The organism is Neobacillus sp. K501 (assembly GCF_053749995.1).
In genome coordinates this window covers 1-57,671 of sequence record NZ_JBSLYA010000015.1, presented here as the reverse complement: position 1 = coordinate 57,671, position 57,671 = coordinate 1, and the positions used below count along the sequence as shown (strand labels likewise).

Here is a 57,671-nt window from a genome sequence, read left to right as displayed (position 1 = left end):
TTAACCCGGTTCACTACGGAATGGTAAATGGGGCAGAGGTTTTAAAAGCAGCCATTCAATTAGCAAATAAATAAGAAAATAAGGAGGAAATGCGGATGAATAAATTAACTGCTTTTTTAGAAGAAAAAGTTATGCCGACTGCTGGCCGGATCGCTGGTCAAAGACACCTTCAAGCGTTAAGGGACGGACTTATTGCCACGATGCCATTGATGATTATTGGGTCGATCTTCTTAATCTTAGGTTTTATTCCAATTGATGGTTACTCTGATTTTATGGCTGGTATCTTTGGAGATGAATGGTTAACGAAATTGTTATACCCAGTGGGAGCTACATTTGATATTATGGCTCTAGTGGCAGCATTTGCCATTGCCTATCGCTTAGCTGAAAAGTATAACGTTGATGCCTTGTCAGCAGGGGTTATCTCGGTTGTGGCATTCTTGCTCGCCACTCCTTATCAAGTTTCTTTTACACCAGAGGGTGCGACGGAAGCGATTATGGTAGGCGGAGGGATTCCGACTGCATTAACGGGAAGTAAGGGTCTTTTCATTGCGATGATTTTAGCCATTGTTTCAACTGAAATTTATCGATTTATTATTCAAAAGAAAATTGTGATTAGAATGCCTGACGGAGTTCCGCCGGCAGTAAGTAAATCATTTGTTGCACTTATTCCAGGTTTTATTGTTGTCATTATTGTTTGGTTATTGCGTTTACTTATCGAACAAACAAGCTTTGAAAGTCTTCACAATGTCGTCACTCAATTATTACAAGAGCCGCTTAGTGCTTTAGGTGGTACATTATGGGGAACGATTTTAGCCTTGATTCTTGTTCAAATGCTTTGGTCCACAGGTTTACACGGTCAAACTATCGTTGGTGGGGTAATGGGGCCAATTTGGCTGGCTGCCATGGACGCCAACCGTATTGCCTTCCAAGCAGGTGATGAAGTACCAAATATTGTTACCCAACAGTTTATTGATATCTTCGTTTTAATCGGTGGTTCAGGAACAACACTAGCACTTGTGTTAGCGATGGTATTTACAGCAAAAAGTAATCAAATGAAGTCATTAGGTAGATTGGGTGTTGCACCAGGTTTATTCAATATTAATGAACCAATTATCTTTGGGATGCCGATTGTCATGAATCCCATCATGATCATCCCATTTATCCTAGTTCCAATTGTGGTCACTACGATTAGTTTCCTTTCGATGCAAATGGGTCTTGTTGCTAAGCCTGTGGGAATTTCTCTTCCGTGGACAACTCCTCCTATTTTCGGTGGATTCTTAGCAACAGGCGGTAAATTCTCTGGAGCCGTTTTACAAATCGTCAACATGGCAGTTGCCTTTGCCATCTACTTGCCATTCTTTAAACTATGGGATAAGCAAAAACTTGCAGAAGAAACTCAATTTAATACGAAAAAAGCATCATAACATAACGGTCATCATTCTAACATCTACTTGGAGGGAAACATGATGGAAAACTTAGAAACGGTTATTTTTCAAATTATTCTTCACGGCGGAAATGGAAAGAGTGCCGCGATGGAAGCAATCGCTGCGGCTAAAACTGGAGATTTCGAAGGAGCAAGACAGAAGTTAAAGGAATCAAGTGATGCGGTGAATGAAGCTCATAAAATTCAAACAGCTCTTGTTCAGGGTGAAGTACGCGGAGAAAAAACAGAAGTTTCCTTGTTAATGGTTCACGCCCAAGATCATCTGATGAATGCCATAACGATAAAAGATTTAGCAACAGAATTTGTGGATATGTATGAAGCCATGAAATTGCAGAACGTAAAATAATCAATAGAATAGCTGCATAAGCATAGTTTGGAAGAATAGATTCTGTTTCTTTTTCGAGGAAGCAGAATCTCTTTTCATTATATTAATGTGAAGGAGTGACAATGATGATACATAAAGAATTAAAACCATTTCCTAGTGATTTTCTGTGGGGTGCTGCTTCGGCTGCCTATCAAGTGGAGGGGGCATGGGATGAAGATGGAAAAGGAGTATCCAACTGGGATAGGTTTGTCCGAATTCCTGGCAAAACGTTTAAAGGTACAACAGGGGATGTGGCAGTAGACCATTACCACCGTTACAAGGAGGATGTCCAGTTGATGGCGGAGATGGGAATGAAGGCTTACCGTTTTTCTGTTGCCTGGACACGAATTTTTCCAAACGGCAAAGGTCAATTAAATGAAAAAGGCTTGGAATTTTATGATCGGTTAATCAATGAACTTAAGGCTAATAATATTGAGCCTGTTTTAACGTTATATCACTGGGATTTACCCCAGGCACTTCAGGATGAGTATGGCGGCTGGGAGTCGCGGCAGATCGTCGAGGATTTCACGAACTATAGTGTAGAGCTTTTTAAACGGTTTGGTGACAGGGTGAAATACTGGGTCAGCTTGAACGAGCAAAATATTTTTACCATGTTTGGCTACCGAATGGCGGCCCATCCTCCCGGTGTAAAGGATGATAAGTTATTCTATCAAGTCAATCACCATGCGAATCTTGCGAATGCCAGTGTGATTAAGGAATTCCGCAAATATGTTCCAGATGGGAAAATTGGTCCTAGCTTTGCCTATTCCCCTGCGTATGCGTTAACTTCTAAACCAAAAGACATCCTTGCTGCTGAAAATGCGGAGGAGTTAAACAGCCATTGGTGGATGGATGTTTATGCATGGGGGAAATATCCACAAGCTGCTTGGAACTTTTTAGAAAAGAACGGTTTGGCACCTGCAATTGAAGAGGGCGACTTTGAATTATTAACTGCCGGAAAGCCTGATTTTATGGGATTGAATTACTATCAAACTACCACTTTTGAAGAAAATCCATTAGAAGGCGGCGTCGGTGCAGGCGAGATGAATACTTCGGGGAAAAAGGGTACTTCCAAGGATACGGGAATTCCTGGAGTGTTTAAAACCGTTGAGAATCCAAATCTAGAAAGAACAGATTGGGATTGGAATATTGATCCCCACGGACTAAGGATTGCCCTTCGCAGAATCACAAATCGTTATCAATTGCCGATTTTAATCAGTGAAAATGGTTTGGGAGCCTTTGACAAAGTCGAGGAAGGCGATCTCATCAATGATGATTACCGGATTGATTTTATCCGTGCTCATGTTAAGGCCATTCAAGAAGCGATTTCAGACGGAGTCGAGATGTTAGGCTATTGTGTGTGGTCGTTTACGGATTTATTGAGCTGGTTAAATGGTTTCCAAAAACGGTATGGCTTTGTATATGTGAACCAGCATGAAGAAGGTGACCATGACCTGCGACGGATTAAAAAGAAAAGCTTTTATTGGTATAAAGAAGTCATTGAATCGAATGGTGAGACATTGTAACTGACAAAAGGAATCGTAACTCAGAAGAGGAAGGGGTCTCGGTTTGAAACCAAAAATTTATATTACAAGAAGAATTCCAGAAGAAATTGTTTTGAAGCTAGAAAAACATTGTCATGTCCGGATGTGGGAACAAGCCGAGATTCCTGTGCCGCGTGATGTATTAGAAAAGGAAATCGTTGATGTCGAGGGACTATATTGCCTTTTAACAGAATCTATCGATCAGGAATTAATCGAGAAGGCAAAATGTCTAAAAGTGATCAGTAATATGGCGGTCGGTTATAACAATATTGATATCGAAGCGGCAAAAGCCAAGGGGATTACGGTTACCAATACACCTGGTGTCCTGACTGAAACGACGGCAGATTTGACGTTCGCGCTAATGATGGCGACAGCACGCAGGTTGGTCGAGTCATCCGAATACTTACGGAATGGGAATTGGCAGACATGGTCTCCGATGCAATTGACGGGACAGGATGTATACGGTGCCACCCTGGGGATTATCGGCATGGGAAGAATTGGTGCTTCCTTGGCGAAAAGAGCAAGTGGCTTTGATATGGATATCCTTTACTATAATCGCAGCCGAAAGCATGAATTAGAACTTGAGTGGAACATGACATACACGGAACTAGATGATTTATTGAAGGAGTCAGATTTTATCTGCATTTTGACACCTTTTACTCCTGAAACAAAGAATCTGATTGGTGCGCGAGAACTTTCATTAATGAAGAAAACGGCGATTCTAATCAATACGGCTCGCGGTGGAATTGTTAATGAGGATGACCTCTATCATGCCTTAGAAGAAGGGGAAATCTGGGCAGCGGGACTGGATGTTTTTGAACAGGAGCCGATTTCTCCTGAGCATCCATTATTGTCACTGCCTAATGTTGTAACACTTCCTCATATCGGAAGTGCAAGTGTGAAAACAAGAATGAAAATGGCGGATTTAGCAGCAGACAACTTATTGTTGGTTCTTCAAAATCAAAGGCCGAAGCATGTTGTCGTATAAAGTGAAACTTCAATCAGTGGGGGTTTTCTTCATCCCCCACTGATTGTTAGTTGAACCTATCGGGCTTTTACGGGCAGTTATCCCCCAACTAAACTTCTTCGCTTTTACTATAGTTTTCAGGTGGGGGACTTACTGCCCGTTAATGCGGGATAAAAGTAGAGCTAGATTAAGCTCTATTTTTATTGGACAGTTATTTTTAAAAGTATAGACATTTAAATATGGAGAGGGGCAGATACGTATGGAGAGAAAGACCGGGAATGTCATACCTGATGGGTTTTTATGGGGAGGTGCGGTAACCTCGTTCCAGACAGAAGGGGCTTGGAATGAGGATGGGAAAGGACCGTCCATCGTAGATGACCGACCAATTAAAGAAGGGCAATCGGATTGGAAGGTGGCCGTGGATTTCTATCATCGTTACAAGGAAGATATTGCGCTTTTCAAGGAAATGGGATTTAATGCGTATCGTACGAGTATTTCTTGGTCAAGGATTTTTCCTGATGGTGAAGGCGAAGTGAATGAGCAGGGACTGCAGTTTTATGATGATTTATTTGATGAAATGCTGGCGAACGGAATCCAGCCGGTTATCACTCTCTACCATTTTGATTTGCCGCTTGCTTTAGTTGAAAAATATAACGGCTTTGCATCACGAAAAGTGATAGATTTATTCGATCGTTATGCAAGAACGGTTTTTAAACGGTATGGGCATAAGGTAAAGTACTGGCTAACCTTTAACGAACAAAACCTTGTGTTAACGAATCCTGAGTTGTGGGGAGCAAAGTTAGAGGACGCTGAAAATGAAGAAGCCCTTCGCTATCAAGTTACCCATAATGCCTTCATTGCCCACGCGAAAGCAGTCAAGTCCCTTCATGAACTTGTTCCGGGCGGTCAAATGGCTGGGATGGTTACGTATATGACAACCTATCCGTATACATGTAAACCCGAGGATACCATTGCCAATATGAAAACGAAAGAGCTGTTAGTCGATTTTTATTTTGATGTTTTTGCACATGGGGAATATCCGAGTTATGTGACGAGCGATCTTGCAAGAAAAGGGATCATGCCTGTTTTTGAAGATGGCGATGCTGAGCTATTAAAAACAAATACGGTTGATTATTTAAGCATCAGCTACTATCAAAGCCAAACCGTTAGTGCGGAGCTGGTGAGTGGAAATAACTTGGTCGAAGGAATCACTCCTAATCCCAACCTAACAGCAAATGAATGGGGCTGGGCGATCGATCCGATTGGTTTACGAGTCTGTTTAAAGGATATGTATGCCCGCTATCGCCTGCCAATTTTTATTACGGAAAATGGAATTGGTGTCCGCGAAGAATTAAATGAAAAAAACACCGTCGAAGATGATTACCGAATTGACTATTTACGGGAGCATATTAAGCAAATGAAGCTGGCAATGGAAGAAGGAGTCGACGTTTTTGGCTACCTTACATGGGGCTCTACGGATCTGATTAGCTCTGGAGGTCAATTCGAAAAACGCTATGGTTTCATTTATGTGAATCGTGGGGAAGCTGATTTAAGAGATTTGAAACGCTATAAGAAAAAGAGCTTTGATTGGTACAAGCGTGTGATTGCTTCTAATGGTGATGTTTTAGAATAGAGAAGGGGAGTGTTCAATAGGGACACTCCTTTTTTGCTTATTATTGATTTATAAGTTCTGCTAGATTTCACAATAAATATGAACAGATTATTAACTAATTTGGAAGTTTTTTAGACTGACTTATTCCTTCAACATTTTTAAGGAAATTTTAAGGTACACAAACGAAAATGACTTTAGCAACTTAAACAAAGGAGGAATTAATAATGGAAAATCAAAAACAAAATCTAATCAAAATTTTACTCATTATAAATTTGGTCGTAAGTGGGTGCACAGCTATTGGAGTAGGCTATGTTGCCTATAAACAAAGTACAAGCCCTAATTTTTCAGAAATGGGACCAAGAGGGAATAATCAAGGGTTCGGGGGGAATGGGCAAATCCAACCAAGTCAAGATCAATCGGGTCAAAATCAATCAGCCCAATAATCATGGAATCAATCTTAATACTGGAGAGGAGAATGGGAAATTGAAAAAGTGGCTTATTATTTCATTGATTATTGTCGTAATAGGAGGAGGGAGCGCCTGGTTCTTCTTAGGTAAAACTGATCAAACCCAAAGTGTCGAAGCAGCAGCACAAACAGTAACTGTGCAAAAAGGGAATTTAGAGGTAGCGGTCAGTGGATCAGGTTCGGTTACAGCCAGTACGGACCAAGATGTAACGGCGGCAAATACGATTCTAGTTGTAGATAGCGTAAGTGTTGCAACTGGAGACACGGTAGATAAGGGTGACACACTTGTCACGTTTACGAATGGTGATGTTGTTACGTCTCCATATGATGGAGAAATCACATCCGTTAGTGTGCAAAGCGGCAGCGGTGCTTCTCAAGGAACCATTCTTCTTCGTATGGAGGATGAAGATGAAGTCGTATCACCGATAACACGAGGAAACAGTAGTGTAAGTTCAGATACCTCAAGCGGCGGAAGTACGGGTGGAAGCAGCTTAACAGTGGATACTGTCAGTGTGAAAGCAGGAGATGTCGTAGAAGCTGGTGCAACACTTGTAATATTTACAGATGGAAGTCTCTTACAGACTCCAGTTGCAGGGACAATCACAAGTCTTTCTGTTGCAAGTGGCGATTCTGTGCAGAGTTCCGCAACCATTGCGCACATAACAAATTACAGCGCATTGCAAACAACCATTAGTGTTGATGAATTAGATGTTACAAAAGTAGCAGCTGGACAGGCGGTAAAAATAACAGCAAGTGCCTTTGAAGATGAAACATTCGAAGGGGTCGTAACGAATGTAGCAACGGCGGGAACATCAACAAATGGCGTTTCTACATTTGACGTAATCGTCCAAATCACGGATCCAAAAAGCTTGAAAATTGGGATGTCAACTGAAGCAAGTATTTCGATTGAGAGCAAACAAGACGCTCTTTACGTCCCAGTAGAAGCAGTTTATACAAGTGGAGAGGAAAAATATGTACTAGTTCCTACATCTTCAGATGATTCGACACAATCATCAAAAAAAGTAACAGTAGAAACAGGTATTTCTAATGATACGTCTGTCGAAATTACAAGTGGCTTACAAGAAGGCGAGTCTGTTCAAATCCCAAGAATCCAATCTGGTGGTAATTCTTCTCAAGGAGGAATGATGATGCAAGGTGGCGGCTTCCCTGGCGGCATGCCGAGTGGCGATTTCGGAGGAAGAACTGGCGGCGGATCTTCATCAGGCAACAAAGCACCATCAGGTGGAGGACAAGGAGGGAACTAATGACTATATTAGAGCCGATTATTCATATTGAAAGCATGAAGAAAATGTATGAACTTGGTGGCGAAACGGTATTGGCTCTGCAAAGTGTATCCCTTGTCATTCATAAGGGTGATTTTATTTCGATCATTGGTCCATCGGGTTCTGGAAAGTCAACATTTATGAATATGATTGGCTGCCTAGATCGACCAGATTCTGGTGAATACTTGATAGATGGTGAAGATGTCGGGAAAATGAAAAGTTCGCAGCTTGCAACCATTCGAAATGAAAAAATAGGATTTATTTTTCAAAACTTCAATCTTATCCCAAAGCTAACAGCGATTGAAAATGTAGAACTTCCTCTTATTTATCGCGGGGTGAAAACCGCTGAACGTAGGGAAATGGCTTTAGGGGCGTTAAAAAAAGTCGGATTGGCTGATAGAGCGAATCACTTACCTACTCAATTATCAGGGGGTCAGCAGCAACGTGTCGCCATAGCAAGGGCTCTAGTTGGAAATCCTCCTATTTTACTTGCAGATGAACCAACTGGTGCCCTAGATAGCAAAACAAGTAAAGATATTCTAGAGATTATGAATTCGTTAAATGAGCAGGGGCATACCATCATTCTCATTACGCATGATTTAGAAGTAGCAAAGCAAGCAAATCGTGTTGTTCGTATACATGATGGACAATTGTATGAGAATGGAGGTGAATGGTTTGCAGACAATGAAAATGGCTCTAAAGAGCATTAAAGGCAATAGAGTTAGGGCATTCTTAACGATGCTCGGAATTATTATCGGTGTATCCTCTGTGATTGTCATGGTTGCGATTGGACAAGGGTCAACGAAAGAAGTACAAGATCAAATTGGCAGCTTGGGTACCAATGTATTAACGGTAAGTGTTACAGGTTCAGATGTTAGTTTTAAAGAGGAGGATGCCAATCAAATTCAGGAGGTTAATGGGGTAGAATCGATTGCACCGACTATTTCTGGTAGAGTAACCGTGAAAAATGGACAAACTAACGCCCAAGTCTCAATGACTGGAACCACTTCTTCTTATTTAGATGTTCGTGACTTGCAACTGCAATCAGGGCGTTTCATTGCAGACTTGGATAATGAGAATCATTCAAAAATTGCGGTACTTGGTTCAGACACTGCTCAAACATTATTTGGGTTAGGTGACCCGGTAGGAGAATCGGTTAAGGTGAACGGAACGTCTTATAAAGTTGTTGGGGTTCTTGAATCGGTTGGAAGTTCATTAGGAACAAGCGGTGACAGTACCATTATTGTACCCCTCAGCACAGGACAACGCTTAGCCTCTACTACTGAAATTGGGTCAGTATATGTAAAGGTAGAAAATGAAGATATGATTAATTTCACGTCAAGTCGTATAGAAAGAACAATGTATACAATTATTGGTGATGCAGATAGTTATAGTGTATCCAGTCCAGAGGATTTAATGGAAACAGCCTCATCTGTCAATCAAACAATGACCATAATGCTAGGCGGAAGTGCTGCGATATCTCTTATTGTTGGCGGTATCGGTATTATGAATATTATGCTTGTCTCGGTTTCAGAACGTACGAAGGAAATCGGGATTAGAAAAGCAATTGGAGCAAAGCGTGGAAGCATTCTTCTTCAGTTCCTTATTGAATCAATGGTATTAAGTTCATTTGGAGGGATGATTGGAGTTGGAATTGGAGTCATAAGTGCCCAAATATTTACTTTATCGACTGGAACGACCATTGCCTATTCGATTCCTGTGATGCTGTTATCATTTGTATTCTCTTTATTAGTTGGAGTGGTTTTCGGTGTATTTCCAGCGAATAAAGCGTCTAAGCTTGATCCAATTCAAGCACTTCGATATGAATAGAAAGAAAAAGCGACCGTATAGGTCGCTTTGTTATTTATTGTTCTCCAAGTTGTTGGATTTGATCGATAATGTTGGTGATATCTTGCACGGACTGGAATAGCTCCGAGTTTTCAAGTACGGTAGGATCAAGCAGTCCGTCTTTAATATTGGTTAAATATGTTTCAATTCCCTCTGCAATAATCGCATTTTGCTCGACGATTTGCTGGTGTAAATCAGCGGCCATTTGTGGGGCCTGCAGCTCGTTAAAGCTTTCAATTTGCTGCTGCATATCTTCAAGCATCACTTTTAGGTCCTCAGCAGCCTGTATATCCTCTATCGCTTGCTGGGCGAGAGCAGGTGCCTCATTGGCAAAATTAGTTGCAACCTCCAAATATTCAGTTGCTTCATTTATATAGGTCAAGCTATCCTGTGCATCATTTAAGAACGAACAGCCGCTGAGCAAAAACAACATGCTGGCAGAAAGAGCGATAAACCATCTTTTCATCATAAAACCTCCTCGAATTTGCGATTTCCATACCATTACTTCCCCAAAAAGTGACATGAGATACCGGAAAATCCAAACTCACTATAATCATACTATAAAATTAATATACTTAATATTCCATTTTGGGGTGACACCTCTATTGTGACACCTCTACGTTGCCTCCTTTACGGTGACACTCTACGGTGACACTCTACGGTGACTGGCACCGCTCGTGGACACTGTCCACCTCGGGCGGACAGTGGGAGCTAAAAAGTCACAGCCAGTTGAACTAGCTGTGACTTTTTTTGGTTTATTTGTTGATGATTAAGTTTTCGCGTTGTTCATAGGATACGATTCTGTGTAAAAGATTGGTCATTTTTACTAGGTCTGCTGGATCGTAGTCGTCGATGCAGGCGATTTGGATCCAGTTTCGGCGCTGAAGGTATTCACTTTCATAGTGTAGCTGATAGCCGTGAAAGTAAAGGATTTCCCCAATTACAGCAGAAGAGACGGCAGACGGCATCTCGACGGTGAGAATAATCGGTGAGCTATTTTCTTCACTAATGATAGTAAAATCATATTCTTTGAGCTGATTTTTTATGATTTGGTGCGTCCTTGCTACTTTTTCATAGGTTTCACTCGATATTTCCTCCACTGCTGCAACTAGAGCCTCAAGGAGGTTCGATGATTGGGAAAAGGGAATGCTATCCTTTGCCACATACGTTCCAAGATCGAGATACTTCGGCAGGTTGGGCGCCGGTTGGACCATATGGTTGTGAAAAACGAATGATAGACCAGTAAAAGCTCGTACCGCTTTCCCACTAACCCCAGTCGCTAAAAACACACCCTCTAAATCTATCTCAACGGCGCCTATCGAGCTAATACAATCAAGACAAAGCTTCAGCTGATGCTCTTTAGCTGTTTCCTTCAGCATGCCGAGATCATTGAGTATCCCAGAGGAAGTCTCACTGTGAACTGCCCATATCCATGAAGTCTCAGTGGTTAGGCAAGCATTTATTTCATCCGATGTAAAAGCTTGACCCCATTCTTTTTCGAGAACATCAAAGTGTAAACCAAATCTGTTTGCTTGGTCGACCAACCGGTGTCCAAATTCCCCGTTAACTAATATAAGTCCACGTCCAGATTCTAAGGAAAGCTGCCCAGCGACAACATCATTTGCGAGTGTGCCAGTCCCTAGAAAAATATGAACATATTGACTATTTACTAACTGGCAGAGCATCGCCTGTACCTTATTAAGTCTCTCCCGATATTCCTCTGATCGGTGAGAAATTGGTGTGCTGCTTAATGCGGCCATGACTTTTTCAGAAATTTGCACCGGACCTGGCAAAAACGGAATGGAAGGCGGGAGAATTCTGCCTGCAATGGATTCATCGAATGTTTTTTTTGTTAAATACATTGGTTGAAAAAGGGCATCACCCGTGCCGGTCAGTTGGGCAAATGGCTGAAATCCCATCTGACCATAGAGCTTTAATTGGCGGGTTGTTCCCGAGATAAAGGCAATATCGTAGCCTTTCTTCAAGCAATATTTTATTAAAAATTGCACCATTCCTAAAAAGACTCTGCCATTGCGAAATTCCTTTTTAACTGCCATGAGCCGAACTTCACAGGGCTTATTAACAGCAAATGAAAGGGATTGTTCAACTGGCCCGATTTTTCGATCAAGAGAAAATGGACGTTGATCACGAATGGCAATCATTCCGACAACTTCATTTTCTTTGATACAAATGATATATGTATTTTCGGCATGGAACTGGTCGATTAATGTTCCATGCTCGTTTTTTTGATGTTGAGGAATTTCCTCCGAAAAGGTTTGGTAATTTAAGCGATGAATTTGTTCAAATTCATCTTCTGAAGTTGCAATTTTAAAAAAGTATTCGTGCTTATCATGCATTGGGTTTCAGCCTTTCCTTGATATTTTCTGAATGTGCTATAAATAGTATGACGATGATGATGATTTCTAGGATGCAACTTAACCAATCATTATTTTTAATGAATAATACTAAAGGGATAAAAAGAAATGTCCCTAATCCTGCAATGGTAAAGCTTTTTAGAAAAGGATAGAGCACACCGAATGTTAGAATGATAACGGGAACTGTGACCGGGTCGAAGGCGATGATTCCGCCAATGAAGGTTGAAATCCCTTTTCCACCTTTAAATTTGAGAGTTATCGGCTTTAAATGCCCAAAAATGGCCAGCGTCAACCCTAGCAATTGAATGGGTTCATTGAAGTGCAGGTAGCGGGCAGCTAAAATGACGAGAGCTCCTTTCATAGCATCTCCGAGAAAAATTAGCACAAAAGCGGTCTTACCATGAAGCCTGCCGGCGTTTCTGGCACCCACATTTCCGGTCCCATTGTGTCGAAGATCGTTTTGATAAATGCCTTTTGAGACGATATAGCCAAACATAACACTGCCTATTAAATAGGAAATAATAAAATACAGCCAAACCATTTACAACACAACCTTTTAACGGTTCTGGATAACTCTACGAAAAAATCAATTTATTACCATTATAATATGATTCGCAGAATATTCACATATACTTTTATCGGTATCACTTGGTTTATAAAGCGAAAACATCCTCAGTAGTGAGGATGTTTGGTCATAGATTTATATTTTATTCTTGCTAGTCGCCTCCGCCACCTCCGGAGTCTCCACCCCCGGAGTCGTTTTCAAAACTATAGGAATGATCGCGATGCTCATGTTCAAAATGATGGTAACCGCTGCTACTTCCTTCTCTGTTCGGGAAAATCAACAAAGAAATAATAATAGCAATCACCCCTAAAAACACCTGCCCCGTAACAATACAATAAACACCAAGCAATAAAATGAGCAAACCCACCAGTCGTAAAATCGCCCTCAGAAGTCTCGCCCTCCTTGTGGTGCCTGTCACCATTTATTCATTTCTCTTCATTTATGCACTCATTTTTGCATAAACCTGTTATTGTTCTTCGTCTTTTTTCTGTTGTTTCTTTTGTTGCTCTTGTAGGGCTAGGAGGATGTCTTGGACGTCAATTTTTCCATCGTTGTTTAGGTCAGGGATTCCGCCGCTGGTGTCTGGTGTAGGTGGGGGTGGTGGATTTCCAGGAGTTCCTGCGACTGCAGCGGTCCGTTGTTTTGGTTTAAAGGCAAAGGTGAACACAAGCAACACAATAACTAGCAAGCCTGCTACCCCATCGGCGATATAGAAGATCGTTTTATATTCTGACCATAAGATTTTACTATCATCTACTTTTTGCTCAGAATTGGTAATGAATTTTTTGATTTCTGAGTGATTTGGATAAATTCTTTGGACTGCTTCGAATTTTTCTAAGGCATTTTTATAATAGCCGCCCCAATAAAGTTCAAGACCTTCTTTGAAAAGTGTATCTGTATTACTTGATTTATTTTCAGCCCCTGCTTGATTCACAAATTCTTTCACTGTATTAACAGGCACGGTAAAGTTAAAACCTTGCACCTCTTGGCCATTGACGGTATCACCTCTAAAGGTAAGTAATGCTATAATTTCCCCTTTTTCATTGATTACTGGTCCACCGCTATTTCCATGGGTGGCGGCAGCATTGATTTGCAGAACAGGACTACCTTGTTCTGTTTTCTTATCAGTAGCTGAGATTTGACCGGCGTTCATCGAGGAAACTAGGGAAGAATCAGGTGATAATAGGTCAGAGTCGGCCGCTGCAGGATAGCCACTTACCCAGATATTATCCTGATTTTGAACATTGTCTGAATTTCCTAATTTTAATGTAGGAAGGTTTTTCCCTTCAATTTTAAGTACGGCGACATCTTTCCCCTCATTGACGGGTGCTCCATAGCTTTTTACTTCCCCATCGAGAATGTCTCCACCTGGTAAGACAACTTTCAGTACTCTTTCTACCCCGACATATTCAGTGTATGTCCACATGTACTCATAGGCTGTTTCAAAATCTACTTGAAAGTAGTCTGCCATGACGCCAGCAAGCTGTTCAAGGGCAGCCGTGGCAATTTCCTCGTCTTCCAACTGGGTAGTCTCGACAACATGGGCATTGGTGACGATATAGCCATCTGAACTAATGACAGCCCCCGACCCAGAACCCCCGACTACAGTCTGGTAATTCATTTGTGCTAATAAAGCTTCTACCTCTGGATCATCTGGATTGTAGAACTGCCACCCGACAACGGCGTAATCAACAATCCGGACCACCGCTGGCTTGGTGTATTCAGCCAGTTTTTGAGCTTGAGAAATGCTAGAAGTTTTTGGCTTTATCCCCATTAAAAAGAAGGATGCAACAATCACCCCAATTAGCAGTACACTCAATGGTATAGTAAAAAAGGCCCTCTTCATTCAGACACCATTCTCCCCTCACGGAATTTGGACTTCTATGCAATATATTCAGCCTATATATAAATCTGAAATTGTCCTTATAAAAAAAGTGGAGGGGGACAGGCACCGTCTGTGGACATTTGTCCATACAGGGTGGACAGTTTGAGTGGAAAAAATAATAAAAAAGCCAGCAGGTGGATGCTGGCTTTGGTTTGGGATTGAATTCCTAATCTTATCTAAACTGCCTATATAAAAAGTAATAAGCTCAGTGCCATGACGGCCATGCCCGCGATTAATCCATAAATGGAAAGGTGGGTTTCATCATATTTTTTGGCAGCTGGGAGTAATTCATCAAGCGAGATGAACACCATGATACCGGCTACCGCAGCAAAGATGATTCCGAACATAATGTCATTTAAGAAAGGCATTAAGAAAAGATAGGCTACTAGTGCACCAACTGGTTCAGATAAACCGGATAAGAATGATAGTTTAAATGCCTTTTTCTTGTCACCCGTCGCAAAGTATACCGGAACAGAGACCGCAATTCCCTCCGGAATATTATGAATCGCGATGGCAACGGCAATGGCGATCCCAAGTGCTGGATCCTGCAAGGCTGATGTAAAAGTAGCGATCCCCTCCGGGAAGTTGTGAATCCCGATAGCAAGAGCAGTGAATGTTCCCATTTTTAAAAGACTAGCATCGCCTTTACTGCCGGGAAGCTTCATATCTTCAACCGTCTTGAGTTCATGTGGATTCGATTGCTTAGGAATAAATTTATCGATCATTGCAATTAAAAGCATGCCGCCAAAAAATCCGCCAACGGTTAACCAGTTTCCTCCAACGACACCTAAAGAATCCACTAATGCCACTTTTGCTTTTACAAAAATCTCAATCATCGAGACATAAATCATCACACCTGCAGAAAATCCAAGAGTAACGGATAGAAACTTCGTATTAGTGTGAGAGGTGAAAAATGCAAGTAGGCTACCGATACCAGTCGCCAGGCCGGCAAATAAAGTCAGCCCGAAAGCAAAAAGTAAATTTTCCGTCATAGTATCTTCTCCTTTTCTAATATATGCGTATTCGTTTTTTTTTAGAAAAATTTGAATAATATTATATATGCGTCCATACAGAAATGTTTCCTATGAGAAACATTTTACACCCAACGAAACAAAAAAACATCAAAAAAATCTTGCAAGTTAAAAAATAAAAGTTCTTGATTGAATCTCAAGAACTTTTACACATTAATTTTAGTAATAACCGTAACCGCCCGTTCCTAATCCTGGGCCGTACATTCCATAACCAGCACCGTATCCCGGACCATATCCTGGATAACCTCCTGGGTATCCATATCCTGGACCATATCCACCTTGATTGACTCCTCCTAAATAACCTAATCCGAGACCAAGAAGTCCGGCTCCTAGTGTTCCTATATTACCACCGTAAAACCCGCCATGATGCCCGCCGTGATGCGCGCCGTGATGTCCGCCATGGTGCCCGCCGTGATGTCCGCCATGGTGCCCGCCATGATGCCCACCGTGATGTCCGCCATGGTGCCCACCATGATGTCCTCCGTGATGCCCTCCATGCTGAAAATACATTCCATCCGCTCCTCTTTATCGAATTGAAAATCATACACTCCTATCCTATGTTCTCCTAGGTGATCCTCTTGGACTCAAGCCTAAATTACCTAAAACCACGCCAAAGGAAGTGTCCGCCTGAGGTGGACAGTGTCCACGAGCGGTGACAGGCACCGTAAAATGGCACCACAAAATACGTCTTAAGCCCTAGATTTCTTTACGTTTGTGGTCTATGGAAAGGAGGAGTTTTGTGGTGTATTGTTGAAGTAATGAGAGACGTCTGTCTTTCATAAGGTTATTTAAAATATGTGAAACATCTTTTTTGTTCGTTCGTATGAATAGAGAGGATTTTTTAGTCAGGAGTCGATGAGTATGAACCGGTTTTTGTCGTTTGTTGTTCAAACGTTAGTGACTGTTCCTTCCGCAGTGACGGTTTGGTTTGTCAGTTATTTCGCTTTTGATCAGACCTTTTTACTTGCTTCCGCTTTTTCATTGGCCGGAGGCGCTGTTGCTTCCATGATTACAACTGGTATAATGACAACCCGTTTTTTGAAAAAGCACCAACTATCTAGAAAAGAATATCGATATATTAAGAAGAATTTAGATGATGCCAAGCATAAAATCAATCGTCTGAATAAGGCGCTATTTTCGATACGCGATATCTCAACAATAAAACAACGACTGGATGTTCTTCGTATCACCAAAAAAATCCATAGCTTAACGAAAACAGAGCCCAAACGATTTTATAAGGCTGAGAAATTTTATTTCTCCCATTTGGATTCTGTTGTAGAACTAACGGAGAAATATCGATTTTTAGCATTACAGCCGAAGAAGAACCATGAAATTGATCTTTCTCTATACGATACAAAACAGACCCTTACCGACCTAACGAAGGTGCTGGAAGACGATTTGTACTATATTATTTCCGACGATATTGATGATTTGAATTTTGAAATTGATGTCGCTAAGCATACAATCAAAAAGCTCAATGACTCTAAAATCGAGGACGAAAGCAGGAGGCTAAAATGAACGAGAATCACTCACGGCAATTAAATAAAGCAGATAATTTACTAGACGATATTCTGGCCAACCCATTTGGCGACACAAATCTCGCCCCTCAAGGACAGGCAGCACCTCAGTTTCAGGAAGCGAAGCCGGTCAAACTGATTGATGTGATTCCAGAAGAAAATCGAGCGAAGGCTTTTCAACTTGCCGAACAGATTGATCCGAAGAATCATCAAGCGATGATCACCTATGGTACCCAAGCCCAAGGGAAGCTGTTAACTTTTTCACACACGATGCTTGAGCATGTGCAAAAAAAGGATATTGGCGAGGTCGGCGAAATCATTAGTGACTTAATGAAGCAGCTGGATGTGGTCAATCCAGATGAGTTGAAGGATGGTAAACCATCCTTTTTCGCGCGGATGTTTGGAAAAATCTCAGGTTCCCTGCAGGAGGTACTGTCAAAATATCAAAAAACTGGAGCACAGATTGACCGAATCAGTGTGAAACTTGACCGGAGCAAAAATGTTCTTTTATCAGATATTAAGCTCTTGGAACAGCTTTATGATACAAATAAAGAATATTTCCATGCATTAAATGTTTATATTGCAGCCGGTGAAATTAAACTCGAGGAATTGCATGATAAAGTCATTCCTGCGATGAAAAAAGAAGCGGAAGCGACGAATGACCAAATGAAGTTTCAAGAGGTCAATGATATGATTCAGTTTGCTGACCGTCTCGATAAGCGTTTGTATGATCTGAAACTCAGTCGGGAGATCACCATTCAAAGTGCACCACAAATCCGTCTTATTCAAAATACAAATCAAGCACTTGTTGAAAAAATTCAATCGTCGATCATGACAGCCATTCCTTTATGGAAAAACCAAGTGGCGATTGCGCTGACATTGATTCGCCAGCGCCACGCAGTGGAGGCTCAGAAAAAAGTTTCCCAGACAACGAATGAGCTGCTGTTAAAAAATGCCGAAATGCTAAAAACGAACACGATTGAAACAGCAAAAGAAAATGAACGAGGTCTTGTAGATATTGAAACACTGAAAAAGACCCAGGAAAACTTGATCACGACATTAGAAGAAACAATGCGGATTCAAGAGGAAGGCCGTCATAAACGCCGGATTGCTGAACAAGAACTGGCTGCGATGGAAAATGACCTGAAAATGAAGCTATTAGAAATAAAAGGGAAGTAGCACCTCTCATAATAAAAGCGTCAAGCTCCGATTCTTCGGAACTGACGCTTTTTTAATAGAGTTGGTTATTAACTAGACCAAATCCATCCCTACTTATTATTTCATTTTTAATAAAATAGTAAATAATTTGTAAATTAAAACATCAATGGGTCATTAGTCTCTTTTTTCTATTATTTAAATGGCATATATTTGAAATAGACACATAAATCGTACGAAACGGCAAAGCTATTGAAAAATGGTGACGCAAAACTAGAGGGGCTAATGTTCTTGAACGATGCCAGCCAGTTACCGAACACGACAACTCCGGCGATTTATGTATACCAGCTAAGGAGGGTTACATGTGTTTTTAAAAAGTATGATTTTAAGAGGGAAGTATTTTTATCATGTTTTTCAGCATCGTCATATTGAACTGATGCAGCAGGATTGTTTATGTGATGAATTGAAGGTAGAATTAAAGGTGAAATCGCTGTACCATAATAGTAAAGCGATTGAGCTAGGAGCAAAATTTTAAACAAAAGCCTAGGAGCAGACTCTCCTAGGCTTTACATATGGCTTAATGTTTAGTGGGACATGGTTTCGCTGCCGTCGTCGTGACCGTCATTGGTTACTTTCAAGACTGCTACGGCTCCTTTTGTTGCATGATTGAATTGATGAGTGACAATTGGGTAGCTTCCTTCTTTTGTTACGGTAAATTCCACGACCGCCCCTCCGCTTGCTGGCAGCATGACCGTTTGCATTCCTTTCATTAAATTGAACGGATTTCCATCGATATAGACGTTTTCAAAAACAGTCCCAACGACATGGAAGCTGCTGACTTCATTCGGTCCGACATTGTTGATATAGATTCTAACTCGGTCGCCGACTTTAGCGAGGAGTGGAGTATCAACGAGAGACCCAACGATACCGTTTGTATTCAAATCGCCTTCTTTTAATGCTTTTGCTGAAAAGACAACATTGGTAGGAACTCCATTGGTGAAATCCTCAAGGTCGTTGTATTTATACCATTCGTTTTGAACAAGAACAAATTCACGATCGATTTCAGCATCCGTTGGATATCCCTCTGTTGGTTTTACGATAATCGTTCCATGCATTCCGTTGGCAATATGAGATAAAACCGGTTTTGTGCCACAATGGTACATGAACACACCAGGGTTGTTAGCGGGATAAGAGAACGAACCAGTTTCGTTAGGCATAACATTCGCAAAATCATTGGATGGAGAGGCGTGAACGGCATGGAAGTCCATGCTATGTGGGACGGAAGGGTCCATGTTTTTTAAGGTAAAATTAATCATGTCCCCTTGATTTACGACAATCACTGGTCCCGGGGCTTCACCGTTAAATGTCCATGCTTTATAAACATTCCCTTTCGAGATTTCGATATCAGTAATTTGTGCCGTCATTTCGACATTGACTTCGTGCTCGCCGACACGATCTATTTTAATAGGAGTAGGCTCTTGATTTAGATGCTTATGGGGTTCGAATATTTGTGAAGTTTCCTTTGTGTTGGCTTTTGCCACCTGTTTTTCCTCGAGAGCATTACTTGAATTACATGCACTTAATACCATGATAGAACTAACCATTACTGCAGCCATTCTGATTAATTTTCCCACTATAATCTCCTCCATTTACCCCTTTGTAATTTATTGATTACACTTTCATTGTAAATTTTGTAAAAAATTCACTAGTGATTTGAATCACTTATTTTTCAAATTAAATGAACATTATGTGAATTGGTGAGCAAAGTTAGATAGATAAGTTATTTACGGTGTAAACGTAATGATAACAAGGCTTTTTGGTCCGATAGGAAAGTATAGCTTTCCTATCAGGCATAAGTGTACCAAGGAAACTTCGTGAGCATAATCACCGCAGTCGAAAGCTATGCTATCAACGAACTACACCTATGTCTTCGCCTAACGGCTTGCCAGTCGGCGAGTTTTCTTTATAAAATTAGGACGAGTAGAGGAGGAGTTAACATGTTAATTGAATATATCGCAATTACCGTTGAAGATGCACGTTTAATTGAAAAATCAGGGGCAGGCCGAATTGAACTTGTTTCAGGGTTAACAGAGGGCGGGGTCACACCGAGCTATGGATTGATCGAAAAGGTGGTTAACAGTGTTCGAATCCCTGTTAATGTGATGGTCCGGCCGCATAGCCAATCCTTTTGCTATTCTGCCGAAGACATTAGCATTATGAAAAAGGATATTGGTATTATTCGTTCCATAGGGGCAAATGGAGTTGTCTTAGGGATGCTGGATAAGGAAGGGAATATCGACTTTGGACAGCTAGAGGAGCTATTAACGGAAACAGGTGGACTGCAAGTAACTTTCCATCGTGCGATTGATAGCTCGAAAAACCTGATCGAAGCTGCTGAAAAATTAGATCAATATAAAGAAATCACCACGATATTAACAAGCGGCGGGCACGGAGACTGGTCAACGAGACTAGAGACACTGTTAAAGATGAAGGAGCGATGTAAGCATACAGATTTACTTATTGGCAGTGGGTTGACGAAAGAAAATATCCTTAAAGTCCATTCTCAAATTGGTTCGAATTGCTATCACTTCGGGACAGCGATTCGACAAAATCATAGTGCCCTCGGGAGTGTCTCGTTAGAAAAGGCGATAGAAATTGTTAATATTTTGAAATGATTGGATATACTAAAAAAACAATTTCAATATTGGAGGCAGCGATGAAAAACGAAAAGGATAAAACAAGTGAGGGACTAAATCAAATATTTGAGATTATTAATGCTAAGGGCGATGAAGGGGAGTTAAAGGAAATAGTTGAAAGAAACGAATCAACTGCCAATAAAGATTCGAAATGAGCCTGGTTAATCAGGCTCATTTATTTTGAATTTCCTAAAATCGACGGTAACCGATTGGGTTCGGTTTTTTTCGATTTCTCGGGAAATTTTTGTCGTTATTTCAGTGTTCTTGGGTTTTTGAAATAAAATTTCAATATTTCATCATTCATTTTAAAAAATAATTCAGATGTCATACATCTTTCTGCCTGTAGAAATGACCGTTATAGGACTTATGTGATATAGACGACCCCATGGAATTCCCGATATGCTTTTACTATAAAATGTAAGCGGTGCCAGTGTTTATTGAAGAAAGTCATGGTACGCATACAATTCCATATTATTAAAAAGGAGGAAGTATGAAAAGAAAAGCGTTTGTAATAACAGCCGTTTGTACGATGGTGCTTACAACAACGACGGCCTTTGCCAACAGTCAAGTACCGTTAAATCCGTCAATAGAAAAGAAAGAAAAGGCAGGTTTTCCATCGATGAAACCTCATCCGATCTTTACATGGAATTCTGATGTAATCCCTGTTTCAAGTGTGCTGCACCGAAGCTCACCAAGGGGAGCAGGTATGGCAGAAGCAGCACTTCTTCAAATTGATCCCATCATCAACCAAGCCATTTCAGATAAAGTTATGCCTGGAGCCGTTACCTTTGTGGCAAGAGGCGGAAAAATCGTGAAGCATGATGCTTATGGCTACGCCGCAAAATACATAGATTCTTCACTAACAGAAATGAAAAATCCCATTTCCATGCAGACTGACACGATTTTTGACTTAGCGTCGATCAGTAAAATTTTTACCTCAACAGCAGTGATGATTCTGTTTGAAAAAGGATTGTTTAAACTGGATGATCCGGTTGCGTCCTATATACCCGAATTTGCCGCCAACGGAAAGGAAAATGTAACGATTCGCCAGTTATTGACCCATACCTCAGGGTTTACCGCTTGGATTCCACTTTACGCACAAGGGAATTCAAGAGCGGAAAGACTGCAATTGGTTTTTAATCAGCCGCTAAAAAATACTCCAGGAAGCACGTACGAATACAGTGATTTAAACATGATTACCTTAGGGGTGTTAATCGAGCGTTTATCCAATCAGCGACAGGATGAGTTTGTTAAGAAACACATCACGGAACCATTAGGGATGAAGGATACGATGTATAATCCTCCAGCCGAGTTAAAAAACCGAATTGCCGCGACAGAGTATCAGTCAACGCCGAATCGAGGACTTGTCTGGGGCGAGGTTCATGATGAAAACGCTTGGTCCCTCGACGGTGTAGCCGGCCATGCGGGTGTTTTTTCAACAGCCGAAGACCTTGCAAAACTAGCTCATATTTTCATCAATGAAGGCAAATATGGCGGTAAAAAAATTCTCCAGCCTGAAACCGTTAGGCTTTTACTAGAAAATCAAAATGCGGAATTCACTGGGGATGATCATGGACTTGGCTGGGAGCTTGGGCAAGGGTGGTATATGGATGCCCTATCAGAAGGTACTTTCTCCTTCGGGCATACCGGTTATACGGGAACATCGATCGTTGTCAGCCCGAACAATAAGACCGTAGCGATTTTGTTAACCAATCGAGTGCACCCGAGCCGGGCAACAGTTTCGACGAATCAAACAAGACGTTTATTTGCAAGACAGGTTGCTGATGCCATTCCCGTTTCGATTCCTGGTAAAGGAGGAGCTTGGTTTGCAGGCTATGGTGACAACCTCAGCCGTGTGATGGAAACAGATCTTGAACTAACAAAAGACAGCAAATTAACTTTTGAAACATGGTACAGAATTGAAAATGGCTGGGATTTCGGTTACTTAGAAATTTTTAAAGACGGTGCCTGGCACCAAGTTGCTGATTTCACAGGAGTTAGCAACGGCTGGGAAAGTCATGAAGTGGTGATTCCAAAAGAGGCAGAGAAAGTAAGGTTTGTTTATCAAACGGATTCATCGACGAACTCGCGCGGCTGGTACGTGTTGAATCCAAAGTTAAATGCAGAGAATTTTTCTTTTTCAAAAAATGACTGGCTGTTAAGAAAAGATTAATAGGGAGGGATAAGCTTGATGAAGAAATTTATCATTTCAATGATTGTCTTGGTTTTTGTGATAACTGGCATTCCTCTAACTGGAGCAACTGCAGCTTCAGGCATTCAGGATCTCGTCATTGATCTGAATATTCCACAGGTAACAAGAGAAGTAAAGGAAAATAAGCTTGAATTAAATGCTTTGCATGTATATGAGGATGGTCATTTTATGCGTGCATCAGAAAATCTGACATGGAAATCCTCAAACAAAAACGTAGCAGCCGTTAATGACAGCGGTGAAGTAACCCTATTAGGCCATAATGGCAAAACCTTTATCACTGTTACGGATGGAGAGAACAGTGACCGAATTTCGATTCAGTTTAAAGGGAATCAGGGGGAAATCCTTGTGAATAAAGAAGAGGGTACTCGTTATGACCTTATTGGCAAGGCCATTAAGCAGATGACGATGGAAGAAAAAGTGGGTCAGATGCTGATGCCAGACTTCCGAACTTGGAAAGGGAAAAATGTTACAGAAATGAATGCAGAAATTGCCCAGCTTGTGAAGGACTATCATCTTGGAGGTGTTATTTTATTCCGTGAAAATACCGTGACAACGGAGCAAACAGCTAGACTTGTCGACGCGTACCAAGCGGCAGCAGAAAAATATGGTCTGCTGATCTCCATTGACCAAGAAGGGGGAATCGTTACCCGCTTGCAAATGGGGACTGATTTTCCAGGGAACATGGCACTTGGAGCAACTCGATCTGAGGAATTAACTGAAAAAGTAGGAAAAGCGATTGGTGAAGAACTAAATGCCCTTGGGATTAATATGAATTTTGGACCAGTGCTTGATGTAAATAACAATCCGAATAACCCTGTCATTGGTGTGCGCTCCTTTGGTGAAAATCCTGAATTGGTTGGGAATTTGGGTGAGGCCTATATTAAAGGACTTCAAGAATCAGGAACGGCTGCAACGGCCAAGCATTTTCCTGGACATGGTGATACAGCAGTAGACTCCCACTTGGGGATTGCTGAAGTTCCTCACGATATTGAACGATTGAAAAAAGTTGAATTAGTTCCATTCCAGCAGGCGATGGATGCGGGAATCGATGCGATTATGACCGCTCACGTGACCTTTCCGAAAATTGATAATACAAAAGCAATTTCTCAGCTGGATGGGACTGAAATCGCTGTTCCTGCCACGCTTTCCCAAAAGGTTTTAACGGGTTTGATGCGTGAGGATATGGGGTTCAAGGGAGTAATTGTTACAGATGCTATGAATATGAAGGCAGTGGCCGACCATTTTGGACCTGTAGATGCGGCAATTCGTGCCGTTAAAGCAGGAGCAGATATTGTGTTAATGCCTGTTGGTCTTGAACCAGTGGCAAATGGTCTTTACGATGCGATTAATTCGGGGGATATCCCGATTGAAAGAATTGAACAATCCGTAGAGCGAATTTTAACACTCAAATTAAATCGAGGTATCATGAAGGCAGAGGTCGAAACAAGCATCGATGAAAAGATTGCTAATGCCTCTCAAGTTGTAGGGTCAGAAGAGCATAAAGCTTTAGAAAAAGAAGCTGCGGCTAAATCAATCACGCTTGTAAAAAATGATAACGTACTTCCTCTTAAGACAGAAGCAACGGATAAGATTGTGGTTGTCGGTTCCAGTGCATCAACCCTTGGTGATGAAGTGAAAACGCATCACGGAAATGTAACTGTCATTTCTGCGACCGCACCACTTTCAGAGGCACAGTTAGCTTCAGTCAAAGATGCAAAATATATTATTCTCGGAAGCTCAACCTCGGGCGGCACACCTGCGACTGGTTTAGTCAATTTAGCAAATCAGCTTATCCAACAAACGGACGTCCCAGTTATTGCAGTGGGAATTCGCAATCCTTATGACATTAAGGCGTTTCCAGGTGTAGATGCTTATTTAAACCAGTATGGAACAAGGTTAGCCAGCTTTAAGGCGACGGTGAACACGATTTTTGGAGTGAATCAACCAACAGGAAAACTTCCTATGACGATTTACAATCAAGATGGCAGTGTCTTATATAACTTTGATCATGGTTTAGGGTATTAGACATAATGAGGGGAGGGGTTTTTTTGAAAAAATGGCTGATGGGGTTATTGGCCCTTGGACTTGTTTTTTCGACATTTTCAGTTGCTATTGCCAAAAATGATAAGGAAAAGAAATTTCGCTTAGGAATTGAAGTATTATTGCAGGATCAGCTTGAGTTGATAAAGGGGAAGCGTGTCGGTTTAATTACGAATCCGACTGGGGTCGATCAGAATCTTTCGAGTATTGTAGATCTACTTTATAACAATCCCGATGTTGAGCTCACCGCGTTATACGGACCGGAGCATGGAGTCCGCGGTGATGCACAGGCCGGAGCTTATGTGGAAAAATACATTGATGAAAAGACGGGACTTCCTGTTTATAGCTTGTATGGTCAAACAAAAAAGCCTACTCCTGAAATGCTAAGTAATGTAGATGTATTACTTTTTGATATTCAGGATGTTGGCGCCCGTTTTTACACATACATTTACACCATGGCGCTCGCGATGGAAGCAGCAAAAGAGAACAATATCCCAATCATCGTTCTTGATCGGCCGAATCCAGTCGGCGGGACAAAAGTCGAAGGTCCGGTACTAGAGGATAAGTACTCGTCCTTTATTGGCGAATATCCGATTCCTGTTCGCCACGGGATGACGGTAGGGGAACTAGCAAAGCTGTTTAATACGGAATTTAAGATTGGAGCAGACCTGACTGTTGTGGAAATGGAGGGCTGGAAGCGAAATATGTATTATGATGAAACACCATTACATTTCGTGCTTCCATCACCGAATATGCCGACTTTAGATACGACACTTGTCTATACGGGAGCGGCATTAATTGAGGGAACCAATGTTTCAGAGGGACGTGGAACAACAAAGCCATTTGAATTAATCGGTGCCCCGTTCATCAATAGCACCGATTTAGCAGCAAAACTAATTTCCTACAAACTTCCTGGTGTCACTTTTAGAGCGGCTTCCTTTACACCGACATTCTCGAAGCATGTTGGAGTGCTAAGCCACGGAATTCAAATACACGTAACCAATCGGAACGCCTTTAAACCATTCGAAACAGGACTACACATCGTCAAAACCATCCATGACATGTATCCAAACGATTTCCAATTCAGAACACCAAACTCTGCTGGCATCTCCTTCTTCGACAACCTCGTCGGAAACGGAACCATCCGTGCCGACATCGAAGCCGGCAAATCCGTCGAAGAAATCAAAGCTGGGTGGCAGGATGACCTAAACCAATTCAACAAAACACGTGAAAAGTATCTATTATACTAGACGGTGCTAACGGTGCCTGTCACCGCTCGTGGACACTGTCCACCTCAGGCGGACAGTTAAATGCGTAGAACAAAAAAGGTTTCAAACGAATTTACGTTTGAAACCTTTTTAATTCACTGTTTTATAAATTCTTGATTCTGGTATGTGTATGTTTCTGAGAGTCCTTTTGTACCGAGGAGGATAAGGTGATTTTCCTCCAGTTTGGCATTGGACATCCCGATAACCGCTAATTTAGCTGCGAGTTTTGCGGCACCTTCTTCAGGATTGGATTGATACTCGTACACCCAAACAAATGACTCGGATGCTTGATTGAGTGCCATGATGACCACTTCTGGAACACCATTTGTGTCAAAATCATACTCGGCATGGTAAAGTGAAAATCCCTCCCTTAATATGCCACTTTCATCAAACGGAGTGCTGCCTAAATCCGTCACTAAACCAAGGGGTGTTTCTACATTCCCAGCGTCAGTCAAAATCAAACTTTGACCGCCTATTGGATTCGTCGGCCCAAATGTCATTTTCAGTGGGTCGCCATTAATGTTTAATAAAAATGGTTCCTCTGCCGTCCATTTTTTAAATGGTTCCAAAGATATTTCCTTTTTCTTTGTTTCGGATGCCTTCGCAACTGCAGGTTTACTTGAACTTAAACTAGTATTTGAAACTGCTTCTGTTTGCTCCTTGTTAAAAACGATATCAAAGAGGAAAAATCCGCCGATTCCAATCGCTATCACTAGTAACAATATCGATAAACGTGCCCCATACCGTTTTAAAAACTTAGCTCCAAGACTTGAGGTTGCTTTTTCGACCTCAATGAACAATTTTTTAAAGCCAAAGGATTGAATATTTCTCAGTTCCTTGCGGGCTTTTTTGTCTTTCCAAATGGAATTTGGATTGGATTTTAAGTAATTCTTTAACGCTGTAGTATAGTTAGGGTCCGGTCGGTAGGTGGTCTTCACCATCCATTTAATAAAAGAAAGGATTACCTCTGTATCTCCATGTTTACTTAAATAGTCGAAAAGCTCCGGATATTCATCATCCCCAAAAACAGCCAAAAGCGGCGGAAAATAAGCGAGCGAAAGCTGATTTTGTAAAACCCGCTTAATCATTTTCTTTACCTCAGCACGGCTCGATTCGGATAATGGCTCCAAAATAAAGTTGATGTCGCTCGCTTGAGGGATGAATAATTCTGTAAGGACGGTCATCACTTTAAGCTTATGGATCATTCCCTCGTCATTTACTAGCTGTTCAGTTAGTTTCCCGGTGGTCAGTTGCCCATACGACAGAATCTCTTCGATTGAAATTTTATCTAAATCAATCGCATGAAGTAACGCCATTTCCGTCAGAATCATTAAGCGCTCTTTAAATTTTTCATTTTCAAAGTTAAAGTTTTTAACGACCTTTGCAGCAAAAAAAGGTTCGGTTGCATCACCAACGGCATTGGCCGCCTTTTCGATCATTCGTGATTGAAACCGGTCATAGTCCAGTAAGTAAGGGTCAGTCACAAGCCACTTTTTGAGCTCATACAAGATTTCCTCCACACGGTGGAGGTTGCTATACTTTTGAGCGAGATATATTTCAGCCAGATTCTCGTAATCAGGTTGTTTATTGATAAAATCGAACAGCGGGTAAAAGGTCCGTTGATCCATCTCGATGATTTTCCACAATTCATGAAAGAGTGGCTGATCCTTATGATGGACGAGTGTATTCAAAATAAAGGCGAGACCAGTATCATTTTCAGTGAACTGATTAAACTCAAGCACAACCCACAGATAATCCTTTGCGGTATCGGAATCGGCTGCCAGTACTTCTTTTTGTAAAAGCTGAATAAACAGGTGCTCTAAATCCGTTTTCTCTTGGTGATTTACTTTTAAAAATTTCAACAGGCTAAAAAGAAGTCCTAATTTATTTCCTTCATAATTGGTTCCAGAAAGATAGATGACCGTTAATTGATAATAACTGGACAATTCTACTTGTTGTTCTTCAGGTAATCCTGACAGGACTCGCTCTGCAAATTCAAAGAAAGTATTTAGATTTTCCCCTGCCACTAAGGAATCCCAAGCAAAATTCAGGTATTCATGCTGACCTTCCAGCTCTACGCCTGAAATCCATCCATTTGCTAAATCAAATATGTATTGCTTCTCAAGGGTATGGTCCCCGTAGTGCAAAGTTCCCGGTTTCGCAAACATCACATGGCCATATTTTATTCCCTCTGGTTCATTATATACCGGTAAGGCACCCAATTCTCGCCGGTAGGCGTATGGTATATAGGCATAGAACAATTCAAATAGCTTCTGAACCGTTATTGGATAGTCATTCCATTCAACCGGAAGAGCGATGTAGAGCTTTTTCTTTAAGGTGATGGATGACATAAAGGAGAAAAGGATGTGCTTGAATAACTTTTCTGTTATCCCTAACTCCATAAGGAGCCTATGTTCTGCTGACTCAGGTTTTCCGAATTTCGAATCAAAGTCGGATTCATTCATATGTTTATCTGTCATTGCTCATTTCTCCCTTCAATTGGTATAGGAGTACTACTATTTTACCATCGCTGGATATTTTAATATATGGAAAGTTTCGTATTTATTTACAATTCATTTGGTGAACAACTTATTTGTCATTAGAATATCCGTACAGGATGCTATTTAACTATTAATATGATAAATTAGGTTAAAAAAGGGGAATATGACGTGTCGAGAAAATCGAAATGGATACTGGCGTGTTTTCTATTCCTGTTCGCGATTAACAGCCTCGGAATAGTGGCTGTTCAGGTTTTTGGACGGTAGTAGATGCAAATTAACAGGGCAGGGATGAATAGGATGACAAATCATTTAACAGAACCGATGTCGAAGCGACTATTTTTTGCGCTAATCAGTATTACGGTTGGCGTGGAAATCATCCTCTTTCTAAGTGGATACAGTACATTGGCCGGAACAGTCTATGATGCCATGATGGTGGCTTCGTTATTTATCGGTTTAAAAATTTCTCACCGACTTGCGGCAGGGACCTCAAAGACAAAGCGACAGCTTTTCCTGCAATTTACCGGTGCATTTTTACTTTTTTTCGTAGGCAGTACGGTGATTAATACTTTTTCTGCTATTGCTTTTCAAGATTTTAGCAATGAATACGATGAATATGTCCAGGATTACACTGAAATGGTCACTTACGAGGAGGAGCAAATCCCCGAAAGTGAGCCGACGGAGCCCTTATGGACCCTCATCGATGAAATTGATACCGTCGGCTATGATCTTTTCGTCAGTACCGTTGCCGGTTTGGAAGAGGTATGGCGTCTCGCTTATATCATTTTAATTCTACTATTATTAAAAAAGATATTCCGGAAACGCTGGGAACAAGGTTCTCGAGACATTTTCTTAATGACCGCTCTGTTTGTGACCTCGATCCTCTTTGGTATCGATCATACACTGAGCTCACAGGATTCGTGGCCGTATCGGGTTGGTGCGATTGTCACTTTTGCGAATATGGGACTGATTTTTGGCGTCATCATGCTCTGGACGAGAAGTCTTTGGGTCACGGTTCTCGTCCACTCTGTTTACGATATAGCCGCGAGCTTATCCTGGTACTATCATGAATTTACCGTCGAAATCTTTGCTTTCATCGTTTTGATCGTTCACCTCATCTTGTTAGCATTTGAAAAAAGAAAGAAGAAGGTAACGGTAATAGAATCAGAGGAAATAGCGAATTAAATAGGACTGCCGCATAATTTGTGGCAGCCCTTTCTATTTTGTCATTCATTTTGTGAAAAAAGTTCTCGATAAGAAACGACTATTATCGGGAAAATCAACCTGTATTCCTTCGATTACTAGAAGACTTTTGCTGAATATTTCCTCTTCATGTCAATAATGACAGAATTGCATCGATATTAAGTGTTTGTAAATATTGGATATTTTGTAGATTGAGAGAGTAGAATCTTTTAGAATGAAAGTGCAGTTGAAAAGTTGAGAGATGTGAGGGGGCATGTCGAATATTTTTTGAAAAAAAGATAGAATCATATAAAACATAGGAGGGTATGAGAATGAGGTTTATTAGAAAACAACTGTTCGTTATAGCGACCGTTTTAGTGTTGCTCTCAAGTTACGTTCTTCCCTATATCAACAGTGCCAGTGCAGCCGAGAATTACATAACCGTTACCGAAGCGATTACGAATAATTCGGGAACTGCGACGGTGAAGGGGTATATTGTAGGAGTTACCAATAGCGGTCCTAATTACCAACATACAGGTCCATTTACCGTTAATACAAATCTAGCGATTGCTGATAGTCCATCAGAAACAGACAAAACGAAAATTCTACCTGTTCAACTTCCTAATAATGAATTACGGACAAATTATAATTTGAAGGATCACCCTGAATACTTAGGAAAAGAAGTATATATTACGGGATCCTTAGAAGCTTATTTTGGTGTACCTGGTTTAAAAAGCCCTTCTTATATTGGTTTCGAGCCACCTGCTGGCGGACCAGTTGACCCACCGCCGTTTGACGGCATTGAAGGCTTGAAAATTTCTGATATTCAGGGAGCCACTCATAATTCCCCATACAAAGACAAGAATGTAAAAGGGGTAGAAGGGGTTGTCACTTTTGTTGATGATAATGCCAATTTCTATATGCAATCCCTGACACCGGATGAAAATGCACAAACGTCTGAAGGAATTCTTGTATACAAGCCAAGCCATGGTCTGGCTGTCGGTGACCATGTCGCTGTTAATGGCCTTGTCAAAGAATGGGTCCTGGATGGCTATAATGATAAGCTGCAAACAGATCTTGCGATGACGGAAATCAATGCACAAAATGGCTCCGTAACTAAGAAGGCAAGCGGCCTGGAACTTCCAGCTCCATTTGTAATTGGCAAGGACTCTATTCCGTCGCAAGTGGTGGATAACGATCAATTTGGAACATTTGACCCAAGCGAGGACGGGATTGATTTTTACGAAAGCTTAGAAGGAATGCGGGTTGCGATTGAAAAACCAACGGCCATTGCCCCGCAGAAATATGGCGAAGTGCCTGTTATTGCTGGAAAAGTGGATGGCAAGGTTTATACAACACCAGGTGGGGTGCCACTTACAAAAGACAACGCTAACCCTGAAAGAATTCACTTATTATTTGATAACGATGACTTCGTAGCCAAAACTGGTGACCAATTCAATGGCACGGTAACGGGCGTTGTCTCGTATACCTTCCAAAATTACAAAGTTTTGACGAACGAAGCAGATTTACCAGAATTAATCGAAAGCCCCTATACTCAAGAAACAACAGAAATTGTAAAAGCTGCTGATAAACTTACAGTCGCTACTTACAATATGGAAAATTACACCTCTGCTAACGCTACAAAAACAAACAAAATTGCAGCCTCAATCGTTAATAACCTAAAGAATCCTGATATTGTCGGCTTAGTTGAAGTACAAGACAATAACGGTGAATCGGCTGGCGGCACAGCTGCAGACCAAAACTATCAAGCGCTTATTGAGGCAATTAAGACCAATGGCGGCCCAACCTATCAATGGACGGATATCGCACCAGAAGATGGTAAGGATGGCGGCGCACCGAACGGAAATATCCGAGTTGGCTTCATTTATAATCCAGAGCGTGTCACATTAAAAGATGGAACAAAAGGAACAGCAACTCAGGCTGTTAGCTATGAAAATGGCTCACTAACATTAAATCCTGGTAGAATCGACCCGACAAATTCGGCCTTCGAATCCAGCCGGAAACCATTGGCGGCTGAGTTTACTTTTAACGGCGAAGATGTCATTGTCATTGCCAACCACTTTAACTCCAAGGGCGGCGACCAGCCGATTTTTGGGAAAAATCAGCCTCCGGAACTAGGCAGTGAAGCGCAGCGGAAGCAAATTGCTGGAGTTGTTAACGGTTTTGTCGATGATGTGAAGAGTAAAAATGAGGATGCCAATATTGTTGTCCTTGGTGACTTGAATGACTTTGAATTCTCCAATCCGTTATCAACATTAAAAGGCGACGACTTAACAAACTTAATTGAAAAAGTTCCTGCAGAAGAAAGATTTACCTACAATTATCAAGGAAACTCGCAAGTCCTGGATCACCTGCTAGTCTCTAACAATCTAGCAAAAGATGCAGAAATTGATATTGTTCATATCAACTCGCCTTTTACCGAAGCACATGGACGAGTAAGTGACCATGACCCGATATTGGCACAGCTTAATTTTACCGAAGAGCCATTCAAGCTATCTGTTATGCATGTTAATGATAGTCATGCAAACGTGGAAAAATATCCAAAGCTGACAACTGCGGTAAAACAAGTAAGAAATGAGAAGCCGAATTCACTGCTTGTAGATGCAGGGGATGTCTTCTCAGGGACCCTTTACTTCAACCAATACCTTGGAAAAGCAGATTTATGGTTCATGAACAATCTTAAGTATGATGCGATGACCTTCGGAAACCATGAATTTGATAAAGATTCCAATGTTCTTGCAAGTTTTATTAAGGAGACAACATTCCCAGTTGTTAGTGCTAACGTCAATGTCACAAAGGATCCTGTATTAGGACCACTGTTTCAAAACGAAATTAGCACGGCTCCTGAGGGTGGAAAAATTTATCCGGCTATCGTAAAAACGATTGAAGGTGAAAAAGTTGGTATTTTCGGATTAACGACGGAGGATACGACCTTCCTTGCTAGCCCATCTGATGATATTGTCTTTGAAAACGCCGTGGAAAAAGCGGAAGCAACGGTTACTTCCCTTGAAAATCAAGGCATTGATAAAATTGTTGTGCTTTCCCACTTGGGCTATGGTCCAGACCAAAACTTGGTCAAAGCGGTTGATGGTATCGACGTGATTGTCGGCGGACATACCCATACGAAGCTAGAGCAGCCGGTTGTGGTAGAAAAAGAAGAACCAACCGTCATTGTCCAAGCGAATGAATACCTCAATTTCCTTGGTGTTCTAGATGTCACGTTTGATGATAACGGAGTTGTAACCGCTCAAGAAGGTAAGCTTCTTGACGTGACAAAGTATACGGAGGATGCTGAGGCGAAAGCAAAGGTAGAAGAATTTAAAGCTCCACTGGAAGAATTGAAAAAGACAGTTGTCGGATCTTCAAGCGTTGTCCTTAACGGCGAACGCGCAGACGTCCGTTCAAAAGAAACAAACCTTGGTAACCTGATTACCGATGCAATGGTAGATCGCGCAAACCAGTTGGTGCCTGGCACCTATATCGCCATGCAAAATGGCGGAGGAATTCGTGCTTCCATTAACGAAGGCGATGTAACACTTGGCGAAATCCATACCACCATGCCATTTGCCAATCTGCTCGTGACACTGAATTTGACAGGTGAAGAAATCTGGCAGGCTCTTGAACATAGTGTGAGCAAGGTAGAGAGTGGTGCCGGTCAATTTATGCAGGTTTCCGGCATTCAATTCAAGTATGATCCAGCAAAACCAGCGATGGATAGAGTTTGGGACGTGAAGGTGAAAACTGCAAATGGAATTGAAGCTATTGACTTAACGAAAACCTATTCGGTTGCAACCAATGCGTTCGTAGCCGACGGCGGTGATGGTTATACGGTCTTTAAAGATGCGAAGTCTGAAGGTCGTATCCATGAACTGTTGATTGTGGACTATGAAATTTTGACCGATTATATCTCCAAAAACAGCCCGGTAGCTCCAGCTGTTGAAGGTAGAATTGTAACGGGCGAGGAAGTCCTTACTGGCTGGGTTGAGATTAATGGTGTTTGGTATTACTTAGACGAAAAAGGTGTGAAAATGACAGGGTGGCTAGAATTAGAAGGTAACATCTACTACCTTGGCACGGATGGGGCTAGACATGTCGGCAAGCACACCATTGATGGAGTAAGCTATCAATTCGATGAAAATGGTGTTGTAAAAAATGGCTGGGTCGATCAAAATGGAAAACGCTCATACATTGATGCAGATGGCAGGAAGCTCGTCGGATTCGCGAAAGTAGAAGGGAAAGATTACTATTTTAATAATAAAGGCGAAATGCAGACCGGTTGGGTGAAGGTTAAAGGTAAAGACTATTATTTTAATCCAAACGGCGTTATGCAAAAAGGTTGGTTAGAATTAAGCGGTAAAACCTACTACTTCGCTGCGGATGGCACGATGCAAATCGGCTGGGCCGAGATTGATGGTAAAAAATATTACTTCGATAATAAAGGTGAAATGCAAACCGGCTGGGTTAAGATCAAAGGGAAGACCTACTACTTCAAGCCTACCGGTGAGATGCAAACCGGTTGGTTAGAATTAAACGGTAAAACCTATTACTTTGGGACCGATGGCGTGATGAAAACAGGCCAAGCAGAAATTGACGGGAAATACTATTACTTTAGTAACAAGGGTGAATTGCAAACCGGCGGAGCAGACAGTAAACCAAAATTAGTATTTGATTTATTTAAATGGTATCTTGGAAGATAGCAAGATAAATAGAATTAGAGGCAGCCTTATTCCTTTTTGGAATAAGGTTGTTTTCATTAGATCACTTTTTAAAAATTAACAAAAATTTCTCTTTTCGTTAACAATTTAGAAATATATAATAGAGAAGCAACAATTCTATTATTTGGCATTTTTTGCACAATAAATGTAAAACGCTTTCATTTATTGTGGATTCATGTCAAAAAGGAGGGTAAATTTTACTAGTATTTTAGTTTAGTAATCTATTAACCTTAAGAAAGAAAGGTGTAAAGCACTATGAGTAAAAGGAAACGAATCGGCATCGTTAGTAAACTAACAGCCACAGCTTTGTTACTTAGTACAATGGTTTCACCTTCCATGCCTTCTAATGTAAAAGCAGCAACTACAACAGAAAACACAGCACTCCTTAGAATCTTGGAAACGACGGATCTTCATTCAAACGTTATGCCTTATGATTATTACAAAGATACGACAGTAAAGGATTATGGCTTAGCGAAAACAGCTACTCTAATTAAACAAGCACGATCTGAAGTAACGAACTCGATGCTATTTGATGCCGGAGATACAATCCAAGGAAATCCACTAGCAAGCTATGTGGCCAAAGTAAAAAAACTGGGTCCAAATGACACTCACCCAATCTTTAAAGCTATGAACTATTTAAACTATGATGCGGCAATCGTCGGAAACCATGAGTTTAACTATGGTTTAGACTACCTTAATGATGTATTACAGGAAGTTAAATTCCCTGTTGTTAACGCTAACATCTATCATGATGATGCAACGGATGATAAAAACTATTTTACTCCATACAAAATAATCGATAAAAAGATTACAACTGAAGCGGGAACGGAAGCGGTCGTTAAGGTTGGAGTCATCGGATTCGCACCGCCGCAAATCATGCAGTGGGATAAAGATAACTTAACTGGAAAAGTCATTGCGAAGGATATCGTAAAAGAAGCAAACAAATTTATTCCAAAAATGAAAGCTGAAGGCGCGGAAATTATCGTTGCTATCGCTCACTCTGGCTGTGACATTACTGTTCAAGGTCAGGAAGAAGCTGAAAATGCCGTTTATGATTTAACAAAGGTGGCTGGAATCGATGCGATGCTATTTGGTCATGCCCACTTAAAGTTTCCTGAAGATGCATCTTTTAAAGATAAAGCAGGAATCGACCAAGCAAAAGGCAGCATCAACGGGACTCAAGCAGTCGAGGCTGGCTTCTGGGGTAATAACCTTGGGGTCCTTGACCTTGCTTTAGTTAAAAATGATCAAGGTAAATGGACGGTTGATAAAGGAAATGCAAAAACGAAGTCCGTAAACCGTTCAGTAGTAGAAGCCACTCCAGCTGATCAAACCATCGTTGATGCAGTTGCAGATGAACATAACGGAACACTTCAATATGTACGTGGAAAAATCGGTGAAACTAGTATTCCGATACATAGCTTCTTTACCCGTGTAATGGATGATGCCTCTACACAAATTGTGAACGCCGCGCAAATGGATTATGTAAAGAACTGGATTCAAACGAATGCGGCAGAAGAATATAAGAATCTTCCGGTTCTTTCAGCGGCAGCCCCATTTAAAGGCGGGCGCAGCGGTCCAAATGACTTCACAAGCATCGCAAAAGGTGAATTAACAATTAAGAGTGCAGCTGACTTGTATTTATTTGATAATACATTAAAGGCTGTTGAGGTAAATGGTGACCAGGTGAAGAGATGGTTAGAAATTTCTGCTTCCCAATTCAAGACAATTGATCCAAATAAGACTGAACCACAAGAATTACTAGACTATGAATTCCGTCCTTATAACTATGATGTCATTGATGGAGTTAAATACGAAATTGATGTAACAAAGCCAGTTGGACAACGTATTGTTAATTTAACAATGATGGATGGAACGCCTGTAAAAATGGACCAAAAATTCATCGTTGCGACTAATAACTATCGTGCTGGCGGCAGCGGCGGTTTACCAGAATTGAAGACTGCTAAGGTAGTAGTGGATTCTCCATTTGAAAACCGTCAAATTCTGATGGACTATATTAGTGCACAAGGAACTGTAAATCCTGTAGCGGATAATAACTGGAAGATCGCGAAGATAAATGGAAATGTCCAGTTAAAATTCAGATCGTCAAACGACCCTAACGCGATCGCTTATGCCGATGCTTCAAAAAATATCGCGCCGCTTGGTACTACTGTCGTAGGCACTGACACTTATCGTGAATATTTATTTGGAGATTTTGTTAAAACTCAATTACTAGGAATCAATGACCTTCATGGCCAGCTTGATTACAGCACAAAGGTAAATGGAGAAGTCGTTGGCGGAATCGAATATTTAGCTGCATATTTAAAACAACGTGAAGCTTTAAATCCAAATACATTGATGCTTCATGCAGGGGATGCTGTTGGCGCAAGCCGTCCAGTTTCGGCATTATTACAGGATGAGCCAACGATCCAATTCTTAAACGAAATTGGTTTTGACCTTGGAACTCTCGGTAACCATGAATTTGATGAAGGTATTACCGAAATGATGCGCTTAATTAAAGGCGGATACCATAAGAATACAGGCTATTTTGAAGGAGCTTCCTTCCCTTATGTTGCTGCGAACGTTGTTCAAGAAAAATCTGGGGAGCTACTTTTAGATCCTTATGTGATTAAAGAAATAGAAGGCAAGAAGATTGGCTTCATCGGCGTCATTACGACTGAAACACCAAGTATTGTAACAGCAAGCGGTGTTGCCGGCGTTAAATTCACGGATGAAGTAGAAGCAATCAATAAATATACGGCAGAATTAAAAGGAAAAGGAATTGAGGCAATCGTTGTTCTTGCCCATAATCCAGGAACTTCAGCTGTTGATGGTTCCAATCCAACAGGAGAAGTCGTCCAATTTGCCAACGAAGTTGACGATGAAGTAGATGTAATCATCGGTGCACATGATCATAAATACTTAAACTCAACGGTTGATGGAAAATTACTTGTTCAATCATATTCTTATGGAACAGCATTCTCGGATATTGATTTAGCAATTGACCCTGTAACAGGTGAAATCGTTGCGAAAAGAGCAGAAATCGTTTCGACATTCCAGAAAAATATCACTCCTGATGCAAAAATTAAGGCTGAGCTCGATGGTTATCTGGCGGATATAGCTCCAATCACTGGAGCAGTAGTTGGTGAAGCAGCTGTTGAAATTACGAAAGTAGCCAATGAAGCAGGTGAATCTGCTCTTGGTAACTTGATTGCCGATAGCATGCGTGATGCGACAAAATCAGATTTTGCCTTCATGAACTCAGGTGGTATCCGTGATAACCTTAATAAAGGTCCAATCACATGGGGCGAATTGTTCGCGATTCAACCATTCGGTAATGATGTTGTGACTTTGACTGTCACTGGTGAGCAAATTAGAACGTTATTAAATCAACAATTTTCTGCGGACCGTAACCGTATCATGGCGATCTCAGGCTTGAAATACACATGGTCTCCAGAAAAGCCACTTGGGGAAAAGGTTTTAGATATTTTCCTACCAAACGGTAAGAAAATTGATCCGAAAGCTAACTACACAGTTGCCGTAAACAACTTTATGGCAGACGGTGGCGACGGCTACACGATCCTGAAACAAGGTAAAGACCGTAAAGTCTGGATGACAGATTTAGATGCATTGATTAATTATGTGAAAGCACAGAAACAACCGATTTCAGCAGCAATTGAAGGCCGAATTCTTTTTGCAAATGATGTTACACCCGATAATCCAACCACACCAGCACAAGATCCAATAGTTACTGTAAAACCAGTTATCAGTGGTGGTAAAGCGACAATCGGTGCAAAGGATTTTGCTACTGCGATTGAAAAAGCTGTAAAGGAAAAAGCAGGACTTTCAATTGACCTAGGTAAAGAACAATCAGTTAAAGTGGATCTTACAAAAGAACAAATTGCTCAATTAAAGGAAAAAGGAATCCCATTATTCGTAAACAATGATGATGTAAAACTATCCATTCCTTTAAGCGTTCTTTCAGCAGGCAAAGATTTCTCTGTGAAATTAAATCGCATGGCAAACATCAAAAATGCAAAGAGCCCAGTATATGAATTCAACATCTATATTGATGGTAAAGAAATCACTCAATTTGCTGAACCAATTACTTTGACCTTTGATGTAGATGCAAGCAAAGTAAAAAACACAAAAGATCTAAAAGTATTCTATTTCAATGAAAAAACAAAAGTTTGGGAACTAGTTCCTGGCGCCGTCTATAATAATGGCAAAGTAGAAGTGAAAACCGACCATTTCACTATCTTCACGGTATTTGAAGTTCCAGGAAACCAAACAACCCTAAAAGAAACTGCACCAACGCCGATGAACGGTAAGGGGCTTCCGAATACTGCTACTAATAGTTATAACTACTTATTGTTTGGAATTCTTTTCGTTGCATTTGGTTTGGGATTGGTTGTTCGGAGACGTAGGGTACAGGGGTAATAGGAAAGTGGCCTTCCTCATTATGGGGAGGGTCTTTTCCGGCAGAATATGTGGTACTGCTGTATTATTTTGACTTTTTGTAATTTCTTGATTATACTTATTTTAAAATTTAATACCTTTTTATCCAATAAGCCCCAACTTTTTAGATGGGGCTTATAAAATTTATATTGACTTTTCCTCTTTCCTTCCTATATTGAGTAGGTATTCATGCTAATTAATATTATATTATAATTATAAATTATATTTGTTTTTGTCTAGTAGTCATTGATAATGAGAGGGGTAAAGTAATTATGCAAAAGGTAAGAAAGGCTATAATACCAGCAGCAGGACTCGGTACACGGTTTTTGCCAGCAACTAAAGCAATGCCGAAGGAAATGTTGCCAATTGTTGATAAACCAACCATTCAATATATAGTTGAAGAAGCTGTTGCTTCTGGCATAGAGGATATTATTATTGTTACAGGTAAAGGTAAGCGTGCTATTGAAGATCATTTTGATAATGCTCTAGAACTTGAGCAAACTTTACAGAACAAAGGAAAACTTGATTTATTACAGGAAGTACAGCGGCCCTCAAAAATAGTAGACATTCACTATATTAGGCAAAAAGAACCAAAAGGGCTTGGACATGCGGTTTGGTGTGCAAGAAATTTCATTGGCAATGAACCTTTTGCTGTATTACTTGGAGATGACATTGTTCAGGCTGAAACACCATGTTTAAAACAATTGATGAATGAATATAATAGGACTCATTCATCTGTAATTGGAGTAAAACGAGTTCCGGAAAATGAAACAAATCGTTACGGAATAATCGACCCTATTGAACAGTTAGGTCAGTCCTTCCAAGTTAAAAATTTTGTGGAAAAGCCTAAATTAGGTACTGCTCCATCAAATTTAGCGATTATTGGAAGATATATATTTACTCCTGAAATTTTTATGTTTCTTGATAAACAAGAGATAGGTGCAGGTGGAGAAATACAACTGACAGATGCTATTCAAAAACTAAATCAGATACAACGAGTTTTTGCATATGAATTTGACGGGAAAAGATATGATGTTGGAGAAAAACTAGGTTTTATAGAAACAACGATAGAATTTGCACTTCAAAAGGAAGAGTTGAGGGATGAATTGTTGAAATTTATGAAGAGCAAATTAGAGTTTATAAAAGAAAAATAATATTTTTTAGTTTGATAGTGTAAAATTATCCATTTGTAAAGTGAAACTCCTTATGATAATTTAAAAATTGGGTTTTATTATGGATTTTGACATAAAAAGTTCATAAGTATTTTGTTGAAAAGAATCAATTATTGTTAAACTACTATTAGATTGATATTTAATAAGTTTTCTAATTTTACAAGATTGGTGGAATTACTGATGGAGGAAAAAGCAACTAAAGAAAAAACTCCCCAGTACGACTTTTATGATGTAATAAAAAAGGCATATGAAAAAGGTTTGACAGATGAGAGTATTACTTTAAAGAGAATTATAGAAGATTTAAAAGATGATTTACAGCATATGTTAATCAGATAGCTATAACTGTACATTCGCTATCTTGAAAGCAGGATAAAGATTAAAAAGGCATTCGATACCGTAATGTGTATTGAGTGCTTTTTTATACTTTTAATGCAAGAAGGATTGTATTTGCAGATAACCAATGATTTGTATTGTGCAGTCTGTTAAATTTTCATACTGAAGAGTATGTATAAATTTGTATTAACAAATTTAATATTATCAATAGGCTTGGTGAATATTAAGGATGAAAACAAGAGGGAAAGGTTGATTAAAAAAGCGGAAAGTTGAGGTTGGAATTGCAAACTTCAATTAGCATACAAAAACGTTTTAATTACAGTTTTTTTACAATAAATTTTATTGATTTCCACAAAGTACATTATTTGATATGATAAAAAAGCATCGATATTTGTCGTTTTTTAATGAAAATACTTATAATTGATTAATTAGAAATATTATTGGAGGTACATATGGAAAATAAACTAAAGGTAATGACAGTATTTGGGACAAGACCTGAGGCTATCAAAATGGCTCCTCTTGTGAAAGAGCTAGAAAAAAATAATGATAAGATTAAATCTATTGTAACTGTAACCGCCCAACATCGTGAAATGCTAGATCAGGTACTGAAAATTTTTGAAATTACGCCAGATTATGACTTAAATATTATGAAAGACAGACAATCGCTCATAGATGTTACAACACGAAGTTTGGAAGGGTTAAATAAAGTTTTTCAGGAAGTAGAACCTGATATTGTATTAGTACATGGTGATACTACAACCACTTTTGTTGCAAGTTTGGCTGCTTTTTACAATTCTATTCCGATTGGTCATGTTGAAGCAGGGTTGCGTACAGGAAATAAATATTCTCCATATCCTGAAGAAATGAATCGGCAGCTTACAGGGGTGTTAGCTGACCTCCATTTTTCTCCAACAGATCAGTCAATGGAGAATCTAATACAAGAAAATAAACAGAGTGAAAATATCTTCATTACAGGAAATACGGCAATTGATGCCTTAAAGACCACTGTAAAGGATAATTATTCTCATGCTGTCTTAGAAAAATTGGGAACAGACCGATTAGTTTTAATGACTGCGCATCGCCGTGAGAATACAGGAAAGCCAATGGAAAATATGTTCCGAGCAATCAGTAGACTTGTTGATGAGCATGAAGACATACAGGTCGTTTACCCGGTACATATGAATCCTCTTGTTCGTGAAATTGCGAATAGGATTCTTGGGGAAAACAAGCGGATTCATTTAATTGAGCCATTAGATGTAATTGATTTCCATAATTTCGCTTCGAGGGCATACTTGATTTTAACAGATTCTGGTGGAGTTCAAGAGGAAGCACCGTCTTTAGGAGTTCCTGTACTGGTATTAAGGGATACTACTGAACGGCCGGAAGGGGTTAAGGCAGGTACTTTAAAGTTGGCTGGAACGGATGAGGACACAATTTTCCACTTGGCAAATGAGTTATTGTCTGATAAAGAGGCTCATGACATTATGGCTAAGGCATCAAATCCATATGGGGATGGTGAAGCTTCTAAGAGAATCGTGGAGGCTATTCTTTATCATTTTGGCCAATCGAAAGAAAGACCAGCGAACTTTATCGCAAAGTAATTGGTAACTAATTAATAATATGAATGGACAAAAAATACCCTTGTCTATATAAGAAGGCAAGGGCATTTTTTAATTAAATAACCTGATATACATTATATTCCACGCGATTTGTACCTTGCGGAAATATATTTGTTATGTTAGTCTTTTCTTTGGGCAAAATACACCCAATAAAATTATTGGTTAGTTTTATTCCTAAATAACAAAATCTATACATGAAATTATAATATTCATGAGAGAATATTCTTTAAATCAGGAGGAGTAAAATGGAGTTTATAAATGGAATAATAGTTCCTGTCTTTTTAGTGGTCCTTTTAATACTTGCCGTTTATGTCAACGTTTTAGCCATATATTATTTGATTTTAAGCTTTTTTGGATTTGGAAAGGCCAAACGTGATTACGAGATTATTGAAGATCAAACAAGATTCTTAATATTGGTAGCAGCACATAATGAAGAGAAGGTTATAGGCTCTACTATAAAAAATTTACAAGAGATTAACTATCGCGAAGATCTTTTTGATATTTATGTTGTAAATGATAATAGTACAGATAGAACTGGTGAAATTTGTGAAGAAATGGGAATGAAATATGTTGAAACCAGTGAAAAACTATTCCCGAGAGAAGGCGTAGGTAAACCTGCAGGATTACAATATGCACTTCGCTATTTAGGATTTGATAAGCTACCTGAGAAATATGATTGCTTAATGATTTTGGATGCCGATAATCATGTGGATTCACATATTTTAAAGGAATTAAACTCTCAGTATGTTGCTAAAGGTAAGCCTGAGGCAATTCAAGCCTACCTTGACTCAAAGAATTCCATGACATCTTTATCATTAGGATATGCAATGAGTTATTATGTTCAAAATCGTTTCTTCCAATTATCGAAATACCGAGTGGGTTTACCGAACTCTATTGGTGGAACTGGGTTTGTTGTCAAGTTAGAATATTTAATGAAGCATGGAGGATTCAGCTTCAAATCTCTAACTGAAGATATCGAATTAGAACTTGAAATTGTAAAGGACAATGGACGGGTTCTATGGAACCATTTTGCACGTGTTTACGATGAAAAGCCTGATGATCTTAAAATTAGTATTAAACAAAGAACAAGATGGTCACAAGGGCACTGGTTTGTTGCTTTTTCGAACTTTAAGCCAATGATGAAAAAGTTGCTTATGGAAAAAGGGAAATTAAAGATTCTTGACCAAATGTTTTATCTCTTTGGAATGGCGAAAGCGGTCCAACTGAGTATTGTTTTAATTGGTATTGCTGTTTCTTTTGTCTATACCTTAATTGCACAAAAATACATTGCAATTCCAGCACTTGGTGGAAGATTAATTCCTTTATTATTTGGTTCTAGTATTATTTCTATTTTCTTCTTTGCTTATCAATTTTTAGTAATGATGTACTATGCAATTAGAACAGATACTACCCATAAATTTAGATTTTTCTACATGACTTTTTCAATATTCTACTATGCATATACTTTCATTTATGCCCAAATAGTAGGTTTATTAAAATGGAGAGAGCAGCATACATGGGTAAAGACGGAACATAATAAAACAACAGTTAAGCATGAAAGAGAAAATCACTAATAAGTTTGTTTTTATTTTGAAATTAAATGCTAATGCAAATGAAGAGGAGGACACAATTTAGTGCCTCCCTTTTTGTTGATAATTCGTGTCAAATTTTTTGTCACATACAAAAAAAATTTGTATCATAGATAAGAAGTTTATTCTAACTTGGGATTTTTAATTTAGGATTTATTGATTAAATAAAAATAAATATTTTAATTAATATAATAAAGATGAAATTGAAATATTTATTATTAATTATTATATAACAAGGACGGTGTTACTATGTCTCCCGTAAAGGTACAAAATGAGGGTGTCATAACATCTACACACGTATTAAAACTACTCATTAAACAGCTTAGACCAAAGCAGTGGACTAAAAATGTATTAATTTTTGCTGCACTCATATTTTCTTTTGAAGTCATTAGCCTTGAAACAGTTACAAAAACAATCATTGGATTTTTCCTATTCAGTTTTGTTGCAGGATGTGTATACATCTTAAACGATTTCGTAGATCGTGAGGCAGATAGTAAACATCCAGTTAAAAGGTATCGTCCTATGGCTTCAGGAGCATTAAACCCCTATTTGGCATTAACTTTTGGTGGATTTTTACTGTTAATTTCATTAGTTTCTTCCTTTTTCTTAAATCCCTTATTTACTTTACTGTTAGCAGTCTATTTTATCTTAAATGTTTCCTACTCGCTAAAGTTAAAGCATGTTGTTATTTTGGATGTTATGATTATTGCCGCTGGATTTGTTTTTCGTGCAATTGCAGGTGGACTAATTATTAATGTCCCATTCACTCCGTGGTTCTTAATCTGTACTATGCTGCTTTCTTTATTTTTAGCAATTAGTAAAAGAAGACATGAGCTTATTTTGCTAGAGTCTAAAAAAGGTTCCCATAGGAAGGTTTTAGAAAAATACTCAATACAGTTAATCGATCAATTAAACAGTATTGTCACTACCGCAACTGTTATTAGCTATTCTTTATTCACCTTCACATCTGGCCGGACAATCCATTTAATGTGGACAATCCCGTTTGTTATTTATGGGATATTCCGTTATTTATATTTAATCCATATTGAGGGAAAAGGAGGGTCTCCAGATAAGCTATTATTTGAGGATATGCATATATTGGTTACGGTAACTCTATATGTTATTTCCATTATTGGGATCCTTGCATTTTTTGAGTAGTTATTTAAATGAAGTTTATAGGAGAAATTTATGAAACAAAAGGTAGCATTGTTTGATATTGATAAGACGATAATTAGTATAGATTCGATGTTTCATTTCCTTTTGTTTGGGTTCAAAAGGAAGCCATCTACGATATTTAATTTAGTATTGGTTGTAGTATATACGGTACTATATAAACTAAAGTTTGTTAAACTAGAACGTGCAAAAGAACCTTTCTTTCATGCAATTACGTTTCTCAGTGACGAGGATTTAGAAAAGTTTTATTTGACAGTATTAACACCAAATATTTATTCCTCTGCCCTTAATGAATTGAAAATCAGGAAAGAGGAAGGCTGTCATATTATCTTAGTAACAGCATCACCATATGCGTATATGAAATTTTTCAAAACTATTCCCTATGTTGATGCTGTAATGGGGACAGATTTAAAATTAGAAAATGGGAAGTATAAAAATAAAATAGTAGGCCTTAACTGTAAAGGTGAGGAAAAGGTATGCAGAATTCTAGCTTATTTAGAAGATAATGATTTGGATATTGATTTTAATCATTCCTATGCTTACTCTGACTCTTTGACAGATAGACCCATGTTCTCTCTAGTAAAAAATAATTACCTGATAAACAAGAAGCATCCTGGTTTGGAGGATCTAACTTGGAAATATTAAGGAAACATTCTGGGAAATTTTTGATGATTACTTCGGCGTTACTTACAGCCACTGGACAACTTTTTTGGAAAATGGGTTTTAGCTATTTTGTTTTTATGATATTAGGATTTATTTGTTATGGCGCTGGAGCGCTTCTAATGATTAAATCCTTCGCAACAGAGAAGCTTTCGGTTGCATACCCTTTGATGTCGATTAGTTATATATTTGCTTTGCTTCTAGGCGGGTTCATTTTGGATGAACCCATTACATATATGAAAATTATAGCTATTATTTTTTTATTTATAGGAGTGACCTTTACCTCAAATGAAAAGTAGTTTATTTATAATGCTTTTAGTAATTATGACCCTTTTCGGCGCTGCAGGAGGAGTATTTTTTAAACTACTATCTACCACCAAAAAAAAGATTTTCTTTTTAGTGGGAGGATTTTTTTATGGTATTGGTGCCCTCCTCAATATAGTGTTGCTTAAAGAACTTCCATATACAGTCGTCTTTCCAGCTAATGCCTTAACGTATATATGGGCATTAATATTGGCAAAATGGGTATTTAACGAGAAAATTGGAAAGTATAAGCTTATAGGTGTGGTTTTTATTATTTTGGGAATTGTAATGCTGGTTCTTTAACCAAATGAGTAATTCTGATTTAAAAAATCGAAAATTTAAATAGAAGGAGATAAAATGGTTAACGTTAATAAGAAATTTGTACTTTCAGTTGGTTATTCTGTCATCGTTTTTATGGCATTAATAGAAATTGTCTCCACTATTATTTTTTTTACAGGCGCATCAATAACTCAATTAAATTTCTGGATTCCTCTTGTATTAACAATAATCTTAATTCGAGATCTATACACTTCCGTGGATAGAAAGGTATCCATGAAAAAGTATCTTTGGAATTTAATATTATTAGCTGGGATTTTTGTTGTTGGAGGCCTTTTTGCTGCACAATTTTATGATTTATCTTATGATGGACAAGCATACCAACAAGAGGCTATCATCCAATTGGCGAATAATTGGAATCCGATATTTGGAGATCCTGTTGCTGTTATTCATGAGCTTTGGATTAATCACTATCCAAAGGGTCCTTGGATACTATCGGCTGTATTTTATAAGCTTACAGGTGTAATCGAAATGGGAAAAGTATTTAATTTCACCTTACTTATCTCTTCATTTCTAATCACTTTAGGAACTCTGTCTCAATTGTTCCCTAAACAAGCTATTAAATCAATTATGATATCTGTTGTTCTCGCTTTTAATCCAATTGTTCTTACACAACTGACAAGTTTTTATATTGATGGACAAATATACTCTTTATTATTGATAATCTTTTGTATGGCTTATCGGTTGTTCTATGAATATGGTCTTTGGGAAATTGTAGTTCTTTGTTTTTCAATTTTGTTGTTGGTCAATATTAAGTTTACTGCACTAGTATACGCTGGTGTAATTGGGGTAACCTATTTAGTTGTTTTAATTTTGTTCAAAAAGAAAGACATAATTAAACGAATTATCTGGCCGGTTGTTATTAGTTTTATCGTTGCCATCGCAGTTATTGGATGTAATCCATATATAACAAATACCATCAAAGAAGGTAATCCATTTTATCCGTTATTTGGTAAAGATGCAGTTGATATTATGACCACTAACAGCCCAGCTAATTATATTTACCACAATCCGATTGTAAGCCTGACTCACTCATTATTTGCAAAATCTGAAAATCCTGTTAATCCAAGATTTAGTGAGAAAAAAATCCCGTTCACTATTAAGAAGGAAGAATTAGAGGTATTTACTGCACCAGATGTTCGCGCAGGTGGATTTGGACCTTTATTCGGTGGCGCACTACTTGTTTCAGTTTTACTATTATTGATTTCACTTTTTCAAGGTTGGAAAAGAGTACGGTATATTATTTTCCCTGGTTTGATTCTGTTAATTTCCGTACTTATTAATCCAGAATCATGGTGGGCAAGATACACTCCTCAAATATGGATTGCTCCAATTTTAATAGTGATTTTTGCCTTTATTACAAAAAAAAGGCTGGTTACTTACTTTGGTTGGGCAATCATGTCTGTTTTATTAGTAAATACCCTGCTTGTTTCAAAGTATCATTTTACTGATCAATATAATTTAAGTAGACAGGTGGATTCACAGCTGGAGGCTCTTGCACAAAAAGGCGATGAGGTCGAGGTTAAACTAAGCAATCACTATTCAAATAGAATGCGTTTTTCAGAAAAGAATATTAAGTACAAATTAGTTGAAACACTAACTTGTGAAAACAGGGAGTTTTTCCCTTATTCAGAAACGGAATTTTGTAAATAATATTTTGCAATAAAAAGGGGTTTAAAGGAGAATCTCATAAGTCTTCTTTAAACTCCTTTTTATTTTCTATCTGTTATATAAAGATTATAAAATTGTATTTAGTTATCAAATATACTGTAGATGACAAGAAGAGTACATGTCCAAAAAATTAAATTTTCAATGACGGTTATATATCGACTGCCTTTTTTTTCTTCACTTTCTATGTTCTTTTGATAATTTGGGTCCGTTCTTACTTTTCTCTTTTCTAGTTCAATACGAATCATACCTGAAAAAAATATTAAAAACAAAATGACTCCAATACCCAAATAAATCATAACTTCCCACCAACTTTTATTTAATTTTCCTCCAATTCTATTTTTATCCATAAAAGAAACAATTTATGCTGACTTTTTTAACTAAAGATAAAGCAAATTTTTTGCACTTTAAGATACGGTTGAATTCTTATTCGTTCGGCAAATATTTTCCATATTGAGTCCGTTGACAATATTCTAGTTTGTCTCTATCATAAATATAGTCGTTATATAAATCTTTTTGTCGAGATTTGGTATTATTTATGTTATTTTAGATATATAAATTAATAGAATAATAGGGGGTGTTTGTGGAAATTGGGAAAGAAGAAGTTAGGATTTAGTTCATTAGTATTATCTCTTGTTCTTTCTGGTGTTATTTTCTCTCCGAAAACTACTTCTGCATTAACGGATTTTTCAATGCATAGAGTTGAAACAGGTGGAATTGCAGGAGAAAAAAATGTAAAGAGCGCAATTGATAGAATATCAGCAGATACTGGTTGGTGGGCAACCTATGAACCACTTGGTACTTATGTACCTTACTATCAGGTATTTTCAGGTGGGTTTTATGGAGAAGAAAACGTAAAGGATAAACTAGGTCAATTTCAATCCAAAACAGGTTTAAGTGCCTCCTATCTTCCAGTTGGTAATCAAGAGCCATATCAACAAATTTTTACGGGTGGTTTTTACGGAGAAGAAAATGCAAAGAGGATAGCACAGGATTTTAGTACTATAACAGGGATTCCCGCATCTTATGAGCCAACAGGACAAGGGAAAAATAAAATGCAAATAACATCAGGTGGTTTTTATGGTGTTGAAAATGTAAAAAGAGTGCTCGAAGAATTTCAACAAACCACAGGAATATCAGCAACTTATGAGCAAACTGGACAAACCGAAGATTACTACAAAGTACTATCAGGCGGATTTTCTGGTGAAGATAATGTAAAAGCTATTTTACAAGACTTTATTGCTAGCACTGGAATAAACGCTTCTTACGAGCCTGTTCAATACATTGAAACAAATTCAATCGTCACGGGTGGTTTTGGCGGAGAGGCAAATGTTCAAGCTATTGTGAGTCAAATAATGACTGATACAGGATTGCAGGCTACTTACGAGCCAACAGATGTTGCTGATATCTTTAGAATTAAAATCAGCCAATTATATGGAGACTCACTAAAATTAGCTACAAATTATATGAACCAAAAGGGATGGTGGTATTATACCACTCCTAGTAACTACAAAATACCGACTTTATATAGAATTGTTTCTGATCCAATTTTAAAGGGTGATACCCTAAACAAGGCATTAAATTTTTACGCAAATCATAATTGGTGGGCTACAGCTAATCTTACTGGTACAAAGGGTTCTCCATATTTTCGAGTGGTTTCAAGTTCACTGATGGATGAAGCAATCATTAGTAAGGGGTTAAATTTTTTCAGCAGTAGAAATTGGTGGGCTACTACGCAACTCTCGAACGAAAAGTTTTACCCTTTCTATCGAGTTGTAACAGGGCCAGTGCTTGAAAAAGACAAGCTAAATATAGCAATGAATTACTTTAAAACCAATGGTTGGTGGTATTCAACACAATATACGGGCAATTATGGTTATACTATGTTCCAGATTAAAAGTAATCCATTATTAGCCCATGAAAGTGAAAAAGCGTTAAATTTCTTTACTACAAATGGATGGTGGGCATCTTCTAACCCCACTGGATTGACTGAGCCTGTATTTAAAATTGTTACTGGCGCATTTCAAGGCTATGAAAATGCCCTCGCAAGTGCCAAAAAGCTAAGTGAATTATATGGGTGGTATACGAACACGGTATTAGTTAAAAGTGGACCTCAAGTATCATATACAAATTATAATTTAACATTAGAAGAAATGTTAAATTTACAAATGAAACAATCTCCACAAACTGATAAGTATCGTAATGAGCCTGCTTATGTGCACTCTGCATATGTAGATGTTGTAAATAACAAAATCACCACGAATGGTTTAAATGTTAGAAGTGGCCCTGGTACCAACTATAGTATTGTTGCACAACTTAGTAATGGATTTACCGGCTTTCGAATATTGGCTACTGAAGGTGAATGGTATAAAATTTCTCTAACATGGAGAAATGCAAAGTCAGAAGATGTTGCATATTATTTAAACCCAAATAATTTTCCGTCTGATAGCATACAGTATTTCCAATTTTTAAAGCTATCAAAACCTGCGGGAATAAATGTTAATGAAGTGAATGAGAAAATATTAAATAACAATGCAGGAATACTAAAAGGTACTGCTGAGACTTTTGTTAAGGCTGCTCAACTTTATAATATTAATGAACTATATCTAATATCCCATTCACTATTAGAAACTGGGTATGGAAGTTCTTCTTTAGCAAAGGGAATATCATACAACGGTAAAGTAGTTTATAATATGTATGGGTATGGCGCATATGATAGTTGTCCTGAAACCTGTGGAGCTCAGACAGCTTATGAGCAAGGTTGGTTTACACCTGAACTTGCCATAATTGGTGGTGCGTCATTAATTGGAAAAGGTTATATTTATAATGAAACTTTTCAGCAGGATACGATTTATAAAATGAGATGGAATCCTATAGTAACCTATCATCAGTACGCAACAGATATTGCATGGGCATCTAAACAAGTAACAAATATCTACAATCTTTATAAACTATTAGATAACTATACTCTTTATACAGATTTACCTGTTTATAAGAAATAATCTAATAGGGACTGACATCAATTATTGTTGAAGTCAGTCCTTTTTATTTATTATTATTTTAGGTGAATTTGCTATACCGGTGGACATTCCTTTATACTCATGATAGTAGTATACATATGAGAATATATGAAATCTTTTGTTATTGCTTTAACATATTTCAGTCATCAGGAATAGGAAGAGTGAATACCATGAATGAAAAATCTAAAATCAACATCTTACATACATCCTTCGATAACATCTCTAGATCCCAACTACTAAAGGAGCTTTTCATTAGGGTTACGAACTCACAAAAGACCTTTCTAGTTACTGCTAACCCTGAAATTGTTTATTATGCTGATAACAACCAAGAATACCAACAAATATTAAGCGATGCTAATTTTGTTATTGCAGATGGATTTGGAATCATTTTAGCCTCAAAAATAATTAGAGAACCGCTTCCAGAAAGAATACCAGGCTTTGAAGTTATGTGCGAGTTACTTACTTATGGTAATTCACAAGGATGGAGTGCCTATTTTCTTGGCGCAAAAAAGGAAGTTCTTGAACAAGCTATTTCAAATATTAAAGAAAGCTACCCTAATTTAGTCATTGCTGGATTTAGGGATGGATATTTTACGAATTCAGAGGAAATAAAAAATGAAATAAGACAAACACAACCTGATTTAGTATTTGTTGCATTAGGATTTCCAAAACAAGAAAAATGGATTTATGATTATTATGCGGATTTAGAAAAAGGACTTTTTGTCGGAGTAGGCGGGAGTTTTGATGTGCTTGCAGGAACTGTAAAAAGGGCTCCTGAATTTTGGCGCAAAATGAACTTAGAGTGGTTGTATAGACTCCTAAAACAACCAAGTCGATGGAGAAGGATGTTAGCCTTGCCGCTTTTTATCATTAAGGTATTGAAAAATCACTCTTTTAGATGAAACTAAAATAATACTTATACGTCCAATACATTAGAAAACATTATTTATATTAAGCTTGTAATATTCTATTCTGAGAAATATGTATCTTTATGTAAAAATTTGTGCTATACTCCATTAAGGTGTACTATCATAGCTATTTTGTAATGCTAAAGAAAGCCTGTATACTGTAAATAATAGGCTGAATTGTGGAGGAACGTATGTTTTATCTTACATTAATGATTTGTTTCGTGTCGGCAATTCTCCTTACTCCATTTGTGAAAAAGTTTGCATATAAAATTGGTGCAACTGACAAACCTGACCAACGTAAAGTTCACGAGAAATTAATGCCTAGATTAGGCGGCTTATCGATATACTTAAGTTTTATTATTGGTATTATTATTATTCATCCAACCAATCAATTTCATATACCAATTCTTTTAGGAAGTTTGATTATCATTTTTACTGGGATAATCGATGATATAAAAGATATTTCACCTCTCTTAAAGTTGTCTGGCCAAATTACTGCTGCATTTATCGTAGTAGTTATGGGAGATATGAATGTTGAATTTATTAACTTACCATTTGGTGGTCAAGTTAATTTTGGAATTTTTAGTATACCACTAACAATGATCTGGATCATAGGTATAACCAATGCTATTAATTTAATTGACGGCTTAGATGGTTTAGCTGCAGGTGTCTCTTCTATTGCATTATTTACGATTGCTGGGATGGCTCTTGTAATGGGTAATATTTATGTAATGCTAATTGCCTTGATTGTTGCTGTTTCATCTTTAGGATTTTTGTTATATAACTTTTATCCAGCAAAGATTTTTATGGGCGATTCTGGTTCCCAATTTCTTGGTTATATTATCGGAGTTCTATCACTTTTAGGTTTTAAAAATATTACTTTCATCTCACTAATTATCCCTATAATTATTTTAGGAGTACCAATATCAGATACTTTTTTTGCTATTATTCGTCGACTTATTAATAAAAAACCTATATCATCTCCAGATAAATCCCATTTGCATCATTGCTTACTAAGAACTGGGTTTACTCACCGCCAGACTGTACTTTTAATTTATGCCATGAGTATTGTTTTTGGTCTAGCAGCATTTATCTTTTCGCAAGCAACGGTTTGGGGTTCATTAATTGTTATTGCAACCTTGCTGTTAGTAATTGAATTATTTGTTGAAAAAATCGGTCTGGTAAGAGAGGATTATAAACCCTTATTAAATCTTATTAAAGACTTAAAACTGGTAAAATTAAGAAACAAAATTTGAGAGGTGTCCACAATTATGGATGCCTTTTTCTATGTTGAGGTGTTTCTATGAAGAAGAAATTTATTTTCGGATTATGTTTATTTGCAGTAGTTGTTGTTGCCATTACGCTAATTTCAAATTATAATGTCCTTCAAAAAAAAGAGGATAAAGCTGTAGTAAACAAAAAAAGTGACGATAAAATCTCTCAGTCTAATAACCAAAATCAAACGATAGTCACTGACAAAAATAGAAATGTTTCAACTAGTATAGGTCAAGGAGATGAGAGAAACAGCACTAACCTTGATGGAGATAGTAGTGAAATCAATGATGAAATTAGAGAAAGATTTCAAGAAATTAATAGTATGGCAGATAAAAGATTGGATTCCTTAATCGAGCAAGCTCAGGAAGAATATAGGATTAAAAAGGATAAAAATGAAGACCTTTCTTTATTTCAATCCAAGTACAAAGCGATAATGGAACATTATGAAGAGAAAACTGAGGCAGAATTTAATCTAATATATAAGCAATTAGAAAATGATATTTTTCAAAAAAAGTTATCTTCCACAGTAGGTCAGGAATTTATGAACACATATATGCTAAAAAAAGATCAGCGTATGATTAAACTACTAAATGAAATAGAAAGAATTTCTTAAGGGCCAGTTAGGCTCTTTTTTGATTTAAAAGATAAATGAAAAAGTTAAGAGTATAAAACTCTTAACCTCGTCTCGAAATAGAAATAATATCAAAAAAAATGCGGGTTTAAAAAAATCAGGTTTGATAAAATTGTTTAAATTTTAACTCTAGATTAATTAACGTTAGTGGGATGATTATCGGTAAAATGGGTAAGAAATATCTCACTTCTCTCATATATCCTTGAGTAAAATGAATAAGGATAAATATTGGAAGTATTAGGGATATTCTTTTTAAGAATTCGGGTTTTTCTTTCCATTTATACCATACAATTAACACTGAAATATTGAAGAAACCGAATAATTGTACCCATGTTTTCCAATCCGTTAAATTAACTTTCCAATAATGGAAGGGAGATGTTGGTGCATAGGGTTCTTTAAGACCAAAAAACCACCTTAAACCAAAATAAATACCCAATACAATAATTGATGAAGTGAGAAATTGAGGTAGCCACTTTCGAAATGGTACAGCTCCGAACTGTAAACATGCGTATATTAAAGGGATTAGGATAACAGTCTCTCTATTTACCATTCCAATTATGATTAATGGAAACATCATAAAATATTTTTTATGTAAGAACGAGAAAAACACCAAGAAGTAAATTAACATATTAAGTGGGTCTGTAGGCTGCATTCCATAAAAAAGATATGTAAAGGGTAATACCGAAACTAAAATGAAAAATCCTAATAATACGGATATTGGTTTAACCCAGTTTTCCAAATATCTAATGAAGATAAATAAACATAAAGCTGTAAATATAAATCTTAAGCCGGCGAATGCAATCGTAAATGGGATTCCTGCTTTGATTAACTGATGAGCTATATAATAAGTTAGTATGCGGTATTGATCGGGATATGGACCATTATTATTAACAATATTATCGTACCATGGAAATTGCATATCGTAATAATGATAATCGACAATTTGTAGGTGTAAATGAGTCAATGCAGCAGCAAATACTACTGATAAAAAAATGGTGATTTTTAATGAAAAGTAATTAGCCGGATTCCTATTTATTTGTTGTGTTCCATTCATTAAGTTTGTCCCCTTTATACTTGTGTTTTGTAAACTTTAATAACAAATTCAAAATAATATTATAATTCTTATTCAATAGGTTAACAAGCAGATTGTAGAACGCCATTTTTTATTATAGATAGCAAAGAATTTTATTTTTGCTCGAAAAATAAAATTTTAGTAGATAAATTGTCAAATAATCTTACTTTGATATAATAAAAATATAAGGTTATTTATCTATATTTTAGAAGAAAATGATATTAATAGGGGGAGAGCAAACAGTTTTTGACTGTATAGGATACTATGAAAAATTTCAAAAAAACAATTATTGCAGTAATGCTTTTGACAGGAAGTGCTTTTACAACCACGCAAAGTGCATTTGCAAACGATTCTGTTCAAAATGAGGTAACCAATCAAACAGAAATTGCGGACTTAAGCATTATTTCTGTTGAGAATGGAAAAAGCACGATTACATCGCCAGCTCCAGGGAAAATATCTACAAGGGTTTTTTCCAATTTTAAGAGAAGCGGGGAATTCATTCTTTATAACAGCGAATATATTTCCCTGTACACTAGTCCCAACGGAGCTGTAAGTGGGGGAATGGCTCCGCAGGTTGTTAAATCTACGCAAAGGAATGGACAATGGTTCCTCATCAATACATATTTGGGACAAAGATGGGTCTATAACGATGAGAAGTTAGTGGGTTTAAGAGACGTAGTTGGAAAAAATGCCAATCTTACACTTCAGGAAACCGTTTATATTCATACTGAACCATTCCCAAGCTTTAGAACGGATGAAACAATTGCTCCTTCCACAGTTCATGTTGTGAAGCAGGCGGGAAGCTGGTTTTTAGTTGAATATAATTCTCGTCAGGTTTGGATTACGACTGACAAAGCAAAATTTGATGGTACAGTAGAGTCTTTCAATACTTCAAACATTCACGGGGTCCCGTATAAAAAAATGATTGTTCCCACCGGTAATGTAAGTGTACGCCCTGCTTACCCGTTAAAACCAGACTTTATTACAGTTCATAATACGGCCAATACTGCAGTTGGGGCTGACGCAGATCTGCATGGTAGGTATTTGTTAAACCAAGCGGCATCGAACCCAAATGCATGGGTTTCCTGGCATTTTACAGTTGATGATGAACAAATTATTCAGCATCTTCCTTTAAATGAATCTGCCTTCCACGCGGGAGATGGAGATGGACCAGGAAACCGTAGTTCAATAGGAATTGAAATTACAGAAAATGCAGATGGCAACTACGCAAAGGCTGAGGAAAATGCAAAAAAATTAATCACATATTTAATTGATGAGCTTAATATTCCAATGGATAATGTAAAAGGTCACATTAACTGGTCTGGCAAGTACTGCCCACGTGTTATTTTGGATACCGGTGGGTGGTCACAATTTATGACAGAGCTTAAGCAAGTATATCAATCCGTCAGTACCGCTCCACCTTTATATCGAGTTGTAACAGGAGGAATGCTCGGTGAAGAAACAGTGAAGCGGGAATTGGAAGCACTTCGTACCCAAACCGGCTGGTGGGTTTCATATGAGTCAACGGGTTTAACTGCCCCTTATTTTCAAATTGTAACAGGTGAATATACTGGGGAAGAAGCAGCACGACAAGCCATGAATGCCTTACAGTCCGACACAGGAATGTGGATGACGTATGAAAAAACAAGACCAGCATATTCCATTTATCGGATTGTAACTGGAGGATTTAAAGGAAAAGAGAATGTGGAGCGGGCACTTGGAGAATTAGTACGCGACACAGGCTGGTGGGCTACTTACGAAGCAACGGGAGAGCCTGACACGTATCGAATTGTAACAGGAGGTCTTGGTGGAGAAGCAGCAGTAAAAGAAGCACTTACTCGTGTTACGGCAAAAGGCTGGTGGGCAACATACGAGGAAAGAGGAGAACCTGTATACTACTATCGGATTAGAACAGGAGAGTTTCTTGATGAAAATGCCGTCAGACAAGCCTTGTCTCATTTTACGAATAGAGGCTGGTGGGCCACTTATGAGCCTTCCGGAAGAGTTGAAAGGTATTTCCGTATCGTAACAGGCGGGTTTGCCGGACTTGAAGCTGCTGAACAAAAGGCACAATGGCTCCGTGATACTCGCGGATGGTGGGTAAGTACTCAAAAAGTTAACTAACTTTTTATTAGTTGAAAACACCTATAATTCAGAGTTCTGTTTTGAAGAAAATAATGGAATATTTCTTGATCTCCTAAGAAATTTAGTAATAGTTTATAATAATAATCATTTGAAAACGCTGTTGATTTCGATATCAACAGCGTTTTTTTATTTAATTAAATCTTATAGACAAACACTGTTTTTAAATTAATTCTGTCGAAAAATAAAGAAATTTGGATATTGAAAAATGTTGTATTTTGTAAATAATAGCAATATTATGAAATTACTTATTTTATAGTGACTATGTATTAGAGAAATAGGAGGAATTTAAATTCAAGGATGTATTTTGTAATTGCCAACAAAAGGGAAAAATCATTTATTTACGCTACTTTTAGTAGAAACACAAAAAATATTTAGTATTAAAATTAAAATATTAATCGGGGGAAACCTATGAAACTAAAAAATAGAAAAAGCCGATGGCTTCGATGAAGTGCCCCCCGTCAAGTAGACAGCGGAAATAAATAAAACACACTAACCGGCATTAGCCCTGTATTCTAAGGGACTAAGGCCGTTTAGTCTTTTTTGTAATCGTTCATGATTATAAAATTGTATGTACTCCTCAATGTCTTGCTTTAACTCTTCAAAGGTAATGTATTTGTTTAG

At 38.5% G+C, this 57,671-nt stretch carries 47 protein-coding genes and 1 riboswitch (1 of these 48 running past the window's edge); of the genes, 35 read left to right on the top strand and 12 right to left on the bottom strand.

Translation table 11 applies throughout. The features are described from left to right. From ACWM35_RS23275 to ACWM35_RS23230, 10 genes are all read left to right on the top strand, one after another. Nucleotides 1-74, top strand: partial view of a PTS sugar transporter subunit IIB gene (locus tag ACWM35_RS23275; RefSeq protein ID WP_454821297.1) — the end only. The gene continues 232 nt to the left of window position 1, outside the view; 74 of the gene's 306 nt are visible here — the last part of the coding sequence; its start codon lies beyond the left edge, outside the window; it ends in the stop codon at nucleotides 72-74. Between the two features lie 21 nt (nucleotides 75-95). Beyond that, nucleotides 96-1,424, top strand: coding sequence for a PTS cellobiose transporter subunit IIC (celB, locus tag ACWM35_RS23270; RefSeq protein ID WP_454821296.1), 1,329 nt, complete (start codon nucleotides 96-98; stop codon nucleotides 1,422-1,424). A gap of 39 nt (nucleotides 1,425-1,463) precedes the next feature. Continuing rightward, the gene (locus ACWM35_RS23265) at nucleotides 1,464-1,790 is read left to right on the top strand and encodes a PTS lactose/cellobiose transporter subunit IIA (RefSeq protein WP_454821295.1); all 327 of its coding nucleotides are present in this window, start codon (nucleotides 1,464-1,466) and stop codon (nucleotides 1,788-1,790) included. Between the two features lie 104 nt (nucleotides 1,791-1,894). Then, the gene (locus tag ACWM35_RS23260) at nucleotides 1,895-3,334 is read left to right on the top strand and encodes a glycoside hydrolase family 1 protein (protein ID WP_454821294.1); all 1,440 of its coding nucleotides are present in this window, start codon (nucleotides 1,895-1,897) and stop codon (nucleotides 3,332-3,334) included. 43 nt (nucleotides 3,335-3,377) lie between these two features. Then, nucleotides 3,378-4,340, top strand: a complete 963-nt coding sequence (locus ACWM35_RS23255; RefSeq protein WP_454821293.1) for a 2-hydroxyacid dehydrogenase — start codon at nucleotides 3,378-3,380, stop codon at nucleotides 4,338-4,340. 238 nt (nucleotides 4,341-4,578) lie between these two features. Next, nucleotides 4,579-5,952, top strand: a complete 1,374-nt coding sequence (locus ACWM35_RS23250; protein WP_454821292.1) for a glycoside hydrolase family 1 protein — start codon at nucleotides 4,579-4,581, stop codon at nucleotides 5,950-5,952. A 203-nt stretch (nucleotides 5,953-6,155) separates the two neighbouring features. Then, a complete protein-coding gene (locus tag ACWM35_RS23245; protein ID WP_454821291.1) occupies nucleotides 6,156-6,374 on the top strand; it encodes a hypothetical protein in 219 nt (72 codons plus the stop codon). A 40-nt stretch (nucleotides 6,375-6,414) separates the two neighbouring features. Further along, nucleotides 6,415-7,662, top strand: a complete 1,248-nt coding sequence (locus ACWM35_RS23240; protein WP_454821290.1) for an efflux RND transporter periplasmic adaptor subunit — start codon at nucleotides 6,415-6,417, stop codon at nucleotides 7,660-7,662. Further along, nucleotides 7,662-8,390: an ABC transporter ATP-binding protein gene (locus ACWM35_RS23235; RefSeq protein ID WP_454821289.1), complete on the top strand. Its 729-nt coding sequence runs from the start codon at nucleotides 7,662-7,664 to the stop codon at nucleotides 8,388-8,390. Before ACWM35_RS23240 ends, ACWM35_RS23235 begins: the two co-directional genes overlap by 1 nt. Next, the gene (locus ACWM35_RS23230) at nucleotides 8,365-9,510 is read left to right on the top strand and encodes an ABC transporter permease (RefSeq protein WP_454821311.1); all 1,146 of its coding nucleotides are present in this window, start codon (nucleotides 8,365-8,367) and stop codon (nucleotides 9,508-9,510) included. The genes ACWM35_RS23235 and ACWM35_RS23230 overlap by 26 nt, the downstream gene beginning before the upstream one ends. 34 nt (nucleotides 9,511-9,544) lie before the next feature. On the opposite strand, the gene ACWM35_RS23225 is transcribed toward ACWM35_RS23230, so the two are convergent. From ACWM35_RS23225 to ACWM35_RS23195, 7 genes are all read right to left on the bottom strand, one after another. Beyond that, nucleotides 9,545-9,994, bottom strand: coding sequence for a DUF6376 family protein (locus ACWM35_RS23225; RefSeq protein ID WP_454821288.1), 450 nt, complete (start codon nucleotides 9,992-9,994; stop codon nucleotides 9,545-9,547). A gap of 289 nt (nucleotides 9,995-10,283) precedes the next feature. Next, nucleotides 10,284-11,885, bottom strand: coding sequence for an aminotransferase class V-fold PLP-dependent enzyme (locus ACWM35_RS23220; RefSeq protein ID WP_454821287.1), 1,602 nt, complete (start codon nucleotides 11,883-11,885; stop codon nucleotides 10,284-10,286). Then, on the bottom strand, nucleotides 11,878-12,444 hold the full coding sequence (locus ACWM35_RS23215; protein WP_454821286.1) for a glycerol-3-phosphate acyltransferase: 567 nt from the start codon (nucleotides 12,442-12,444) through the stop codon (nucleotides 11,878-11,880). The genes ACWM35_RS23220 and ACWM35_RS23215 overlap by 8 nt, the downstream gene beginning before the upstream one ends. Nucleotides 12,445-12,619: 175 nt before the next feature. Beyond that, the gene (locus ACWM35_RS23210; RefSeq protein ID WP_454821285.1) at nucleotides 12,620-12,889 is read right to left on the bottom strand and encodes a hypothetical protein; all 270 of its coding nucleotides are present in this window, start codon (nucleotides 12,887-12,889) and stop codon (nucleotides 12,620-12,622) included. A gap of 45 nt (nucleotides 12,890-12,934) precedes the next feature. Next, nucleotides 12,935-14,314 (bottom strand): S1C family serine protease, encoded by a 1,380-nt coding sequence (locus tag ACWM35_RS23205; RefSeq protein ID WP_454821284.1) that lies wholly within the window; start codon nucleotides 14,312-14,314, stop codon nucleotides 12,935-12,937. Between the two features lie 224 nt (nucleotides 14,315-14,538). Further along, on the bottom strand, nucleotides 14,539-15,345 hold the full coding sequence (gene zupT, locus ACWM35_RS23200; protein WP_454821283.1) for a zinc transporter ZupT: 807 nt from the start codon (nucleotides 15,343-15,345) through the stop codon (nucleotides 14,539-14,541). 198 nt (nucleotides 15,346-15,543) lie between these two features. Continuing rightward, nucleotides 15,544-15,894, bottom strand: coding sequence for a hypothetical protein (locus ACWM35_RS23195; protein ID WP_454821282.1), 351 nt, complete (start codon nucleotides 15,892-15,894; stop codon nucleotides 15,544-15,546). A gap of 351 nt (nucleotides 15,895-16,245) precedes the next feature. On the opposite strand from ACWM35_RS23195, the gene ACWM35_RS23190 reads away from it, so the two are divergent. From ACWM35_RS23190 to ACWM35_RS23180, 3 genes are all read left to right on the top strand, one after another. Then, nucleotides 16,246-16,902, top strand: a complete 657-nt coding sequence (locus ACWM35_RS23190; protein WP_454821281.1) for a 5-bromo-4-chloroindolyl phosphate hydrolysis family protein — start codon at nucleotides 16,246-16,248, stop codon at nucleotides 16,900-16,902. Next, complete coding sequence (locus tag ACWM35_RS23185; protein WP_454821279.1) at nucleotides 16,899-18,080, top strand: toxic anion resistance protein; 1,182 nt, start codon at nucleotides 16,899-16,901, stop codon at nucleotides 18,078-18,080. The genes ACWM35_RS23190 and ACWM35_RS23185 overlap by 4 nt, the downstream gene beginning before the upstream one ends. Nucleotides 18,081-18,288: 208 nt before the next feature. Beyond that, nucleotides 18,289-18,373, top strand: a riboswitch (cyclic di-GMP riboswitch). A 47-nt stretch (nucleotides 18,374-18,420) separates the two neighbouring features. Next, nucleotides 18,421-18,591, top strand: coding sequence for a hypothetical protein (locus tag ACWM35_RS23180; RefSeq protein ID WP_454821278.1), 171 nt, complete (start codon nucleotides 18,421-18,423; stop codon nucleotides 18,589-18,591). A gap of 49 nt (nucleotides 18,592-18,640) precedes the next feature. Here ACWM35_RS23180 and ACWM35_RS23175 read toward each other — a convergent pair whose 3' ends face one another. Further along, on the bottom strand, nucleotides 18,641-19,672 hold the full coding sequence (locus ACWM35_RS23175) for a multicopper oxidase domain-containing protein (RefSeq protein ID WP_454821310.1): 1,032 nt from the start codon (nucleotides 19,670-19,672) through the stop codon (nucleotides 18,641-18,643). Nucleotides 19,673-20,053: 381 nt separating this feature from the next. On the opposite strand from ACWM35_RS23175, the gene ACWM35_RS23170 reads away from it, so the two are divergent. The 5 genes from ACWM35_RS23170 (at nucleotide 20,054) to ACWM35_RS23150 (ending at nucleotide 26,254) form a co-directional block, all read left to right on the top strand. After that, the gene (locus tag ACWM35_RS23170; protein ID WP_454821276.1) at nucleotides 20,054-20,731 is read left to right on the top strand and encodes a copper homeostasis protein CutC; all 678 of its coding nucleotides are present in this window, start codon (nucleotides 20,054-20,056) and stop codon (nucleotides 20,729-20,731) included. A 41-nt stretch (nucleotides 20,732-20,772) separates the two neighbouring features. Continuing rightward, a complete protein-coding gene (locus ACWM35_RS23165; protein WP_454821275.1) occupies nucleotides 20,773-20,907 on the top strand; it encodes a hypothetical protein in 135 nt (44 codons plus the stop codon). A gap of 335 nt (nucleotides 20,908-21,242) precedes the next feature. Further along, complete coding sequence (locus tag ACWM35_RS23160) at nucleotides 21,243-22,925, top strand: serine hydrolase (RefSeq protein WP_454821274.1); 1,683 nt, start codon at nucleotides 21,243-21,245, stop codon at nucleotides 22,923-22,925. An 18-nt stretch (nucleotides 22,926-22,943) separates the two neighbouring features. After that, nucleotides 22,944-24,989: a glycoside hydrolase family 3 protein gene (locus tag ACWM35_RS23155; RefSeq protein ID WP_454821273.1), complete on the top strand. Its 2,046-nt coding sequence runs from the start codon at nucleotides 22,944-22,946 to the stop codon at nucleotides 24,987-24,989. Between the two features lie 23 nt (nucleotides 24,990-25,012). Further along, nucleotides 25,013-26,254, top strand: coding sequence for an exo-beta-N-acetylmuramidase NamZ family protein (locus tag ACWM35_RS23150; protein WP_454821272.1), 1,242 nt, complete (start codon nucleotides 25,013-25,015; stop codon nucleotides 26,252-26,254). 113 nt (nucleotides 26,255-26,367) lie between these two features. On the opposite strand, the gene ACWM35_RS23145 is transcribed toward ACWM35_RS23150, so the two are convergent. After that, nucleotides 26,368-28,752 (bottom strand): GAP1-M domain-containing protein, encoded by a 2,385-nt coding sequence (locus ACWM35_RS23145; protein WP_454821271.1) that lies wholly within the window; start codon nucleotides 28,750-28,752, stop codon nucleotides 26,368-26,370. A 318-nt stretch (nucleotides 28,753-29,070) separates the two neighbouring features. Between ACWM35_RS23145 and ACWM35_RS23140 the strand changes: the two genes are divergently transcribed. The 12 genes from ACWM35_RS23140 to ACWM35_RS23085 all read left to right on the top strand — a co-directional run bounded on the left by ACWM35_RS23140 (nucleotide 29,071) and on the right by ACWM35_RS23085 (nucleotide 47,984). Beyond that, nucleotides 29,071-29,955 (top strand): CPBP family intramembrane glutamic endopeptidase, encoded by an 885-nt coding sequence (locus tag ACWM35_RS23140; RefSeq protein WP_454821270.1) that lies wholly within the window; start codon nucleotides 29,071-29,073, stop codon nucleotides 29,953-29,955. A 329-nt stretch (nucleotides 29,956-30,284) separates the two neighbouring features. After that, entirely contained in the window at nucleotides 30,285-34,670 is a 4,386-nt protein-coding gene (locus tag ACWM35_RS23135; protein WP_454821268.1) for a 5'-nucleotidase C-terminal domain-containing protein, read from the top strand. 273 nt (nucleotides 34,671-34,943) lie between these two features. Further along, nucleotides 34,944-39,128: a bifunctional 2',3'-cyclic-nucleotide 2'-phosphodiesterase/3'-nucleotidase gene (locus ACWM35_RS23130; protein ID WP_454821267.1), complete on the top strand. Its 4,185-nt coding sequence runs from the start codon at nucleotides 34,944-34,946 to the stop codon at nucleotides 39,126-39,128. A gap of 290 nt (nucleotides 39,129-39,418) precedes the next feature. Further along, complete coding sequence (galU, locus tag ACWM35_RS23125) at nucleotides 39,419-40,300, top strand: UTP--glucose-1-phosphate uridylyltransferase GalU (protein ID WP_454821266.1); 882 nt, start codon at nucleotides 39,419-39,421, stop codon at nucleotides 40,298-40,300. Nucleotides 40,301-40,498: 198 nt separating this feature from the next. Then, nucleotides 40,499-40,654, top strand: coding sequence for a hypothetical protein (locus ACWM35_RS23120; protein ID WP_454821265.1), 156 nt, complete (start codon nucleotides 40,499-40,501; stop codon nucleotides 40,652-40,654). A gap of 449 nt (nucleotides 40,655-41,103) precedes the next feature. Beyond that, nucleotides 41,104-42,252, top strand: coding sequence for a non-hydrolyzing UDP-N-acetylglucosamine 2-epimerase (gene wecB / locus ACWM35_RS23115; RefSeq protein WP_454821264.1), 1,149 nt, complete (start codon nucleotides 41,104-41,106; stop codon nucleotides 42,250-42,252). A gap of 263 nt (nucleotides 42,253-42,515) precedes the next feature. Beyond that, nucleotides 42,516-43,844, top strand: coding sequence for a glycosyltransferase family 2 protein (locus ACWM35_RS23110; protein WP_454821263.1), 1,329 nt, complete (start codon nucleotides 42,516-42,518; stop codon nucleotides 43,842-43,844). Between the two features lie 264 nt (nucleotides 43,845-44,108). Beyond that, nucleotides 44,109-45,017 (top strand): decaprenyl-phosphate phosphoribosyltransferase, encoded by a 909-nt coding sequence (locus tag ACWM35_RS23105; RefSeq protein ID WP_454821262.1) that lies wholly within the window; start codon nucleotides 44,109-44,111, stop codon nucleotides 45,015-45,017. Nucleotides 45,018-45,047: 30 nt separating this feature from the next. Then, nucleotides 45,048-45,677 carry an HAD-IB family hydrolase gene (locus ACWM35_RS23100; protein ID WP_454821261.1) on the top strand — a complete coding sequence of 210 codons (630 nt, stop codon included), beginning with the start codon at nucleotides 45,048-45,050 and terminating at the stop codon, nucleotides 45,675-45,677. Further along, entirely contained in the window at nucleotides 45,665-45,991 is a 327-nt protein-coding gene (locus ACWM35_RS23095) for an EamA/RhaT family transporter (RefSeq protein WP_454821260.1), read from the top strand. The genes ACWM35_RS23100 and ACWM35_RS23095 overlap by 13 nt, the downstream gene beginning before the upstream one ends. Continuing rightward, nucleotides 45,981-46,298, top strand: a complete 318-nt coding sequence (locus ACWM35_RS23090) for an EamA family transporter (protein WP_454821259.1) — start codon at nucleotides 45,981-45,983, stop codon at nucleotides 46,296-46,298. Before ACWM35_RS23095 ends, ACWM35_RS23090 begins: the two co-directional genes overlap by 11 nt. Before the next feature lie 54 nt (nucleotides 46,299-46,352). Further along, the gene (locus tag ACWM35_RS23085) at nucleotides 46,353-47,984 is read left to right on the top strand and encodes a hypothetical protein (protein ID WP_454821258.1); all 1,632 of its coding nucleotides are present in this window, start codon (nucleotides 46,353-46,355) and stop codon (nucleotides 47,982-47,984) included. A 98-nt stretch (nucleotides 47,985-48,082) separates the two neighbouring features. Here the strand turns inward: ACWM35_RS23085 and ACWM35_RS23080 are convergent, their stop codons facing one another. Further along, a complete protein-coding gene (locus tag ACWM35_RS23080) occupies nucleotides 48,083-48,349 on the bottom strand; it encodes a hypothetical protein (RefSeq protein WP_454821256.1) in 267 nt (88 codons plus the stop codon). Between the two features lie 240 nt (nucleotides 48,350-48,589). On the opposite strand from ACWM35_RS23080, the gene ACWM35_RS23075 reads away from it, so the two are divergent. The 4 genes from ACWM35_RS23075 to ACWM35_RS23060 all read left to right on the top strand — a co-directional run bounded on the left by ACWM35_RS23075 (nucleotide 48,590) and on the right by ACWM35_RS23060 (nucleotide 53,815). After that, on the top strand, nucleotides 48,590-51,001 hold the full coding sequence (locus ACWM35_RS23075; RefSeq protein ID WP_454821254.1) for an N-acetylglucosaminidase: 2,412 nt from the start codon (nucleotides 48,590-48,592) through the stop codon (nucleotides 50,999-51,001). A gap of 188 nt (nucleotides 51,002-51,189) precedes the next feature. Continuing rightward, on the top strand, nucleotides 51,190-51,921 hold the full coding sequence (locus ACWM35_RS23070) for a WecB/TagA/CpsF family glycosyltransferase (protein WP_454821253.1): 732 nt from the start codon (nucleotides 51,190-51,192) through the stop codon (nucleotides 51,919-51,921). A 197-nt stretch (nucleotides 51,922-52,118) separates the two neighbouring features. Next, nucleotides 52,119-53,183, top strand: a complete 1,065-nt coding sequence (locus ACWM35_RS23065) for a glycosyltransferase family 4 protein (RefSeq protein ID WP_454821251.1) — start codon at nucleotides 52,119-52,121, stop codon at nucleotides 53,181-53,183. A gap of 47 nt (nucleotides 53,184-53,230) precedes the next feature. Next, nucleotides 53,231-53,815 carry a hypothetical protein gene (locus ACWM35_RS23060; RefSeq protein WP_454821250.1) on the top strand — a complete coding sequence of 195 codons (585 nt, stop codon included), beginning with the start codon at nucleotides 53,231-53,233 and terminating at the stop codon, nucleotides 53,813-53,815. Nucleotides 53,816-53,930: 115 nt separating this feature from the next. Here ACWM35_RS23060 and ACWM35_RS23055 read toward each other — a convergent pair whose 3' ends face one another. Then, entirely contained in the window at nucleotides 53,931-54,887 is a 957-nt protein-coding gene (locus ACWM35_RS23055; RefSeq protein ID WP_454821249.1) for a hypothetical protein, read from the bottom strand. A 282-nt stretch (nucleotides 54,888-55,169) separates the two neighbouring features. Between ACWM35_RS23055 and ACWM35_RS23050 the strand changes: the two genes are divergently transcribed. Beyond that, nucleotides 55,170-57,029 (top strand): peptidoglycan recognition protein family protein, encoded by a 1,860-nt coding sequence (locus ACWM35_RS23050; protein WP_454821248.1) that lies wholly within the window; start codon nucleotides 55,170-55,172, stop codon nucleotides 57,027-57,029. A gap of 510 nt (nucleotides 57,030-57,539) precedes the next feature. Here ACWM35_RS23050 and ACWM35_RS23045 read toward each other — a convergent pair. Continuing rightward, nucleotides 57,540-57,671, bottom strand: a 132-nt coding sequence (locus ACWM35_RS23045) for an IS3 family transposase (RefSeq protein WP_454821309.1), incomplete at its 5' end; no start/stop codon positions are given.

Excerpts from the sequence above, each read along its gene's own strand:
- ACWM35_RS23235 (WP_454821289.1), top strand. The coding sequence starts at position 7,662 with ATGACTATATTAGAGCCGATTATTCATATTGAAAGCATGAAGAAAATG.
- ACWM35_RS23050 (WP_454821248.1), top strand. The coding sequence starts at position 55,170 with ATGAAAAATTTCAAAAAAACAATTATTGCAGTAATGCTTTTGACAGGA.
- ACWM35_RS23135 (WP_454821268.1), top strand. The coding sequence starts at position 30,285 with ATGAGGTTTATTAGAAAACAACTGTTCGTTATAGCGACCGTTTTAGTG.
- ACWM35_RS23230 (WP_454821311.1), top strand. The coding sequence starts at position 8,365 with ATGAAAATGGCTCTAAAGAGCATTAAAGGCAATAGAGTTAGGGCATTC.
- ACWM35_RS23090 (WP_454821259.1), top strand. The coding sequence starts at position 45,981 with ATGAAAAGTAGTTTATTTATAATGCTTTTAGTAATTATGACCCTTTTC.
- ACWM35_RS23225 (WP_454821288.1), bottom strand. The coding sequence starts at position 9,994 with ATGAAAAGATGGTTTATCGCTCTTTCTGCCAGCATGTTGTTTTTGCTC.
- ACWM35_RS23065 (WP_454821251.1), top strand. The coding sequence starts at position 52,119 with ATGTTTTATCTTACATTAATGATTTGTTTCGTGTCGGCAATTCTCCTT.
- ACWM35_RS23085 (WP_454821258.1), top strand. The coding sequence starts at position 46,353 with ATGGTTAACGTTAATAAGAAATTTGTACTTTCAGTTGGTTATTCTGTC.
- ACWM35_RS23070 (WP_454821253.1), top strand. The coding sequence starts at position 51,190 with ATGAATGAAAAATCTAAAATCAACATCTTACATACATCCTTCGATAAC.
- wecB (WP_454821264.1), top strand. The coding sequence starts at position 41,104 with ATGGAAAATAAACTAAAGGTAATGACAGTATTTGGGACAAGACCTGAG.
- ACWM35_RS23145 (WP_454821271.1), bottom strand. The coding sequence starts at position 28,752 with ATGACAGATAAACATATGAATGAATCCGACTTTGATTCGAAATTCGGA.
- ACWM35_RS23170 (WP_454821276.1), top strand. The coding sequence starts at position 20,054 with ATGTTAATTGAATATATCGCAATTACCGTTGAAGATGCACGTTTAATT.
- ACWM35_RS23160 (WP_454821274.1), top strand. The coding sequence starts at position 21,243 with ATGAAAAGAAAAGCGTTTGTAATAACAGCCGTTTGTACGATGGTGCTT.
- ACWM35_RS23140 (WP_454821270.1), top strand. The coding sequence starts at position 29,071 with ATGACAAATCATTTAACAGAACCGATGTCGAAGCGACTATTTTTTGCG.
- ACWM35_RS23175 (WP_454821310.1), bottom strand. The coding sequence starts at position 19,672 with ATGGCTGCAGTAATGGTTAGTTCTATCATGGTATTAAGTGCATGTAAT.
- ACWM35_RS23105 (WP_454821262.1), top strand. The coding sequence starts at position 44,109 with ATGTCTCCCGTAAAGGTACAAAATGAGGGTGTCATAACATCTACACAC.
- ACWM35_RS23185 (WP_454821279.1), top strand. The coding sequence starts at position 16,899 with ATGAACGAGAATCACTCACGGCAATTAAATAAAGCAGATAATTTACTA.
- ACWM35_RS23055 (WP_454821249.1), bottom strand. The coding sequence starts at position 54,887 with ATGAATGGAACACAACAAATAAATAGGAATCCGGCTAATTACTTTTCA.
- zupT (WP_454821283.1), bottom strand. The coding sequence starts at position 15,345 with ATGACGGAAAATTTACTTTTTGCTTTCGGGCTGACTTTATTTGCCGGC.
- ACWM35_RS23195 (WP_454821282.1), bottom strand. The coding sequence starts at position 15,894 with ATGTATTTTCAGCATGGAGGGCATCACGGAGGACATCATGGTGGGCAC.
- ACWM35_RS23265 (WP_454821295.1), top strand. The coding sequence starts at position 1,464 with ATGATGGAAAACTTAGAAACGGTTATTTTTCAAATTATTCTTCACGGC.
- ACWM35_RS23060 (WP_454821250.1), top strand. The coding sequence starts at position 53,231 with ATGAAGAAGAAATTTATTTTCGGATTATGTTTATTTGCAGTAGTTGTT.
- ACWM35_RS23155 (WP_454821273.1), top strand. The coding sequence starts at position 22,944 with ATGAAGAAATTTATCATTTCAATGATTGTCTTGGTTTTTGTGATAACT.
- ACWM35_RS23110 (WP_454821263.1), top strand. The coding sequence starts at position 42,516 with ATGGAGTTTATAAATGGAATAATAGTTCCTGTCTTTTTAGTGGTCCTT.
- ACWM35_RS23260 (WP_454821294.1), top strand. The coding sequence starts at position 1,895 with ATGATACATAAAGAATTAAAACCATTTCCTAGTGATTTTCTGTGGGGT.
- ACWM35_RS23220 (WP_454821287.1), bottom strand. The coding sequence starts at position 11,885 with ATGCATGATAAGCACGAATACTTTTTTAAAATTGCAACTTCAGAAGAT.
- ACWM35_RS23210 (WP_454821285.1), bottom strand. The coding sequence starts at position 12,889 with ATGGTGACAGGCACCACAAGGAGGGCGAGACTTCTGAGGGCGATTTTA.
- ACWM35_RS23080 (WP_454821256.1), bottom strand. The coding sequence starts at position 48,349 with ATGGATAAAAATAGAATTGGAGGAAAATTAAATAAAAGTTGGTGGGAA.
- ACWM35_RS23215 (WP_454821286.1), bottom strand. The coding sequence starts at position 12,444 with ATGGTTTGGCTGTATTTTATTATTTCCTATTTAATAGGCAGTGTTATG.
- ACWM35_RS23130 (WP_454821267.1), top strand. The coding sequence starts at position 34,944 with ATGAGTAAAAGGAAACGAATCGGCATCGTTAGTAAACTAACAGCCACA.
- ACWM35_RS23250 (WP_454821292.1), top strand. The coding sequence starts at position 4,579 with ATGGAGAGAAAGACCGGGAATGTCATACCTGATGGGTTTTTATGGGGA.
- ACWM35_RS23100 (WP_454821261.1), top strand. The coding sequence starts at position 45,048 with ATGAAACAAAAGGTAGCATTGTTTGATATTGATAAGACGATAATTAGT.
- ACWM35_RS23205 (WP_454821284.1), bottom strand. The coding sequence starts at position 14,314 with ATGAAGAGGGCCTTTTTTACTATACCATTGAGTGTACTGCTAATTGGG.
- ACWM35_RS23120 (WP_454821265.1), top strand. The coding sequence starts at position 40,499 with ATGGAGGAAAAAGCAACTAAAGAAAAAACTCCCCAGTACGACTTTTAT.
- galU (WP_454821266.1), top strand. The coding sequence starts at position 39,419 with ATGCAAAAGGTAAGAAAGGCTATAATACCAGCAGCAGGACTCGGTACA.
- ACWM35_RS23165 (WP_454821275.1), top strand. The coding sequence starts at position 20,773 with ATGAAAAACGAAAAGGATAAAACAAGTGAGGGACTAAATCAAATATTT.
- celB (WP_454821296.1), top strand. The coding sequence starts at position 96 with ATGAATAAATTAACTGCTTTTTTAGAAGAAAAAGTTATGCCGACTGCT.
- ACWM35_RS23245 (WP_454821291.1), top strand. The coding sequence starts at position 6,156 with ATGGAAAATCAAAAACAAAATCTAATCAAAATTTTACTCATTATAAAT.
- ACWM35_RS23190 (WP_454821281.1), top strand. The coding sequence starts at position 16,246 with ATGAACCGGTTTTTGTCGTTTGTTGTTCAAACGTTAGTGACTGTTCCT.